We start from the raw sequence: 57,372 nt of genomic DNA, 5'->3' as shown, positions 1-57,372 counted from the left end.
CGGGGCGCGGTGCCGGGCAGCACGAAGAAGACCATCCGGCCGTCCGGAGTGCAGGTGACGGGCCCCGGTGCCGCGGTGGCCGTGGCCGCGGAGCCCGCCGGAGCCGTCCGCGCCGTGCGCTCCAGACGGGCGAGGGCGAGGCAGCCGGCCATCTGCGGGACCTCCAGGGCGTCGAAGGCCCGTCCCGTCGGCAGCAGGACGGCGGCCCGTGGCCGCTCGGCCCACAGGCGGCGCGCGGTGGTCGCGCTTCCGGTGACCTCGCCGGACCAGTCACGGCGTGCGGGGTGGGCGCCGGGCGCGGTGCAGCCGGACGCGCCGCACGAGCAGCGCGGTACGCCGGCGTCCGCCTCCAGCCAGGTGCCGGGGAAGACGTCCCAGGCCCGCTCCTGTGCGTAGCGGACGGCATGGTCGAGCGGGGACGACTCCGTTCGCTGCCGGGGGATGAGGCGGGTCGCGCGAGCCCCTGCGGGCAGTGTGATGGTCTCTTCCACGACCATCACAACTTCCGCTGTCAGTACGGGTTACGGGGCGGCGAACGGTGTGCCCGGGGGTGCGGTGCGGCCGTGCGCCGACGGTGCGCCGCCCGGCGGCGCGGGCGCGTCCACGGGCCGAGGCGGGGCAGGACGTGCCCCGAAGGGCGCACGGGTGCACCCGCGGGGGCGCGTGCACGCCGGGACGGCTTGGGTGGGTAGTTCCTCCGAGGCGCCATGTGCTGTGAATGGTGTGGTTTGCCGGGAAAGCGGCTTGTGCAACGCCCGTGTGCCGCAGAGAAGTTCACGGTCCCGAAACACCGTCCGTATCTGCCGCATCCCCGCAATTCCCGGCAACCCACCGATCCACCGCATTCTTGGCATCCGTTGCATTCATGGCATATGCGCCGGGCAGTGATCGTGCGTACGCCGTCTTCCGGAGGGGGACCCCATGGCCGCCAGGCCGCTCGTCGCGAGGCAGCCCAACGAACGGTTGCAGGCACTCATCCAGGAGGCCGGCTGCTCCAACGCCGGCCTCGCCCGCCGCGTGAACATGTGCGGCGCCGAGCACGGACTGGATCTGCGCTACGACAAGACCTCGGTCGCCCGCTGGCTGCGAGGACAGCAGCCGCGCGGGCGCGCGCCCGGCATCATCGCGGAGGCGCTCGGCCGCAAGCTGGGCCGCACGGTGACGATCGACGAGATCGGCATGGCGAACGGCAAGAACCTCGCGTCCGGCGTGGGGCTCCAGTTCGCGCCCACCGTCGTCGGCGCCGTCGAGCAGGTGTGTGAGCTGTGGCGCAGCGACGTCGGGCGCAGGGACTTCCTCGCCGGCTCGTCCGTGGCGGCCTCCGCCCTCGTCGAACCCAGCAGGGACTGGCTGATCACGGCCCCCGACCAGCAGGTGGCGCGCTCGTCCGGCGCGCGCGTCGGCACCGCCGATGTGGAGGCCGTCCGCGCGATGACCGAATCGCTCTCCGAGCTGGACCACCGCTACGGCAGCGGGCACATCCGCCCCGTCGTCGTGCACTACCTCAACAGCGTCGTCTCGGGACTGCTGGGCGGCTCCTACCGGGAGTCCACCGGGCGTGCGCTGTTCGCCGCCGTCGCACGGCTGACGGAGCTGGCCGGGTACATGGCCGTCGACACCGGGCAGCCCGGACTGGCCCAGCGCTACTACATCCAGTCCCTGCGGCTGGCCCAGGCCGCGGGCGACCGCGCCTACGGCGGGTACGTGCTGGCGGCGAGCATGAGCCACCTGGCGGCCTCGCTCGGAAACCCGCGCGAGATCGCGCAGTTGGCGCGGGCGGCGCAGGAAGGGGCGCGCGGGCAGGTCACCCCGCGCGCCGAGGCCATGTTCCACGCCGCCGAGGCACGGGGGCATGCGCTGATGGGGGACGCGCGCGCTTTCCAGACCTCCGCCTCCCGCGCGCTGACCGCCATGGACGGCGCGGACGCCCGCCAGGCAACCGGCGACGACCCGGCCTGGATCGTGCACTTCGACCGCGCCTACCTCGCCGACGAACTCGCCCACGGACACCGGGACCTGGGGCAGGGCGCCGGTGCGGCGGCCCGCGCCGAGGAGGCCGTGGCCGGGCACCCGGAGGGCCGCGCCCGGCGGCGCGCCATCGGGCTGTTCCTGCTCGCGAGCGCGCAGGTGCAGCAGCGCGAGGTGGAACGCGCCTGCGACACGGCGGGTCAGGCCGCCGACCTGCTCGCCGGTCTGCGCTCGGACCGTGGCGCCGAGTACCTGGACGACTTCCGTCAGCGACTGGAGCCGTACGCACAGGAGCGGGTGGTCAAGGAGTTCTCCGCGCGACTGGAACCGGCGGCGGCCTGAGCGCTCCCACGGTCGTTCTGCGCGGTCGTTCTGCGCGGTCGCTCTGCGCGCTCGTTCTGTGCGCTCGCTCTTCCGTGTGCCGTGTGCCGTGTGCCGGTGGCCGGGGGCCGTCGTCGGTGCGCGGGCAGGCGGTGTGCGGGGCCCGCCTCGCCGGTGGGGACGCGCGGGTGTCCCGGGGCGGTCGAGCGGGTCGTGGTGTGCGGATGCTGCCCTGACCTGGGGCCGTGGTAGCTCTTCCGGGGGAACCGGTAGCGTGAGCCGACGTTCCTTCGGCGAGCGAACAGGAGTCTCGGTGACGACGCACAACGGACGCGGACAGGACGGGATTTCCGGCACGTCCGGCGACCCGCTGCCCGCGGCCACGACCCCGCGGGAAGCCCCCCGCGAAGGGGTCGTGCTGCCTGCGCACGGCGACCCGTGGACTCCGGACCAGCCGCACATCCCCTCCGCACCGGCTCAGGTGCAGCCGCCCGCGGGACAGCCGTGGGGCGATCCCTGGGGCCCCGGCTCCGAGGGCGCGGCCGGGGCCGGCACCGGGTCGTACCCCGGGCCGCCGCCGGGACCGCAGCCGGGGATGCCGTCGGGGATGCCGTCGGCTTCCGGGTCCGTGGCACCGGCCGCCGGTCCGTCGGTGCCGCCCGCCGCGCAGCCGCTGCCCCCGGAGGGCACACCGCTGCCGCCGGAGGGTGCCCCCGCGTCGTCGTACGGCGCCGGGGCGCACGGTGCGCCGGCGCATCCGCCGGTGCCCTTCGCGCCGTCCGAGTCCGGCATGTCCGGTATGCCGCTGCCGCCGCCCGGGGCCCCGTCCTCCGGTGCGCCGGGCGGTGCGCCCGGGCAGCTGCCGCCGGAGGGCGCCCCCTCCCGTGGGCGGCACGCGCTGCCGCCGGAGGGCCCGGGTGCGGCGCCCGGCGGTCCGCCGCCCGCCGCCTTCCCGCCGCCCGGTGCGACGCCTCCACCCATGCCCGCCGGTCCGCCGCCCGTTCCGCCGGTGCCTCCTGCGCCTCCCGGGACCCCGGCGACGGGAACGCAGGGCGCCGGCGTGCCCGACCTGGGCTCCGAGGCGACGCAGCTGATCCCGCCGCAGACGGGCGCCGACTCCGAAGCCACCCAGCTGATCCCGCCGTTCGCCGCCGCTCCGCAGCCGCAGGCCGGACCGGAGGACGGCACCCAGCTGCTCCCGCCCCAGCCCGGCGGCGCCCCGGCCGCCGAGGCGGCGACGCAGTACATCCCGCCGGTCACCGACGCAGGCCTCGGCGGCCCCGGCGTGCCCGCCCAGGATTCCGAGGCGACCCGCACGCTGCGGGCCCAGCGGTCCGCCGGCGCCGCCCGGCACGCCGCGCCCCCGGCGGCACCGCAGCAGCCCGCCGTCGAGCAGGACTCCGGCGGGCGGCCCGCCACGCTCCCCGAGTTCGAGGGGCTGTTCCGCGCCGAGCCGGGGTCCGGTCCGTCCGGCGTCCCGGCGGGGGACGAGCCCGGCTCCACCCAGAATCTGCCGGTCTTCGACGCGGCCGCGATGCGGCAGGGGCGTCCCGAGCCGGCCTCCGGCGCGTTCGACGACTACGAGCCCGAGGGGCGCGGAAGACGGCGCGGCGGGCGTGGCCGGGGCGGCGGGCCGTCCGGTCTGCTGATCGCCGGCGGGCTCGCGGGCGTGGCCGTCATCGGTCTGCTGGTCGCGCTGCTCACCAGCGGCGGCGGCGACGAGAGCAAGCCGGTGGCCAAGGAGCAGTCGAAGACGCAGTCCGCAGCCGAGGAGGAGTCCTCGCCGCCGCCGGACCCGGCCGAGGAGCAGTCGAAGAAGCTGGACGAGCTGCTCGCCGACAGCAACAACAGCCGTGCTTCGGTGGTGCGTTCGGTGGAGAACATCAAGAACTGCACGAAGCTCGGCAAGGCGGCGGCCGACCTGCGTGCCGCGGCCAAGCAGCGCAACGGTCTGGTCCGGCGGCTCGGTGAGCTGCCCACGGACAAGATCCCTCGTATCGGTGAGCTGAAGAGCGCGCTCACCAACGCCTGGAAGTCCTCGGCCAACGCCGACAACCAGTACGCGGCCTGGGCGGGTCAGGTCGGCAAGAAGGGCGGCTGCCACAAGGGCAAGGCCAAGGGCGGTGCGCACGCCGCGGCCGGGAACCGTGCGAGCGGCACGGCCACCGTCGCCAAGAAGAAGGCCGCCTCGATCTGGAACCCGACGGCCCGCAAGTACGGGCTCAAGGAGCGCCAGTTCGGCGAGCTGTGAGGCGCGGTCCGGGCCCGCTCTCTTCCGTCCTGTGCCGGTGCCGGTGCGGTGCCGTCGGTGTGCCGGTGCCCCGCCGGTGCCGGGCGGATGAGCGCTGCGGGCAGGGGCCGCACGGGTGTCCCGGAGCCGGAACGTATGGTCGATGACCATGCAGCAAGGTTCCGCGAAGTCTTCCCGGCGTGGGCGTCGTTCCACCACCATGGGCTCCATGCCTGTCAACGACGTGCCCTGGTGGCGCTGGCGCGCCAATGTGCGCTCGGCGCTGCACATGCTCTCCGACCCGGCGTTCCAGCAGGAGTGCTGGCTGGCGGGGCGGCCCGGCTACGGCGATGTCACTGATGCCGTCTACCGTCTGGTCGAGGACACCTGGCTGGACAACTGGTCGGCGGAGAAGTACGTCGGCACGATCTTCCGGGACGCACAGGAGGCCGCCCTCGTCGACGCGGCGGTGCTGCGGGTGCTGCGCATCCTGCACCAGGTCGGCGCCGACGCCCCGGCGGCCGCCTACCTGGAGCACCAGTCCTGGCCGGAGGCCGTGCAGGCGGCCCGCGAGGCGCATGTGACGCTGGCCACGAACGACGGCGAGGATCCGGACGAAGCCCCGCGCTCCCTCGAAGTGTTGGCGATCATGCTTCGCGCTGCCTGAGCGTCCGCCCTGCTCCGGTCCCGGGCTGTCCGAGCGTTCGCCTTGTTCCGGTTCCGCGCCGCCCGAGTGTCCGTCCCGTTCCGGTTCCGTACGGGGCCGATGGGGCGGACGGTGCGGACGGGGCACCGCCGCGGATGTGCCAGGCTTGAACCATGAGCCAGTCGCACATCCCCGCCACCACCGCCGGAACCGTTCACGAGGAGCGAACGGGTCATGGGGGACATGCAGGGCATGCAGGTCACGCGGAGGGTGCGGAGCAGTCTGGAGAAAAAGGGCAGAGCGGGCAGTTCGTGCTCACGCTGTCGTGCCCGGACACCAAGGGCATCGTCCACGCCGTGTCCAGCTATCTGTTCATGACCGGCTGCAACATCGAGGACAGCCAGCAGTTCGGCGACCCCGACACCGGGCTCTTCTTCATGCGTGTCCACTTCAGCGGCAATGTCACGGTGGAACAGCTGCGGGCGAGCTTCTCCGCCGTGGGCGAGTCCTTCCGGATGGACTGGCAGATCCACCGTGCCGAACGCAAGATGCGTGTGCTGCTGATGGTCAGCAAGTTCGGGCACTGCCTGAACGACCTCCTCTTCCGCTCGCGGATCGGGGCGCTGCCCGTGGAGATCGCCGCGGTGGTCTCCAACCACACGGACTTCGAGGAGCTCGCCGGCTCCTACGGCATCCCCTTCCACCACATTCCGGTGACGAAGGACACCAAGGAGGAGGCCGAGGAGCGACTGCTGCGGCTCGTCGAGGACGAGAACGTCGAACTGGTCGTCCTCGCGCGCTACATGCAGATCATCTCGGATAATCTGTGCAAGCGCCTCTCCGGGCGGATCATCAACATCCATCACTCCTTCCTGCCGAGCTTCAAGGGCGCCAAGCCGTACCACCAGGCGCACGCGCGCGGGGTCAAGCTGATCGGTGCGACGGCGCACTATGTGACGGCCGATCTGGACGAGGGCCCGATCATCGAGCAGGAGGTCGAGCGGGTGAGCCACCAGGTCACCCCCGAGCAGCTCGTCGCCGTCGGCCGGGACGTGGAGTGCCAGGCGCTGGCGCGCGCGGTGAAGTGGCACAGCGAGCACCGGGTGCTGCTCAACGGCCACCGCACCGTCGTCTTCGCCTGACGCCTGCCTCCCGGCTTTCCGGTGTCCGTGCCTGACGCCTGACGCCTGACTCCCGGCCTTCCGGCGCCCGCGCCTCCCGCCCGCCTCCCGGCCTTCCGGCGTCCGCGCCTCCCACCCGCCTCCCGCCTGCCGCACCGCCTTCTGACGGCCGCGCCTGCCGCCCGGCCCCCTGCCGGGCAGCCCGGTCGGAGTCTCGGCGCGCCGGGCTGCTCAGAGGCGGGAGAGCGACGCCACCGCGTACAGGACCTCGCGGATCGCCTCCCGGTCCCCGTCCTCCCCGACGGCCGCCTCCAGCGGTGGGACGTGCCCGGCGGCCAGCTGGCAGAACTCCAGTGTGTCCAGGGCCACATGGGCCACCTGGTGGTCCGGCGACGGCCGGGCCGCCGGCGAGTCGAGCGGGACGTACCAGTCGCCTCCGCCCTCGCCCTCCACTTCCAGGCGGAGGGTGCGACCGGGCGCCCCGGCCGGTGCCAGCGTGCCGGGCGGCCCGGCGAGACCCGCGCGGCGGCGTCCTGCCAGGGCGTCCGGCAGCCGCCGGGCGGCGAGATCGACCAGCAGGTTCAGATGGGCCGCCACCGGCGGGCCGTAGGGGTAGTCCACGGCGTCCGCGATGTCCTCGGCGTGCTTCCAGCATTCGAAGGCGCGGTCGAGCAGGGCGTCGTGCAGCGGCAGCGTGAACTCCCCGTAGCCGACGGGCAGCGCGGACCGGTCGCCCGCTCCCGTGCCGTTCCCCGCCTCGCCCACGGCCCCGCCGCCCCGGGCGCCGCCGGACGGGCCGGTGCGGCGCCGGCTCCCGGCGGCTCCGGGCCGCGCGCCGCCCGCGGCACCGCCCGTGGCATCGCTCTGCGCATAGCTGACGTGGCGGACGACGGCCCGGCTCTGCTCCCGCCACGGCGTGCGTGCCTCGGCGGAGTGGTGCGCCGCCGTGTCGAGCGCCCAGTACGCCTCGGTGCGCGCCACCGGGCCGTGGACGAGGTCGACCGGGCCGGCGTTCCGTTCCGGCGACGAGCGCGGTCCGCCCGGCCCGGCGAGCGGATCGGGCAGGCCCAGCGCCGCGGCGACCGCCCCGTCGACCGCGTACAGATGCCCCAGCAGCTGGGCGACGGTGGCCTCCCGCTCCGTCTCGCCCTCGCCGTCGAACCAGCGCAGCCGCACCGGCGCGCGCCACTCCTCGTCCGCCATGTCGCGCAGCAGTGCGTCCAACCGTGCCGTCTCCGCCTCGTACGGCGCGGCCCAGTGCGGGACCGGGATCCGGGCGGGACGCCGGTCCAGGCAGCCCTCCAGCACCTGGGAGCGCAGTCCCGGATCGAGATCGAGGCTGTCCTCGGCGTGCAGCAGGCCGACCGCGTCGCGCAGCCGCACCGCCTCGTCCGCGCACGGGGCGCAGTCGGTCAGATGTGCCTCGACGGCCGCCGTCTCCTCCGGTGAACAAGCGGCCAGCGCCCACGCCCCGAGGAGCGACTTGAGGACGGCGTGGCCGTACCCCGGGGCGTCCGGCCCGTCCCGCGAGGGCGCGCCAGGCACCGGGTGCGGACCACCGTCCGCCTCGCCGTGGCCGCTGTGCCCGATGTGCCCGCCGTGGTTCCCATGGTCCCTGTGGCCTCGATGGTCCCCGTGGTCTCCGCGATCCCCGTGGCCTCCGCGGTCTCCGTGCTGCCCGCGTCCTCCGTGCCGCCCGTGCCCGCTCATCGCCCGGCCCCGCGCCGACTCGCCGTGGGGGCGCTCCCGGCCACACCCTCGTTCCCCGCGGCACCGGCGCTTCCCGCGCTCCCTGTGCCGTCCGCACTCCGGGCGTCCCCGGCGTCCCCGGCCGTCCACCGGCTTCCCGGATCGCGGTGCGCCCCGTCGGGCGGGAGCCCTTCCGGTTCGGGGTGGGCCGTCGTCGGCGCTGCCCCTCCGGGCAGGGGCGGGCCCGCCGGGTGGGTCACGGCCGAGGACAGCAGTTGCAGGCCCAGCCGCAGCCGGCGCCGGGCCTCGTCCTCGGTGACGCCGAGCTGCTGTGCGGCCTCCCGGTAGTCGTGGCGCTCGAAGTAGGCCAGCTCCAGTGCGGCCCGCAGGGAGACCGGCATGGAGGTGACGATGTAGTCGGCGCGTGCCGCCGTCTGCGCCGCCCTGACCTTCTCCTCGATGCGCTCGGCCTGTTGCGGCGAGTACGGTCCTGCGCCGCGCTGCCGCTGCCGCAGCCGCCCGGTGGCGACGCGCTGGGTGAGCGCGGCGATCCAGGAACGCAGGGGCCCCTCGCGGGGGTCGAAGGAGTCCGGGTTCTCCCAGACGTGTGCGAACACCTCGCGTGTGGCGCGGGCCGCTGCCTCGTCGTCGTCCAGGACCCGGTGGGCGAGGCCGTGCACAAGGGAGGCGAAGCGGTCGTACAGCTCGCCCAGCGCCGCCTCTTCGCCGCGCGCGAGGCGCTGCTGCATCTTCCGGTCCCAGCGCGGTGCTGTGTCCTTCGCCATGGTGGCTCCCGCTCCCAGCCCTCGGTGCTGCCGCTGCCCGCCCCCGCGGATCAGCGGCCCGGTCGTCCGTTCCGCCTGCGCGCTCCTCAGCACCTCGAATGTAGTGCGACCGGCTGACAGCGCACGCCCCTTTGCGGCAATGTGCGCCGGGTAGTTGTGGCCGAGAGTGGTGGTTTGGTCACTCATCGCACCGTCGACTGCCGGTTGTCCCGGGGTGGACGGGGCGGACGGGGTGGACAGAGCGGACGGGGCGGAGGGGCATGGGAATTGGCCGAGAGTGTGGGGAGTTCCGAGAGTGCACGGGGTGCCGAGAGTGCACGGGGGTGCACGAGGGTGCCGAGAGTTATCGCGGTGTGACCGGGAGCCCCGCGCCTGCGACCTGCGGACGGCTTAGGGTCGTTCTCAGGGACCAGTTTTGCCGGGGGGCGGCCGGGCAGCCGAAGGCTGTGGGCCCGGACCGCGGGCAACGGCCTGCCGGGCCGGGCGCCGGCGACGGGTACCCGAGCGGAACCACAGGGCAGATGAAGGGGATGCGGGCGTGTCTTTGAAGGTGCTGGAGGAGGAGCGGGGCCAGTGGGCCGTGCTCCGGGTCTCCGGTGAGCTCGACCTGGTGACCTCGCCCGCTGTGCGGCAGCACGTGCACGATGCCGTGGCCGAGGGCCGGCACAGCCTCGTGCTGGACCTGTCCGAGGTCCTGTTCTGCGACTCCAGCGGGGTGGGTGTCCTGATCGCCTCGCGGCGGCTGATGCGCTCGTGCGCCGGCCGGCTGCGGCTGATCCTGCCGGCCCAGGGCGCGGTGGACGGCTCGCACGTCAACCGTGTGCTGGCCGCGCTGGGCGTACGCCGGCTCTTCGACTGCTATCCGGACCTCGACTCCGCCACCGCCGACCACGCCGCCACGGGTCCGCTCACGGCCTGAGCCCGGCGCGCCCGTGGCTCACCCGAAGCGCTCGCGCAGCCGGTACTTGAGCACCTTGCGCAAGGTCTCGTTGCGGGGCAGCGCCTCGACCACCTCCAGCTGCTCGGGCAGTTTGTACGGCGCCAGGCCCGCCTCGCGCAGATATGCCGTCACCTCGGCCAGGCCGAGCGGCTCAGCCGCTGCCGGCTGCTCCACCACGGCACAGACGCGCTCCCCCCGTTCCCGGTCCGGCAGACCCACCACAGCTGCGTCGGCCACCGCCGGGTGTTCGTAGAGGAGTTGCTCGATCTCCTTGGCCGAGATGTTCTCCCCCTTGCGGATGATGATGTCCTTGCTGCGGCCGGTGAGTACCAGATGTCCGCTCTCCAGCAGCTTGCCGAGGTCCCCTGTGCGCAGGAAGCCGTCCTCGTCGAAGGCGGCCCGGGTCTGTTCCTCGTCCAGATAGCCCTGGCAGACGGCTTCTCCGCGCAGCCGTACATCGCCTTCCGTGCCCGGTGGCAGCACGCTGCCGTCGGGGCCCGTGACGCGGATCTCCATGGCGTCCGGCGGGCGGCCCTCCGTCGTCGCCAACAGCTGTGGCGTGTCGTCGGGATCGCCCATCGTGATCATGGGGGCCTCGGTCATCCCGTAGCCGTGCACGAGGCCGCAGCCGAGTTCGGCCACGACCTCGTGGTACAGCTCCGGCGGAAGCGGGGCGCCGCCGCCCGCGAGGAGGCGCAGCGTGGGGATCAGCTTGCGGCCGGGCTGTTTGCGCTGCTCGGCGAGGAACATCGCGTAGAAGGCCGTGGAGCCGCCCGCCGTCGTCACCCCGTGCCGCCGGTAGCCGTCCAGCGCGTCCGGGAGCGCGAACCGCTCGAACAGGACGGCGGGAAAGCCGTACAGCAGCAGCATGACGAGGTAGTCGGGGCCGCCGATGTGCGCGTAGGGGAAGGCGATGGAGCCGACGTCGTGCGGGGTGGGCCGCAGCGCGTGTGCCAGGCAGGCGCCGCCGGCGATCAGCCCGCGGTCGGTGTGCAGGACGCCGCGCGGGCGCGAGGTCGTCCCGGACGTCCAGTGGATCCAGCGCACTTCTGTGCCGTCCCGCGGTTCCGGCGGCAGCTGTGCGGGGTCCTTCTGCGGCAGTGCGCCGTCGACGGGCAGGGCGCGGGGCCCGCCGGCCGCGTCGCGGACGCGTGCGTGCAGGGCGGCGTAGTCGAAACCGCGCCAGCTGCCGGGATGCGCGTACAGCTGTGCGCCGGTCGCCCGGAGGGCATCGCCGACCTCGCGGTCGCGCAGATGCGGTATGAGAGGCGTCTGCCGCACACCGAGCCGGGCGAGGGCGAGCGACAGCACGACCGTCTCGCTGCGGGTGGGCAGTTGCCAGGCGACGGTGTCCCCGGGGCGCACCCCGTCCGCGTACAGCGCCGCCGCGGTGCGTTCGGCGCGGGTGAGCAGGGCGCCGAAGGTGAGCGTGGTGTCGTCCGCCGGGTCGTCGGCGGCCTGGATGAGGGCCGGTGCGCCGGGGGTGAGCGCGGCGCGGCGGCGGAGCAGTTCCCACAGGGTGCGCGAGCGGGCGAGCGCGTGTGCCTCGGCGGACATTCCGGCCTCCTGAACTGACGAACCGTCAGGTAGCGCCGGAAGCGTAGAGCGGCATGCCTTGTCGGTCCAGAGGCGCGGAGCTAGCCTCATTTCTGACGGGGCATCAGAAAACCGAGGGGGCGAACCCGGTGACCGAACTGCCGCGCATCATCAGCGTCGACGACCACGTGATCGAACCCGCGCATCTCTTCGACAGCTGGCTGCCGAGAAAACACCGCGACAAGGGGCCCAAGCCCCTCACCGCCGGCATCGGCGAACTGGAGTACGTCGGCGGCAAGTACCGCATCTCCATGGACCCGGACGGACCGCCCACCGACTGGTGGATCTACGAGGACCTCCAGTTCCCGTACAAGCGCAACATCGCCGCCGTCGGTTTCGACCGCGACGAGATGACGCTGGAGGGCATCACCCGCGAACAGATGCGCCCCGGCTGCTGGAACCCGGCCGAGCGCCTCAAGGACATGGACCTCAACCACGTCGAGGGCTCGCTGTGCTTCCCGACCTTCCCCCGCTTCTGCGGGCAGACCTTCGCCGAGGCACACGACAAGGACGTCGCCCTGGCCTGTGTCCGCGCCTACAACGACTGGATGGTCGAGGAGTGGTGCGGCGACTCCGGCGGCCGGCTCATCCCCCTGTGCCTCATCCCGCTGTGGGACGTCGACCTGGCCGTGGCCGAGATCCGCCGCAACGCCGCCCGCGGCGTCCGCGCGGTCACCTTCAGCGAACTGCCCACACATCTGGGCCTGCCCAGCATCCACACCGGCTACTGGGACCCGTTCTTCGCCGTCTGCGAGGAAACCGGAACCGTCGTCAACATGCACATCGGTTCCTCCTCACAGATGCCGGCGGCCTCCCCCGACGCCCCGCCGGCCGTGCAGGCGTCGCTGTCGTTCAACAACGCCATGGCCTCGATGATGGACTTCCTCTTCAGCGGCGTCCTGGTGAAGTTCCCCCAGCTGAAGCTCGCCTACAGCGAGGGACAGATGGGCTGGGTCCCCTACGCCCTGGAACGCGCCGACGACGTGTGGGCCGAACACCGCGCCTGGGGCGGCGTCCGCGACCTGATCCCCGAACCGCCCTCCACCTACTACCGCCGCCAGATCTACTGCTGCTTCTTCCGCGACAAACACGGTGTGGCCTCGCTGGACGCCGTCGGCCGCGACAACGCCACCTTCGAGACCGACTACCCGCACGTCGACTCCACCTTCCCGCACACCCGCCAGGTCGCCCTCGACCACGTCCAGGGACTCGACGACGAGACCGTCTACAAACTGATGCGCGGCAACGCCATCCGCATGCTCGACCTCGACCTCGACCGCACGCCCGCCGAGTACCGGGCACGGACCGTGGCCGGGCACTGATGCGGCTCGATCGGACACCGCAACAGGAGGAGTTCCGGTGCACCCTGCGCGCCTGGCTCACCGAGGCCCTGCCCACGCTGCCGCCCAAGCCGGCCCCGTCGGACTGGCCCGCCCGCCGCGCCTACGACATGCACTGGCAACGCATGCTGTACGACGCCGGATACGCCGGGCTGCACTGGCCCGCCGACGCGGGCGGGCAGGGCGCGACCCCCACCCAGCACCTGATCTTCCTGGAGGAGACCGAACGCGCGGGCGCGCCCTACGTCGGCGCCGGCTTCGTCGGGCTGCTGCACGCCGGGCCCACCATCGCCGCCGAGGGCACACCGGAACAGCGGCGGCGCTGGCTGCCGCCCATCCTGCGCGGCGACGAGGTGTGGTGCCAGGGATTCAGCGAGCCCGACGCCGGCTCCGATCTGGCCTCCCTGCGCACCCGCGCGGTACGCGACGGTGACAGCTACGTCGTCACCGGTACCAAGGTGTGGACCTCGCACGCCGAGGTCGCCGACTGGTGCGAACTCCTCGTCCGCACCGACCCCGAGGCGCCCCGCCACGCCGGGCTGACCTGGCTGGCCCTGCCCATGGACGCGCCCGGCATCACCGTACGGCCGCTGCGCACGCTCGCCGGCACCGCCGAGTTCGCCGAGGTCTTCCTCGACGACGTCCGGGTGCCGGTGGCCAACCGGCTCGGCGCGGAGAACGACGGCTGGCGCGTCACCATGGTCACGCTCGCCTACGAGCGCGGCACGGCCTTCGCCGGTGAAGTCGTCGCCTGCCGCCGCGTCCTGCACGACCTGGCCCGCGCCGCACGCCGCAACGGCCGCTGGGACGACCCTGTGCTGCGCCGCCGACTGGGGCGTCTGAACGGCGAGTTCACCGCCCTGTGGCGGCTCGTCCAGTGGAACGTCAGCCACGCCGAGCACGCCGGGCGCACCGGAGGAAGCAGCGTCCCCGGCGCCGGTGCCTCGGTGTTCAAACTCGCCTACTCCGGCGCCCGTCAGGAGTTGTACGACACAGCTGCCGAAGTTCTCGGTCCGGAAGGTGCTCTCGACAGCTGTCACGAGTGGACCGCCGCCCGGCTGTCGTCCCTCTCGTACACCATCGCGGCCGGCACCTCGCAGATCCAGCGCAACATCCTCGCCGAGCGCGTCCTCGGCCTGCCGAAGGGACGGTGAACGCGTGGACTTCCGGATCACCGAGGACCAGGAGGCGCTCCGCCGCGGCATGCGGGATCTGCTGACGGCCCGGTTCGGCCCCGAAGACTTGCGCGAGGCCGCCGCACCGCCCGGCCCGCAGACGCCGCCGCACGGCCTCGACCGCGGTCTGTGGCGCGAGCTGGGCAAGGCCGGGCTGTTCGCGCTGCGGCTCCCGGAGGACGAGGGAGGCGCCGGTGCGGGGCTGCCCGAGGCGGTGCTCGTCTTCGAGGAGGCGGGCCGGGCGCTGCTTCCCGGCCCGCTCGTCGCCACCCACCTCGCCGCCGGGACGGTCCCGGACGCCGCCGACGGATCCCGCGTCGTGACGGCGCTGGACCTGCCGCAGGAGCCCGGCGCGGGGGAGGGGCCGCCGGCCGCCGCCGGGACGGCGCCGGGCGGCCTCGTCGAGCACCTGGACGGCGCCGACGACGTCCTCGTCCTCGGCCCCGCCCGGGTACGCGTCCTGCCGCCGGCGGCGCTCGACGCCGACCCCCTGTCTTCCGTCGACCCGCTCACGCCCCTGCACCGGCTGCGGGCCCGGCCCGGCACCGGCCTGGGCGAGGGTGGGCAGTGGCGGCCCGGAGCCCGGCGCCTGCGGCGCGAGGCGGCGCTGCTCACGGCGGCGCTCCAACTCGGCAGCGCGGGGCGGACGGTGGAGCTGGCGGTCGAGCACGCCCGCAGCCGCCGCCAGTTCGGCCGGCCCATCGGGTCCTTCCAGGCCGTGCAGCATCTGTGCGCCGGGATGCTGGTCCGTTCGGAAACAGCCAGAAGTGTGGTTTACGCCGCGGCTGTCTCAGAAGACGAGGCCGAGACCGCGGCCGCCGCTCTGCGCGCGGACGAGGCGGCCGTCCGCAACGCCCGGGACTGTCTCCAGGTCTTCGGCGGCATGGGATTCACCTGGGAGGCGGAGGTCCATCTCCATCTGAAACGGGCGTGGCTGCGTGCCGAGCAGTGGATGACGGCTGTGACAGCTGAGGAAGAATTGGCGCATGCGCTTCAGCGGGACACATGAGCTTCGTACGGCATGCCCGTATCTTCGGTAATTCCCGCAGAATTCCGAAGCGTTGATTACTCTCGGTCGCAAGCGCACCGTGTTCAGAGCGTCACGGCAACGGAGCGCTTTCGCGTTCCGGTTCGGTACGTTCCCGGCGCGCGTCCCCGGGCGGGTTCTCCGCGCGGAAGCGGACGCGGGCCGGACACGCGCCACGGTGCGCCACCCCCAAAGAGGACCAGGAGGCTCATGTGGCCGAGGAACAGCGGGTGTCCAGGGATTCCGTCCGGCGTCGTTCGACTTACGGCGCTCGATGTCGCACAGTATGCGGTACGTCTACTCCTTTGCGCCGGAATATGCCTGAAGCGCTTGTTGCCTTCACTGTGCGTCAACCATGCTGTTCTTCGATGAAGTCACAATCCGTGACTTCATGAGTCGCGAGGCGATGTGTCCGCCGGTTCGGATGGTGTGAGCGGTGCAGGTGCTTCTGGAACAGCTGGAGATCGGACCGGACCCGACGGAGGTCGGGCGCGCGCGCAGGTGGGCCAGGGCCCGGCTGCACGGTGCAGGAGTGGACGTGGACGAGCCGCTCGCGGAGACGCTGATTCTGCTGATCTCGGAGCTGGTGACCAACGCGGTTGTGCACACAGGTTGTCCGGCTGTGCTGTGCATGCTGCTGCCCCGGCGGAGCCCCGTGCCCCAGCCGTGGCCGGTGGTGCAGTCGGTCCGTGTGGAGGTCGCCGACGTCAGCAGCCGCGTCCCGTGCCGCCGCCAGGCGGAGGACGAGGAGACCAACGGGCGTGGCCTGGAACTGGTTTCGTGCCTCGCCGACCGGTGGGGCTGGGAGCAGGAGCCGGGCGGCAAGCGCGTGTGGTGCGAGCTGGACGCCGTACGTGGCGAGCCCGGCGCCGCGCGGGCGCCGGTGGCGGCGGGCAACGGCCGGAGCCGGAGCGGATGCGTTCGAGCACTGGAGGCGTCCCGCCCGGGAGTCGCCCGCGGCGTTCCGGAGTTGACGACGGCGCTGACCCTCAGCGCGTTCGGCTGACTGCGCGCCGGAACAATTCGGGCATAACTCCCAAAGTCCAGACCAGGTGTTGACGTGTCGTGTCGGGTTGATCACCCTTGGGTGGAGCGATTCGTCGTGAGGGGACGCCGAGGAATCATGTATTCCTCGGCGAGTGCGGGTCGTGGTCCGGCGCCGGCCTCCGTAGGAGGCAGGGCCCGAGCGCCGGAGCCGGGTGGCGGTCCGCCGTGCCGTGCTCGGGGTGCGCATCGGCGCACCGCCACCCGTCCAACGCCGTCGCCCGGCGCCGCCCCTCCCGCTTCCCCACGGCGGCGCCCACGCGCTCCCGTGCAAGCCGCCCGCCGACTGCCGTGCAGGCGCCTCGGGCTGCCGCGTCGGCGCCCGACGACTCCCTGCGAGCGTGCGCCCGCACGGTCGCCTCCAGAGCCGCCTCGCACGCGCCGCACGGCTGTCGCGGGCGCTTCCCGGACGGGGGTTCGTGCTCGTCCGTCACAGCACCGCGACCGGCGCTACGGGAGCGCCGGTCGCCCCCGTGAAGGGCTCCGGCTGTGCCGAGAGCAGAAACGCGTACCGGCCCTCCTCGGCGCAGGCCAGGGAGAGTTCCTCCAGGTTCCAGTTCTGGCCCTGGAGCATGCCCATCTCGACCAGATGCAGCGCGTGCACCGGAAGCCACAGATCCTCGATCTCCGGCGGGAAGATCTCGAACGTGAGGGTGTCGTTGGCCACGGCCGCGACATCCCGCGCGTGGAACCACTCCGGGGCGTACAGCGACAGCCCCGGTGAGGGGTGCGCGTAGCCGTCCCGGTCCCCGGCGAGGTAGTGCCGCATCTGCCCCGTGCGTACGAGGACGATGTCACCCTGCCCCACCCGGACCCCGCCCAACTCCTCCGCGGCGTCCAGGTCTTCGGGGCCCACCGCGTGCTCTGCGGCCAGGCTCTGCACGCCGTGGGCGCGCGCCACATCGAGGAGCACCCCGCGGGAGACCAGGGGGCCCGCCTTGTCGATCCCGCTGAACGCCGCCCGGCCGTGGGCGGTGACGGTGTCCGCCGGGCGGCCGTTGTAGAGCTTCCCGCCGTGTGAGACATGCGGGAGCGCGTCCCAGTGCGTGCCCGCCTGGAGGCCCATGGTGACGACATCGTCGCTGGTGGCTACGGTGCCGGGTCCGAACAGCTCCATGTTGACCGCCACCATCGTGTGCAGCGGATTGACCCGGCCCGGGATCATGCCCGACTGCACACCGTCCTGTTGCAGTGGCAGCGCCAGCGGTACCCGCCGTCCGCTGCGCACCGTGGCCGCCGCGGCGCGGACCACCTCGTCCGTTACCAGGTTCAGGGTGCCCCGCTCGTCCTCGGGCCCCCACCGGCCCCAGTTGTTGACGCGCTGGGCGATCGCGTGGAACTGCGCGCACTGCGCCGGCGCTGTCATCGGCCCTCCCGGCTGCTGCTGTCCGTCTAGGTCTTGTGTTCGTGCGGTGCCTGCCCAAGAATCTAACGGGCCGTCAGAAACTGTCGGAAGGGGCGCGTCGTGGGGAACTTCTTGGCCGGCAAGGCCGTAGCCGTCACCGGGGCGGGACGAGGCATCGGACGCGCGGTGGCACTGGCCTGCGCGGCCGAGGGCGCCAAGGTCGTCGTCGCCGACCAGGGCGTCGCCGTCGACGGCGGTACCCCGGAAAGCGGCGTCGCCGAGGCCGTCGTGAAGGAGATCACCGCAGTCGGCGGCGAGGCCGTGGCCGTCGGCGAGGACATCTCGACCATGGAGGGCGGCCGACGCGTCGTCGAGACCGCCGTCAGCCGCTACGGCCGTATCGACGGTGCCGTGTGCGCCGCCGGCATCCTGCGCGAACGCATGCTGTTCAACATGACCGAGGAGGAGTGGGACCCCGTCCTCGCCACCCATCTCAAGGGCACCTTCACCGTCTTCCGCGCCGCTGCCGCCGCCATGCGCCGGCAGCGCACCGGCGCCCTCGTCGGCTTCACCAGCGGCAACCACCAGGGCTCGGTGTCCCAGGCCAACTACTCCTCCGCCAAGGGCGGGGTGATCTCCCTGGTGCGCAGCGCGGCGCTCGGGCTGCACAAGTACGGCGTCATCGCGAACGCCGTCGCACCCGTCGCGCGCACCCGGATGTCCGCCAACGTGCCCATGGAGCTGACCGAGATCGGGGAGCCCGAGGACGTCGCCCCGCTCGTCGTCTATCTGCTCAGCGAGCGCGCACGGCAGGCGGAGATCACCGGGCAGGTCTACACCGCCGCCGGGCCGAAGATCGCCGTGTGGGCGCAGCCACGCGAGCTGCGTGCCGCCTACGCCGAGGACTCCTGGACACCGGAGCGCATCGCCGAACTGCTGCCTGGCACCGTCGGCACCGACCCGATGCCCCTGCTCGACCGCCTCAAGGAGATGGCCGACGCCGCCGCCCGCAAGGACCGGCCCAATGCCTGAACGGCGCCCGGCCACGGCCCCCGCGGGAGCCGACCGGGCCCACAGGCGCGGCTCCCGCACGGGCCGGGGCGCGGGCGGACCGGACCGTGAGCCGGCGCGCACTGCTCACAGCCGGTCAACGGGCTGAGGAGGTCGGTGGATCGCAGGGACCGCGAGGGCGGAGCCGTAGGGCGGTTGAGGTCCGACGGGGGCTGAGGAGAGGGGTACGCAGTGACGGACGGAGCGCGGACCGCGACGGAGCGAGCGCCGGGCGACTCCCGGCCCGGCGGGAACGGAACCGGGCCGGTGCGCGAGTACCGGCACTGGATCGACGGCACCTGGCGGGAGCCGCCGGCCGGCCACTACACGATCACCAACCCCGCGACGGAGGAGCCCGTCGGCCGCGCCCCGGAAGGCGGTGCCGAGGAGATCGATGCCGCGGTGCGCGCCGCCGGCCGCGCCCAGCGGGAGTGGGCCCGTACCTCCCCCCGGGAGCGGTCCGCGGTGCTGGAGCGGATCGCCGATCTGCTCGCCGAACGGGCCCCCGGACTCGTGCCGTTGGTGCAGGCGGAGACCGGTGCCACGCTGCGGGTCGCGCGCGGCATGCAGGTGCCGACGGCCGCCGAACGTTTCCGGCGGTATGCGCGCGGTGCCCTGGAGCCGGACACCGTGCCGCTCGCGCCGCAGCCCGTGAAGGCGAGTGCACTCGCCGAGGGCGGGCTCATCGGTGCCTGTGCGGTACGCCGGCCCGTGGGCGTCGTCGGCTGTATCACCTCCTACAACTTTCCTGTCGTCAATCTGGCGGGCAAGATCGCTCCGGCGCTCGCCACGGGGAACGCCGTGGTGTGCAAGCCGGCTCCGCAGGACCCCCTGAGCTGCCTGGAGTTGGGCCCTGTGCTCCAGGAAGCGGGGCTGCCGGACGGGCTCTACAACGTGATCACCGGCTCGGGCTCAGGGGCGGGCGAGGCGCTGGTCGCACACCCGGACGTCGACATGATCAGCTTCACGGGCTCCACCTCCGTGGGAAAGAGGATCGCGGAGTCGGCGGGACGGTCGATGAAGCGCACCCTCATGGAACTGGGCGGAAAGGGCGCTGCGTTGGTGCTGGACGATGCGGACGAGGAGATCCGCCGTGCGGCACTGAACTCGGTCGCCTCGACGTGGACCTTCCACAGCGGCCAGATCTGCACGGCGCCGACGCGCGTTCTGGTGCACCGCTCGCTCTACGCCGAGTTCGTGTCGTCCCTTGAACGGTACGCCGCCGCACTGACGATCGGCGATCCCACAAACGAGCGAACCGTGGTCGGCCCGCTGATCTCGGCGGCACAGCGCGACCGCGTCGAAGACCACCTCGACCGTGCCCGGGAGCAGGGCGCCCGGGTGGCCGTCGGCGGGGCACGCCCGGCGGAGCCCCGCACCGGCTACTACGTCGCGCCGACGCTGCTCACCGAGGTCACGCCCGACATGGACGTGTTCCGGGAGGAGTTGTTCGGCCCGGTCGTCGTCGCCCTGCCGTTCGAGGACGACGACGAGGCCGTCCGCCTGGCGAACGGCACGCCGTTCGGGCTCTACGACTACGTGTTCGGCAAGGACGCCGGACGCGCCTGGCGGCTGGCCTCCCGGCTGCGGAGCGGCAACGTCGGCATCAACACCGCGCAGCGGCACCCGGAGGCGCCCTTCGGGGGGTGCAAGGAGTCGGGCGTCGGCCGGGACGGCGGCTCCTTCGGGCTGCACGCCTACACCGAATTGCAGTCCGTCGTCTGGCCGTCGTGACCCCGCGGGGAGCCGGCCGGGCCCCGTCCCGTGAGGAGTGAGGGTATGCGAGGAGTCGTTCTGGAAGGCCCGCCCGAGGAGTCCGCCGGCAGCTCCGGCGCCGCTGCGGAAGGGGGCGGGGCGATGGTCGTGGACGACCTGGAGGTACGGGATCCGGGGCCGGGCGAGGTCGCGGTGGAGATCCGCGCCGCCGGACTGTGCCACAGCGATCTGTCCGTGATCGACGGCACCATTCCGTTTCCCCGCCCGGTGGTGCTCGGCCACGAGGGGGCAGGCGTCGTCGAGGCGGTCGGGGAGGGGGTGCGGCACGTGGCGCCCGGTGACCATGTGGCGCTGTCGACCGTGGCCAACTGTGGTGCCTGCGCCGCCTGTGCGAGCGGGCGCCCGACCATGTGCCGCCGCTCGATAGGGCGCCCCACGCGCCCCTTCGCGCGCGGTGGCCATCAGCTGTACAACTTCGCCTCCACGTCGGCGTTCGCCGGGCACACGGTCGTCGGCGCGGTACAGGCCGTGCGGATCCCGCGTGACGTTCCTTTTCCCTCCGCGGCGCTCCTGGGATGCAGCGTGCTCACCGGCGTCGGGGCCGTCCTCAACCGGGCCCGGGTGGGCCAGGGCGAGTCGGTCGTGGTGATCGGCGCCGGCGGGGTGGGGCTCAACGTGCTGCAAGGGGCGCGGATCGCGGGGGCCGGGCAGGTGATCGCCGTGGACGCGAACCCGGAGAAGGAGGCGCTCGCGGCCCGGTTCGGCGCCACCGCCTTCGTGGACGCCTCCTCCGCCGACGACCTCGTGGCAGCTGTGGGTGAGCTCCTCCCGGCGGGCGCCGACCACGTCTTCGAGTGCGTGGGGCGCACGGAACTCGTGAGCACAGCTGTCGACGTGCTCGGCCGGGGCGGGCAGGCCGTGCTCCTCGGCCTGCCCGCCGTGGACGCGCGGGCGTCCTTCGCACCGGCCTCGCTCTTCCTCGACAAGTCCGTCCTGGGCTGCCGGTACGGCTCGTCACGGCCGCAGCGTGATCTCGCGCTGTACGCGGACCTCTACGTGCAGGGCCGGCTGCTGCTGGACGAACTGGTCAGCACCGTGCGGCCGGTGGAGGAGTTCGCGAAGGCGGCGGAGGAGGCGCGGACGGGGCAGGTGGCCCGCGCGGTGCTCACCTTCTAGGGACAGCTGCGGTGTTCGCCTTCCGGCCGCTCCTGCCAGGCGCCGTCCAGGAGGCGGTCACACGGTCAGCGCTGACCCGTGCGGCGGGGAAGCGGCCGACTGCGGCTCCGCGCGGAAGGTACGGCGGTAGGCGCGGGGGGAGACGCCCAGCGCGGCGTGCAGGTGCTGCCGCAGGGACGCAGCTGTGCCGAACCCGCAGTCGGACGCGATCCGTTCGACCGGGAGGTCGGTGTCCTCCAGCAGCTGTCGGGCACGCTCGATGCGCTGCTGGGTCAGCCAGCGCAGCGGCGTGATGCCGGCCTCCTCACGGAACCGGCGGGTGAAGGTGCGCACACTCATCGACTCCTGGGCCGCCAGCTCGCGCAGGGTGAGCGGCCGGTCGAGGTGGTCGAGCGCCCACGCGCGCGCGGTGGCCGTGGACGAGGCGCCCGGTTCGGGCACCGGGCGCCGGATGAACTGCGCCTGCCCGCCGTCCCGATGGGGCGGGACGACGACCCGCCGGGCCACGTCGTTCGCCACAGCTGTGCCGAAGTCCCGGCGAATCAGGTGCAGGCACAGATCGATGCCGGCTGCTTCGCCCGCCGAGGTGAGCACGTTGCCCTCGTCCACGTACAGCACGTCCGGGGCGAGCCGCACCCGCGGGTAGAGCGTGCGGAAGCCGTCCGTGGACAGCCAGTGGGTGGTCGCGCGCCGGCCGTCCAGCAGGCCGGCGGCGGCGAGGAGGAAGGCGCCGGTGCAGATGGACGCGATCCGGGCGCCGGGGCGGATGTGTGCCAGCGCGGCCCGCAGCGGCTCGGGGAGGCGGCCCTCGGTCTCCGTCTCGTCCGGCTCGTGGGTCGCCGGGACGAGGACGGTGTCCGCCTCGGCGAGCGCGCCGGGCCCGTGGGCCACATGTATGGGGAAGTCCGCGTCCGTACGGACCGGGCCCGGCTCGACGGCGCAGGTGACGATCTCGTAGAGCCGCCCGCGCCCGGGCGTCTCGGCCCGGCGGAACACCTCGTGCACGACGCCGAGTTCCATCGGGATCACCCCGTGCCGCACCAGGACGGCCACCCGGTGCCGGCCCGGATGGACGAAGGCGCCCTCCGATGCGGGCCTCGCGGGGACGTGGGCGCAGCTGTGGGACATGTTTCCCCTCCCGGGCGTGGACGGCTCGTGGCCCGATCCTGGCACATGGTGGCGCTCTGGCCACTCGTTCCGCTGTTCCCTTCGGCAGATGCTCAACGCCATGTCCGAGACCGTTTCTTCCCCTCCTCCGCTCGGCGACGGAAGGCCCCCAGGCGCCGGCGCCCCGCCCGGCACGGAGTCGACGCCCGGGCAGCAGGGCGCACCGGCGCCCGTGGCGGGCCGTCCGCGGCGTCCGCGGGTCCACCGGGCCCGGTCGGTCGCGCTCGTCGCGTTCGTGGCGCTCGTGGGCGCTGCCGGGTTCCGGGCCACGCCCAGCGTGTTCATCGAGCCGCTGCACTCCGAGTTCGGCTGGTCGCGCGGGACCATCTCGTTCGCCGTCGGGCTCAACGTGCTGCTGTACGGGCTGACGGCGCCGTTCGCCTCGGCACTGATGGAGCGTTACGGCATGCGGCGGGTCGTCGCGTGCGCGCTGGCGCTCATCGCGGCCGGGAGCGGGCTGACCGTCTTCATGCGTGCCGAATGGCAGTTGGTGCTCTGCTGGGGTGTGCTCGTGGGACTGGGCAGCGGCTCCATGGCGCTGGCCTTCGCCGCGACCGTCACCCACCGCTGGTTCGTGGCACGGCGGGGCCTGGTGAGCGGCATCCTGACCGCGGGCGGCGCCACCGGACAGCTGGTCTTCCTTCCCCTGGTGGCGACGGTGGTCGAACGCGGGGGCTGGCGTACGGCCTCGCTGATCGTCTCCGGCGCCGCGCTCGCCGTCGTCCCGCTGGTGGTGTGGCTGCTGCGGGACAGGCCGCGCGATGTCGGGCTGCGGCCGTACGGCGCGACGGACGAGCAGCCCGGGGGCCTCGGGGGCGAGGACGCGCCGTCGCGGGGTGCGATGGGCCATGCCCTCTCGGTGCTGTGGAAGGCGGCGCGGACGCGGGTGTTCTGGCTGCTGTCGGTTTCCTTCGCCATCTGTGGTGCGTCGTCCAACGGGCTCATGCAGACGCACTTCGTGCCCGCTGCCCACGACCACGGCATGGCGGTGACGACGGCCGCGTCGCTGCTGGCGCTGATCGGGGTGCTCGACCTGGTCGGCACCGTCGCCTCGGGCTGGCTCACCGACCGCTTCGATCCTCGCAGACTGCTGGCGGTCTACTACGGGCTGCGCGGACTGTCCCTTCTGCTGCTGCCGTTGCTCTTCGCCGCCAGTGTCCAGCCGCCGATGATGTTCTTCATCGTCTTCTACGGGCTGGACTGGATCGCCACCGTTCCGCCGACGATGGCCCTGTGCCGGGAGCACTTCGGCGCCGACGGCGCGGTGGTCTTCGGCTGGGTGCTCGCCTGGCACCAGGCCGGTGCGGCCGTCGTGGCGTTCGTGGCCGGGCTGATCCGCGATGTGACCGGGACCTACGATCTCGCCTGGTCGGGGACAGGAGTGCTGTGTGCGGTGGCCGCGCTGATGGTGCTGGTCGTCCGCCGCCGTGCGGCCGCGCCGGCCGGGTGAGCCGGACGGCGCGGCGGACCGTCCGCGGCGCGGGTGCGCTCCGGGCGGCGGCGCCCGCGGCTCCGGCGCGACGGGGGGCCTGTGGCCAGATCCTTGTGGTTGTCGTCCGTGCGGCCACTCGTGTGTGAGGGGCGCCCGGCGCACGATCGGTGGCATGAAGACGCTGTGGATCTTTGCTCATCCGGAGGCCCGGTCCCTGAACGCGTCGCTCCGGGACACCGGAGTGCGGACCCTGCGCGAACTCGGGCACGAGGTACGCCAGTCCGATCTGTACGCCATGGGGTGGCAGCCCGTCGTCGGCGCCGCGGACTTCCCCGGGCGGAGGAGCGGACGGCTCCGGGTGGGAGCGGCGCAGCAGGAGGCGTACCGGACCGGTGACCTCGGCACGGACATCCGTGCGGAGCAGGCCAAGCTCAGCTGGGCGGACACCGTCGTCCTGCACTTCCCGCTGTGGTGGTTCGGCCCGCCCGCCATCCTCAAGGGCTGGTTCGACCGGGTCCTGGTGCAGGGGTTCGCCTTCGGGGTGCGGGACGCCCTCGGCCGCACCAGGCGGTACGGGGACGGCGGGCTCGCGGGCAGGCGGGCCATGGTGGTGACCTCCGTCGGTGCCCGCGCGTCGAGCTTCGGTCCGCGCGGCATCCACGGGGACATCGAGGACATCCTGTTCCCGGTGCACCACGGGGTGTTCTGGTACTCCGGCATGGCGGCGCTGCCACCGTTCGTCGTGTACGGCGCCGACCGGGCCACGCACGCCGACGCCGAGCGGTACCGGGCCCAGCTGTGCCGGCGGCTGCGGGAACTGCCGCAGCTGGAGCCGCTCTCCTTCCGGAGCGAGGCGGGCGGGGACTACGACGACGATCTGGTGCTGCGCCCCGAAATCGCCGCGGGGCGTACGGGCCTGGACGTCCACCGGGTCCGTCCCGGGGGCCGGCGGGCCGCCTGACGGCCGGCACGGCGCCCGGGACGCCGGATCAGTCCAGGGGGGCGAACGTGCCGAACCTGCCGCGGTGGAAGACGAGCGGCCGTCCCGGCTCGTCGGCGGCGTCCAGGGCGCGTACCCGGCCGACGACGATCAGATGGTCCCCGCCGGTGTGCACGGCGTGGATCGTGCAGTCGATCCACGCGGAGACCCCCGCCAGCAGCGGGGAGCCGGTGACGGGCGACGGCGTGTGCGCGACCCCGGCGAACTTGTCCGCGCCGCTCACGGCGAAACCCCGGCACAGCTGTGCTTGTTCCGCCGTCAGCACGTTCACGCAGAAGCCTTCCGCCCGTGCGATGCGCGGCCATGTCGTCGACGTACGGGACACCATGAAGGACACCAGCGGCGGCTCCATGGAGAGCGAGGCGAACGACTGGCACGCGAACCCGACGGGTCCGGTCGCGGCCGAGCCGGCCGCGGGGGCGCGGGCCGTGACGACGGTCACGCCGGACGCGAAGTCGCCCAGTACGCGGCGGAATTCCGCCGGATCGACGGCCTCGGCCGCGGGCACGGGCGCCCGCTCGTCGGGCCCGACCGCACGGAGGCGCGGCGCGGGCGCGGTGTCCGGGGACGCGGGGCTTGTCGTGGACGTCTGTGGCTGGGCAGTGGCGCCGACCGCGCGCAGATAGCGCACCGCGGTGGCCGCCATGCCGGCATGTCCCATCATGACGTCATTGAAGCCGGTAGCCGGACGGAGGGAAAGCGCTGCCGGACCTCCCGGCCACCGCAGCTGTGGCCGGTCCCGGCCGGCCCTCGGTACAGGGGCGTCATGCCCGTCACCTTCCCTCGAAGCCGGGAGTGCGCCGCTGGACGAACGCGGCGACGCCCTCCTGCGCGTCCCGGGTCGTCATGTTGACCTCCTGCGCCTGTGCCTCCGCCGTGAACGAGGCCGCGCGGGACGCCTCCAGCGAGTCGTTGAGGAGCCGCTTGGTGAGCGCCAGCGCACGGGTGGGTCCGGCCGCGAGGCGCTCGGCCCAGGAGCGCGCCGCGGCCGGCAACTCCTCGTCCGGTACGACCTTGTTGACGAGGCCCATCCGTGCGGCCTCCGCCGCGGGCACGCTGTCGCCGAAGAACATCAGTTCCTTGGCCTTCTGCGGACCGATCAGACGCGGGAGCAGATAGGCGCCGCCCGCGTCGGGCACCAGACCGCGGCGGACGAAAACTTCCACAAAGGCGGCGGTTTCCGCCGCGAGCACCAGGTCGCAGGCGAGCGCCAGATGACAGCCCAGACCGGCGGCCGTGCCGTTCACGGCCGCCAGAACGGGCTTCTCGCAGTCGAGCACCGCCGCGATCAGCCGCTGGGCGCCCTGCTCGACGGTCCGTGCCACATCTCCCGCCACCCGCTCTCCGGCGCCCTGCCCCGCCCCCTGGAGATCGGCGCCCGCGCAGAAGCCCCGACCCCGTCCCGTCAGCACGACGGCACGTACGCCGGGATCCCGTGAGGCGTCGCCCAGCAGCGCGATCAGTCGCTCACGCTGCGCCGGTGTGAGGGCGTTGAGGCGGTGCGGCCGGTCCAGGGTGATCCAGGAGACGCCGTCGCCGACGGAGTGTGCGACGACCTTCTCCAGAGGCTCGTCGCGGGGCTCGGACGGCGCCGGACGGGCCGTCGGGGTACCGGCGTTCATGGACGTTCCTTCCTTCGGTGAGCGGGCGGGTGGGTGCGCGGCTGTGCCCTGCCGGTTCACCGGCAGACGGCCAGTGCGTCCAGCGCCACGGCCCCCTGCCCGCGCGGCAGCACCACCAGGGGATTGATGTCCAGTTCGGCCAGGCCCTCGCCGCTCCCGCCGCCCAGTTCGAGGGCCATCCGCTGCACCCGCAGGACGACCTCCACGAGGGCGTCCACATCTGCGGGAGGCCGGCCGCGGACGCCCTCGAAGAGGGCGCTGCCGCGCAGTTCGGCGAGCATCGAGCGGGCCTGGTCCTCGCCGAACGGGGGTACGCGCACAGCTGTGTCCTGGAGCACCTCGACGAGCACCCCGCCGAGCCCCACGGTCACGGTGGGGCCGAACACCTCGTCCAGGCTCATGCCGACCACCGTCTCCACGCCCGGGTCGACCATCTGGCACACGAGGACGCCGTCCAGCGCGATGTCCTCCTGGCGTGCGATCTCGGTCAGTTCGCGGTAGGTGTCCCGCACCTGGCTGGCCGAGGTCAGGCCGATACGGACCAGCCCGTACTCGCTCTTGTGCGCCAGCTGCGGTGCCGATGCCTTCATCACCACGGGATAGCCGACCTGTGCGGCCGCCCGGACCGCGCCCGCCGCGCTCGTGCACAGCTGTTCCCGCGGTACCCGGATCCCGTAGGCGCGCAGCAGCTGCTTGCCGGCGTGCTCGCTCAGCCGCTGCCCCGGCCGCAGCAGCGACTGTGCCTTGCGCAGGGACGGTGACGGCGTCCGGGGCGCCGCCTCGAAGGGCGAGCGGTAGTCGCGGACGAACCGGTGGTGGTCCAGGTAGGCCCGTACGGCGCGGACGCAGTTGCCCGCCGTGCGGAAAGTGGCCACCCGGGACGAGCCGAGCAGCGTCTGCCGGTAGGCGTCCTCCGTGCCGACGGGCGAGCCCCAGATGACGCAGACGAGTTTGTCGGTCTCCTCGGCCGCGTCGACCAGGTCCTGTGCGAGCCGGTCGCTCATCGGGGGGAACGGCCCCGTGATGGGACAGATGAGCACGCCCACCTGCGGATCGGACAGCAGCGCGTCGATGATCTTCCGGCCGCGCCAGTCGCCCACCGGGTGGCCCCCGCTGTCGACGGGGTTGGAGACGTCGAGGTCCTCGGGGATCCACTGGTGCAGAGCGGCCTGTTCGGCGGGCCCGAAGGCGGGCAGTTCGAGTCCGGCGGAGGCCGCGAGATCGGCGACGTGTGCGCCCGTGCCGCCGGATATGGCGTACACGGCCACGCCCTCGGCCACGGGCGGGCGGGCACGGGCGAGGAGGGCCGCGGTGTCCTGGAGTTCGTCGAGGCCGTCCACGCGGACGACGCCGACCTGCCGCAGCGCGCCGTCGACCGTGGCGTCGGCCCCGGTGAGCTTGCCGGTGTGCGAGGCGGCCACACGGGCCCCCGCCCCGGTACGGCCCACCTTCACCGCGACGACGGGCACACCGTTGCGTGCCGCGCGGTCGGCCGCCAGGAGGAAGGAGCGACCGTCCTTGAAACCTTCCACATAGGTGGCGATGGCTCCGACCTCGGGACAGCCGGCGAAGTAGGAGAGGAAGTCGGCCGCTTCCAGGTCGGCCTCGTTGCCGGTCGGCGCCCAGTGGGAGAGCCGGATGCCCAGCTCCTGGAGGGCGAAGACGGGCCGGCCCTGGTGTCCCGACTGCGTGATGAGCGCGATGGACGGGCCGTCCAGGTCGTCGCGGAAGCGTTCGAAGGCGTTGAGGTTGGTGTTGGGGCCCAGCAGCCGCACCCCTGAGCGTGCCGCGGCGTCCGCGAGCCTGCGCTGCGCGTCGGCACCGTCCCGGCCGGTCTCGGCGAACCCGGAGGCGAACACGACGGCGAACCGGGCCTTGGCGTCGCCGAGTTGCTCGATGACCGGCAGCGGGTCGCCCACCAGCAGCACGGCGACGTCGACGGCTTCCGGCAGCTCGGCGACGGAGGGCACACAGGGCAGTCCGAAGACCGTGGCCCGCTTGGGGTGCACCGGGTGCAGGCGCGCGCCGACCCGCTCGGCCCAGTTCAGCAGCTGACGGGTGATTCCGGTGTTGGGGCGTCCCTCGGCGTCCGAGGCGCCGATCACGGCCACCGACTCCGGCCGGAAGAACCGCTCCAGGTCCGCGACGGGAGCGGACAGCGGACGGCCGCTGACGTCCACGTCGGCCGCGTCGGCTCTGCTGTGCACCGTGCCCGCGCCGCCGGCCGGCCGTGTCCCGCAGGCCAGGACACGGGCGGAGCGCTGGGTCGTGGTGAGGGTGCCGTGAGTCGATCCGAGCATCGTTCCCGCCCACTTCCGTGAGGTGGTGCCCTACAGAACTGACACCCCGTCAGGTTACTGAACTGACAACCCGTCAGGAAGTGGTCGTGCACGTCTCGCTTTCCGGCTCCGGGTGCCCACAGCTGTGCGCGGACGGGTGACCGTGCACAGCTGTGGTCAGTCGGAGGAGCGGGCGACGGCGCGGGCGATCCGCCGGGCGTCCAGCGCCAGTTCGCGCAGGGTCCCGCTGATGGGGTTCGAGTACCCGGTGAAGTGCAGCTGTGGGGCCGCCGGGTGGGTGCGCGGGCCGTGCACCACGGGCCGGCCCTGTGCGTCGAGCACGCCCAGATGGCCCACCAGCTGTTCCAGCCCCCGCCGGTACCCGGTGGCGGCGATCACCACCTCGGGGGCGGGCTCGCTGCCGTCCGCCAGCCGCACCTTGTCCCCCTCGAACGACGAGAGCGCGGCGACCGGTTCGACCCGGCCGCGGCGGACGGCGTCGATCAGCCCCACGTCCTGCACGGGGATCGCGCCCTCCAGCACCCGGGAGTACAGGCCGGTGTCCGGCCGGGGCAGCCCGTGGGGCGCCAGATCGGGGACCGACAGCTTCGCCATCCGGGCCGCCAGCGCGTCCACCAGCCGCACCGGCAGCCGGCGGCACAGGATCGCGCTGCGCTGTGCGGGCCACCCGAGAGTGGAGCGGCGCACGATGTGCGGCGGGGTGCGCACGGCGAGACGCACCCGTGGGCGCCCGATTCGGCCAGGTCCGCCGCGATCTCCGCCCCGGTGTTCCCGGCTCCGACGACGAGTACGTCCTTGCCCCGGAAGGGCGCCGCCGACCGGTAGTCGCCGGCGTGCAGCAGCTGTCCGGTGAAGTCCGCGCGGCCCGGCCAGTCGGGGAGGTGCGGGGTGTGGTTGAAGCCGGTGGCGACGACGACCGTGGTGGCCGTCGGGCGGCGGCCACCGTTGGCGTGCAGCACCCACCGCCCGTCCCGGCGCTCGATCCGGTCGACGTCCACGCCGGTCGCCACCTCGATCCCGTGGTGCGCCGCATAGGTCTCCAGGTAGCGCACCATGTCGTCCCGTGCGACCCAGCGGCCGAAGGCCCGCGGTATCGGCAGCCCGGGGAGCGAGGACTGGGCCCGCGTCGTGTGCAGATGCAGCCTGTCGTAGTGCCGGCGCCAGGAGGACCCGACCGTGTCCGAACGCTCCAGGACGACGGAGGCGATACCGCGCTCACCCAGCGCCGCGGCCACGGCGAGCCCGCCCGGACCCGCGCCCAGTATGTGGACGGGCGTACGACGGCCCGCCTCGGTGTGCGTCATGGGCATGACCGGCATGGTAGACCCGCGCCGACGGCTTCCGCGCCCCCGTCGTCCGTCACCGTGGGATGCAGCCCCCTTGCGCAACGTCGCCAATTCCACTGAACTGACGGGGCGTCAGGTCCGCGCTGGGGCCGAGTTTTCCTGCCTCAGCTGTGCGAGGGGAGACGGCATGGCCACGTTCTGGCTGGGCGGCGCCGAATGGCTGGCCGTGCTGCGGATCGGCCTCGGCCTGTGGTGGCTGGGAAGCTGGCGCCACAAGGACAAGAAGGGCTGGTTGCAGCGCGGCACGGGCATCGCGTGGGCGGCCGATGTCGCCGCGAAACACCGCTGGAAGGCGGTCACCAAGGGCTTCGACGCGGTCGTCGCGCCACGGCCCGTGCTCATGGCCCACGTCGTCGTGTACGCCGAACTGGCCCTCGGGCTGGGGCTGATCGCCGGGATCCTCACGCCGGTCGCGCTCATCGGCGGGCTCCTGCTCAACCTGCTGTACCTGGTGCTGATGATCCACGACTGGGCGGAGCAGGGCCAGAACAGCATGATGGCGCTCATCTCCCTCGTCGCCCTGGGCTGTGAAAGCTGGCAGAGCTGGTCGCTGGACGGCCTTCTGGGCCTCTTCCGATGACGACGGGGAACGCCGAGCACCGCGAGGACGAGGGGGAACACACCATGACGCGCACACCGGAACCGCCCTCGGACACCGGAACTCCGGCGGGTCCGCGTTACGACCGGCCCGCCGTCGACGCCTTCACCGCCCCGTACTGGCGGGCGGCTGCCGACGGCCGGCTGCTGCTGCGCCGCTGCCGAGCCGAGGGGTGCGGCGTCGCCCACCACTATCCGCGCGAATTCTGCCCCAGATGCTGGAGCGAGGACGTCGTGTGGGAGGAGGCGAGCGGACGGGCACAGCTGTACACCTGGTCCGTCGTGCACCGCAACGCACTCCCGCCGTTCCACGAACGCACTCCGTACGTCGCAGCTGTGGTCGAACTCGCCGAAGGGCCACGGATGATGACGGAAATCGTCGACTGCGCACGCGGGGCGTTGTCCGTCGGCATGGAGCTGCGGGTCGCCTTCCGCGCCGCACAGGCGGACGGAAGCGGAGGCGCGGACAGCGGGGAGATCGCCGTACCCGTCTTCCGGCCCGCGTGACCGGGAGCGCCGACGGCGGCAGGACGGGCGGCCTTCCGGGCGAGGGGCGGGCGCAGAACCCGCCGGGGACGGCTCGCGACGTGCGGTAACCCGTTGGCGGCCCCGCGGGCGCGTGGCGCATGCTGAGCGCATGCGCATACGAGAGGCCACAGCGGACGACTGGCCGGCCATCTGGCCCTTCTTCCGGACCATCGTCGCCGCGGGAGAGACGTACACCTACCCGCAGGACCTGGACGAGGCGGCCGGCCGCGGCCTGTGGATGCAGGAGCCGCCGGGGCGCACGCTCGTGGCCGTCGACGAGGACGGCACGGTCCTCGGCTCCGCCAAGATGGGCCCCAACCACATGGGGCGCGGCGCACACATCGCCAACGCCAGCTTCATGGTCGACCCGGACAGCGGACGCAAGGGCGTCGGCCGGGCGCTCGGGGAGCATGTCCTGCGGCTCGCCCGTCAGGACGGCTACCGCGCCATGCAGTTCAACGCCGTCGTGGAGACCAACACCCGCGCGGTCGCCCTGTGGAAGTCGCTCGGCTTCGACATCGTCGGCACGCTGCACGAGGGCTTCGAGCACCCCGAACACGGTTTCGTGGGGCTGCACATCATGTACCGGCTCCTGTGAGCCGGCCGGTGCCCCGCTGACGCGCACGGCGTCTCCCAGAGCCGTCCGACGGCCCTGAGAGACGCCCTGTGCCGTCCGGCGCCGCCGGAGCCGTCAGTCGCGGGCCAGTACGACGGTCCCGGAGGAGCAGAACCATCCCCCGGTGCCGGAGGCCACCGCCAGCTCGGGGAGCGACCCGTCGGCCCGCCGCACCTGCCGTCCCTCCCCGGCCTCGCCGCGCAACTGCCGTACCGCCTCGACGAGCAGGAACAGTCCGCGCATCCCCGGGTGGCAGGCGGACAGACCGCCACCGTCGGTGTTCACCGGCAGCTCCCCGTCCCGCAGCAGCCGGCCGCCCTCGACGAAGGCGCCGCCTTCTCCCTTGGCACAGAAGCCGAGGTCTTCCAGCGTCACCAGCGTCATGTACGTGAACGCGTCGTACAGCTGCGCGAGATCGATGTCTTCCGGCGCGACCCCCGCCTGCTGGAAGGCGGCCCGGCCCGACACGGCAGCGGGGGAGACCGTGAAGTCCTCCCACTCGGACATGGCCGCGTGCGAGAGAGCCGTTCCGGTGCCCAGCACCCGGACCGGCGGTACGGCCAGGTCGGGCACCAGGTCCTCGGCGGCGAGCAGTACCGCGCAGCCGCCGTCGGAGCGTATGCAGCAGTGCAGTTTGGTGAACGGATCGGCGATCACCGGCCCGGACAGCACCTCGTCCACGGTGATCGGGGAGCGGTACATGGCCTCCGGGTTGCTCGCGGCGTTCGCGCGGGCCTGCACCGCGATCTGCGCCAGCTGTTCCTGCGTGGTGCCGTACTCGTGCATATGGCGTCGGGCGGCCATCGCGTACTTGGCGATGAGCGTGTGCCCGTACGGCACCTCGAACTGGAGCGGCCCACGCGCGCCGAACGAGAGGTCCGAGGTGCGGCGGCCCGCCTTGATGTCCGCGCGGGCGGTCGAACCGTAGACCAGCAGCACGGCGTTCGCATGGCCGGCCGCGATCGCGTCGGCCGCGTGCGCGGCCATCACCTCCCAGGTGGAGCCGCCGACCGAGGTCGAGTCCACCCACTGCGGACGCAGCCCCAGATGGTCCGCGACCTCCACCGGGGCCAGCGTGCCCAGCCCCGTCGAGGCGAGGCCGTCGATGACGGAGCGGTCGAGGCCGGAGTCGGCGAGCGCCCTGCGGGCCGCCTGCGCGTGCAGGGTGTAGGGCGTCGCCTCGTCGACCCTGCCGACGTCGGAGAGTGCCACACCGGCGACGACGACGCCTCGTCCGCCCCTGCTGGGCCCACGGGTGCCGGACGGTGCAGCTGAGGTGGAAAGCGGTCCGGTGGCGACGGAATCCATGGAACTGACGGTACGTCAGTTATGCGGACGCGTACAGATGGCGAAGGAAACGGTGGTACGCCCGCCCGTGCGGCGGCTCACTGTGGCCGGGCTCTCCGGTCGCACCTCTGGGCATCTGTGCCCCCTCTCCTTAATATGACGCCCCGTCAGTTACGAGGGGGTCGAGCCCGTCATGGACACCGCGCTCTCCGAGGAACAGGACGCCATCCGCCGCACGGTGCGGGCACAGCTCGCACACCGGTGCGGCCCCGACGAGGTGAGGTCCGCGACGCGGACCGGACCGGGATACGACACGGCGCTATGGCAGGCGCTCGCGCAGCGCCCCGGGCTCCCCGGGCTCACGCTGCCCGAGCGGTACGGCGGTGCGGGCCGGGGTGCCACGGAGCTCGCCCTCGCCCTACAGGAGACCGGACGGGCGCTGCTCCCGTCACCGCTGCTGGCCACAGCTGTGCTGGCCGCACCGCTCATCGACGGGCTGGGCAGCGACACCCAGCGCGCGCGGCTGTTGCCGCGGCTCGCCTCGGGCGAGCTGACCGCGGCATTCGCCGTGCCGTCCGGGTCGCTGCCCGTCGCGCTCGGCCTGCTCGATCCGCCGCCCGCGCATCTTCCGCAGGCAGCGGGCGGTTCCGGCGACTGGGCCGGAGGCGGCCGGGCCGGCGGGGTCCAGGCCGTCCGCGACGGCGGGGAGTGGCGCCTGTACGGCGAGTGCGCCCAGGTGCTCGACGGGCACAGCGCGGGGCTGCTGCTGGTCGCCGCGCACGCGGGCGGTTTCGTCCGCAGCCGCACGCTGCTGTTCCTCGTCGACGGCGACGCCCCCGGCCTGGTCCGGCGGCGGCAGGAGGCGCTCGACGAGACGCGCCCGCTGGCCCGTCTCGAAATGCGGGACGTGGCAGGTGAGTTGCTCGGTGCGGACACCGTCGGGAACGGCGGGGACCCCGGAGACCCCGGAGACACTGTGGGAGGCGAGGACGTGCGCGGGGCCCTGGCGGGTGCCGGGCACCGGGTGGCGGCCGTGCTGGCGGCGGAGGCCGTGGGAGCGGCCGAGGGCGCCCTGAACCGTGCGGTGCGCCGGGTGGGCTCCGGGGAACGGGGAGACGGGCCCGCGGGGCCGTTCGCCGCCGTACGGCACCGGCTGGCCGAGGTCCACGTCCAGGTGCGGGCGGCCCGTTCGGCGGCGCACCACGCGGCGTGGGCGGTGGACGCGGGCACGGCCGAGGCGGGTGCGGCGAGCGGGACGGCGCTGGCGCACGGGCTGGAGGTGCTGCGTCTGGCGGCGGGGGAGGCGGTGCAGCTGCACGAGGAAGGGGGCGTCGGCGAAGAGGACGCGGCACAGCTGTACTTCGGGCGTGCGGCGGGGAGTGAGGCGCTCTTCGGCCCCGTGCACGGGCTGCGGTCCCGTGCGGCCGGAGTGGCCGGGCTGTTCACCGGCTCAGCTGGGGAAGAGAACGCCACAGCTGCGGAAGAAAACGGTGGCCGAGGTGTGGCAGCCGGCGGAGGAGGACCTCGTGCGCCGCGGGGAACACCCGCCGCGCGGTGAACCGGGGGCGCGCTCCCACGGAGGGCGGGCCCGGGTCTGATCAGGTGCGTCCGGCGGCAGTTCGGCCGGTGCGTCGCGGACCGGGGTGTGCTGGAACGTCGTGGTGGGGACCGCGCCGGCAGGGCGGACAGCGGTCGGGGAACGCCGTGTCTGCGGGTTACTTGGGGGGCTTCTTGCCCGTCACGCCCATGTGGACGAGGAGGGCGAGGCTCGGCTTGAGTTCGGCCTGTTTGACACCCCAGGACTGGAAGCCCTTCTGGTGCCCGGCGACGGAGGCCAGCATCGCGACGAGGGAGCCCGCCACGGCCATGGGGTTGATGTCCTTGTCGACCTTGCCCTTGGACTGGAGCTCCTTGATCGAGTCCGCAAGGGAGTTGTTCACCGAGTTGAGGATCTTCATGCGGATCTTGTAGAAGCGCTTGTCCCCTTCGGCGGCACCCAGGTCGACGACGCGCAAGATGGCGTCGTTCTTGCGCCAGAAGGACAGGAATCCCTCGACCAGGTCCTCGGCGGTCTGCCGCCCCGCCTTGCCCACCCAGGAGCGTCCTTCGACCAGTCCCGTCAGCTGTTCGCCTTCCTGCGCCATGGCGTTGGCGATCTCCAGGACGGCGCCTTCGACATCGGGGAAGTACTGGTAGAAGGTCGCCGGGGACGTGCCCGCCTTCCGTGCGACGTCGATGACCTTGACGTCGCGGTACGGCGACGAGCTGAGCATCTCGCTGAGGCAGTCGAGCAACTTCTGCCGCGTCGCCTGACCGCGGCGTCCGGCCACCCGGCCGTCGACGGTTCGAACTTGTCCTGTCATGCCGTCAGCTTACCGAGGGGTGAACTGCCCGCTATTCGTCGCGGGCAAATGGGGTGCACCCCTTCCGGGACGCCTCCACGGGCGCTCGTCGGCCCTCGCCGGAGGCCGGATCCGGCTGGCCGGAAATCGCCGTGGTGAGGCGGTGCGGCGGTAGTGCGCGAGGCCCCGCGGCGGCTCTCCCCGGCGGACGCCGGGAACGGGCGGGCCCGCGCGCGAAGGGCCTCGTGGCGCCCCGTCCGGGGAACGCGGGCGAAGCCTGACAGGGAAGGAATAGCGGTCTTCTGCCCGAATGTAGGCGTTCGCCGGGCGCCGGTGACACTTCCGGGCCGCCCCCGGGTTCGCAACCGGCGCCTTCGCCAGGAAGAATCGGCCTCTGGACCGCAGGTCCGGCACGGCAGTGAGAGGCTGCACGGGGCGGAACAACGTCGTACAGCCCCTACGGGGAGGTGGCAGGCAAGTGGTGGAGCAGCTGACGCAGCACGATCCGCGGCGGATCGGCCAGTTCGAGGTGCTCGGCCGCCTCGGCGCCGGCGGCATGGGGCTGGTCTACCTGGCGCGCTCGGCCTCCGGCCGGCGCGTGGCGATCAAGACGGTGCGGACCGAGCTCGCCGAGGACCAGCTGTTCCGGGTGCGGTTCACGCGCGAGGTCGAGGCGGCACGCGCGGTGAGCGGCTTCTACACAGCTGCGGTGGTCGACGCCGATCCGCGTGCCGCCATCCCGTGGCTCGCCACCGCATATGTGCCCTCTCCCTCCCTTGAGGAAATAGTGAACGAGTGCGGCCCGCTGCCCGTTCAGGCGGTGCGCTGGGTCGCGGCCGGGGTCGCGGAAGCGTTGCAGTCCATCCACGGCGCCGGCCTGGTGCACCGCGATCTGAAGCCGTCCAATGTGCTGGTCGTCGAGGACGGGCCGCGGGTCATCGACTTCGGTATCGCCTCCGGCGTCTCCAACACCCGGCTGACGATGACGAACGTCGCCGTGGGCACGCCCGCCTACATGTCGCCCGAGCAGGCCCGCGACTCACGCAGCGTGACGGGCGCGAGCGACATCTTCTCGCTGGCGTCCACGCTCGTGTTCGCCGCCACCGGCCATGCGCCCTTCCACGGGGCGAACCCCGTCGAGACGGTCTTCATGCTGCTGCGTGAAGGCCCCGACCTCGAAGGTCTGCCGGACGCGCTGCGCCCTCTGATCGAGTCCTGTATGCGGATGAACGCGGAGGAGCGCCCCACCCCGGCCGATCTCCAGGCACAGCTGGCCCCGCATCTGTTCGGGGCCGGCAGCGACGACAGCGGGACGGTGTCCGCCTGGCTTCCGAGCACAGCTGTCGCACTGATCGAACGCCGCAGGGGCAGCGGCCGGGGCGCCCCGCGGCTGCCCCGGACGGACGCCCCCGCCCAGGACGGGGCCGGCTCGGGCCCCGCCGGTCCCGCACCGGCGCCCGGCGACCAGCGCGCCGCGGGAACCGGCCCGGACGACCGGTTCGCGCGGGCCGACGGCTCCCACCCGGAAGCCGTGCCCTCCGGGGCGGCGCCGCCCGTCGGTACGCCCGCCCCGGAGTGGGAACACGGCTTCTCCGCGGGCCCCGGCGGCCCCGCCGCGCTCGGCAGCCCCGGGCGTCCCGCCTCGACGGGTCCGGGCGCCCAGGGCACCCCGGGCCCGGGGACCGGAGCCCCGCCCGTCGTCTCCCGCCCCGCCTCGCAGCCGGGCAGCCCCGACGGCGGCCCCGTCCGGCTGCCCGGATCGCAGGTCCAGATCGGCCCCGGGCCCCGCCGCCCCGACGAGACGGGCCGGGGCACCGGAGCGAACCCCACCTCGGGCTGGGTACGGCCCCCGGAGGGCACGCAGTCGGCCCCGGCCCCGTCGTCGGCCGCTCCGCCCCGGCCGCCCGAGCAGAGCCCCTCGTACGACGGTTCGGGCCCGTCCGGTGCGCCCCTGCCGCCGCCCGCGGCACCGCCGTCGGCGTCCGCGTCCCCCTCCGGGGCCCCGGCGCGCTCCGGCTCCGGGCCGCGGCACGCCGCGAGCCCCGGGCACGGCGGCGGACTCCCGGCACAGGGCGAGCCCCCGGCGCACGCCGCACCGGGCCCGCCCGCGGCCGGCGCGCCGCAGTCACCGCCGCACGGGATCTCCCTCACCGGCCCCGGCCCGGCCGCTGCCCGCGCCGACGGAGCGGCGCACGCGCCCGGCGCGCACGCGCTGCACCAACCGCCGTCGGCGCCCGCCACCGGGGCCGGCGGCCCGTTCCCGGCCGCGCCCCCGGCGCCGCCCGCACCGCACGCCCCGCCGCCGCAGGGCCCGCCCCGGACCGGCCCGGCGGTACCGGCCGCGCCTGCGCCGTCCCCCGCGTCCCCGCCGTCCGCGGGGGCCCCGGCGTCCTCGGCGCCGTCCCCGCAGTCCTCCGCCGCGCCTTCCCGGGCGTCCGGCGGCCCTTCGGGGGCGCACGCTGCGGGCGGTGGCGCCGGGCAGCGCTGGCGGCCCTGGCGCTTCCGGATGTCGAACGACGTGTGGGGCTCCCCGGTCGTCGCGGACGACCTCGTGTACGTGACCTCGTTCGAGGTGCACGCGCTGGATGTGACCAGCGGTCGCAGGCAGTTCAAGACCCGCGAGGTCGCCTGGTCGATGGCCGTCTCCGGTGGAAGGGTGCACGCCTCCGACGGCCCGAGCCTGTACGCGCTCGACGCCCGGGACGGCTCCGAGCGCTGGCGGCTCGCGACGGACGGCTGGGTGTACGCGCTCCAGGTCGACCGGGGCACGGTCGTCACCGGTACGCGTGGCGGCGGAGTCCAGGCGTGGGAGGCCGCCACCGGCGAGAAGCTGTGGGAACTGAGCGGCGCCCAGACCGACTTCGAGACGCCCGAGGGCGGCCCGGTCATCGCGGGCGGCGCCGTCCATCTGTGGGCGGACGGCCGGCTGTACGCGCTGGACGCCCGGACGGGCGCCGAGCGGTGGTCGTACCCGGTCGGGGACGTCTCCGCGACCGGCGGCGTGCCGGTCCGGGTGACCGTCGCGGAGGACGGCGTCGCCTATGTGTGCGCCGGTTCACGGGTGTTCGCGCTGGACGGTGCCACGGGCGCGGAACGGTGGCGCTTCGACGCCCCCGCCGCCTTCCTGTGCCCGCCGGCTTTCGTCCCCGGTCCCGGCGTCACCGGCGGCGGCATCTACCTCGCGGACTACCTCGGCACCGTCTACGCGCTCGACACCGGCAACGGCCACGACAGATGGCGCATCGCGACCGAGGCACGGCACTCCGGCGAACCCGTCGTCACCGCCGACGGGTTGGTGCACCTCGGCAGCGGAAGCGCCGTCTACACGCTCGACGCGGTGAGCGGAACCCCGCGCTGGCGGTTCGCCACCGGCGCTGATGTGGTCGGTGCGCCCGTCGTCGCGGACGGCCGGGTGCACTTCGGGTCGGCCGACCACTGTCTGTACACCGTGGACGCGGTCGGCGGACAGCTGCGCTGGAAGCTGGCCACGGGCGGCGAGGTGACCGGCTCGCCGGTGGTGGTCGGCGGCGTGGTGTACGCCTGTAGCAAGGACCGCTGCGTGTACGCGCTGGACGCCGCGAAGGGCACCGGCCAGTCGCGCCCGACGACGTGATGCCCGCGTCAGCCGGGTGAGTTCCGCGCGCAGCTCTGTCTGCGGCGGCGCGAGTTCTCCGCTCGGCTGTGTGTGCCGTTCCGGCTGCGAGCCTCTTCCTCTTCGTGCCGCCTCGGCTGCGTGTGCTCTTGTCGGTGACGTGTTTTCCGTTGCCAGCTGGGCGAGTTCAGTCTGTGGCGGGGCGAAGACCGACACCAGCTGCGCGAGTTTCCCCCTGGGGGTGGGACGAGCCTCGTTCCCAGCTACGTGAGTTCGGCCCATCGCGGCCACTGCCCGGCCGGATTGCGCGCACCTGCTCCGGTGGACTCGGGGCTGTGGCATGCGCGTTCGTGGCTGCCGCGTCGGCGTGCTTCCGCGTCTCTGCCGGACGCCCGGCGGGGCCGCTATGCCGCGTTCCTGCCCGCGCCTCCCCCGCCGCTCTGTCCGTCCTGTTCGCCCGTCCCGCTGTCGTCGTGGTGCCGGTGCCGGAGTCGTCGGAGCACGCCGGTCTCCTCGCCCTCCTGGCGGCCCGGACGTTCGCCTTCCGGCCGCTGCTGTGCCGCGCGGGCCTCTTCCGGGCTGTACGGGGGCGGCGGGGGAACCGGGGGCAGCTGTTGGGTGATCTCGGCCGGAGTCTCCGGCTCGGTGCCGGACGTCGCCCGGGGCCAGGCTGCCGGCCCGGTGACGGTGGGCCGGGGCTCCCTGCCGTAGGGCACGGCGGCGGACGGTGGGACGGGCCGGGGCGGCCGGTCCGCCGGTGCGGCCGGCTGCCCGGCCTCCCCCGCACCTCCCGGGCGTTCACCGGGGCCGGTCTCCGGGCCGTGGGGCGGGGCGGGCTCCGGCCGGCTGCCGTAGGGCCAGGAAAGGCTCTGACGGGTGCTGTAGGACGGGGCGGGCCCGGACGGAGCGCCGTAGGCCGGGGTGCCCTCGGGCGGTGTGCCGTAGGGCTCGCCGGGGCGGTGCTCGGTGTCGTAGGGGTCCCCCGGCCGCGGGGCGGAGCCGTGCGGTCCTGCGGCCGGGGACTCCGCAGGGCGGGCGCCCCAGGGCTCGGCCGACTGGGGCACGGGACGGTAGGGCGCGGTCTGCTGCGGCCCGGTCCCGTGGGGCGCGCCCGCCGTCGTGCCGTAGGGATCCTCCGGCGGGGGCGCGGGGCGGTAGGCGGCGTTCTGCTGCGTTCCGGTGCCGTAGGGCTCCCCAGGGCGGGGCTCGGCGCCGTACGGCTGCTCACCGGGGCGGGGGCCGCCGTACGGACCGGACGGAGGTGTGGCGGGAGCCGGGGGGTAGGGCTCTCCGGGCGGCGGCTGCGGGGTGTACGGCTCGCCGGGGTGCGGCACTTCGCCGTACGGCTCGTAGACGCGCTGTTCGCCGCGCTCGGTGTCGAGCCGCTGGGAGCGCCGTCGGGCGGCCGTCCGGTGGCCGCTCATGACGGCTGCGGCGAGCAGCAGGAGGAGGCTGCCGCCGAACGCGAGGGCGGTGCCGAGCCCGAGCCCGTTCCCGGCGCCGTCGACGGACAGATCGCCTGCTGCCTGGCCCTGCCGGACCATCCACAGAATGGTGAAGCCGAGCGCCAGGACACCGGCGACCGTCAGCAGATACCGCGAGCGGATCAGGACGCCCAGCACCGTCACCACGGCCGCGGCCAGCATCACCAGGAAGAGGCCGGTGAGGAGTCCGGCGGCGGAGCCCGTGATGCCGCCCGGCTCGAAGAGCTGGTCGAGGCGGAAATCACGCCCGAGGCGGCCGTCGTACCACGGACGGAAGGGGCTCCATACGACAGCCGCCGCTCCGATGAGGGCGAGCAGCGACCCGAGAAGGTTCCGGATCATTCCTGTCGCCTCGCTTTCCGGCGCCGGTCACCGCGCCGTACGGGTGCGTGATCCGTTTCCGACGCTACGCCGGGGCCCGGGCACCCGCCATCGGAAGCCGCCGGGCCCCGATCCGTTCGAGGAGGTGCCCCGGCAGGGGAACCTCTCGGCGTTCCGTGACGTCTCCGCCCGGTGATGTCGCTTGTGCTGAACGCGACAAGACACTGGCAGTCGACCACAGGGGGATGGCATGAACCGGAGTCGCCACATCAAGCTGCTCACCGCGGTCGCGGTGGTGCTGCTCGCGCTCAGCGGGTTCAGTCCCGCGCGCGGCTCCGGCGGCAAGGGCTCCTCGGGCGGCGGCAGGAGCCACTCGTCCGGCGGCGGGGGCGGGTGCAGCAGCAAGAGTTCCAGCAGCCACAGCAGCGGCTCCGGCAGCTCGGACAGCGACTTCGGCAGCGGCTCCTCCGGCAGCTACGACGACGGGTACCGGGACGGCTACCGCCGCGGCAACCGGTACCACTCCGGCACCGGTTCGTCCGGGTCCGCCAGCAGCTCACCCGGTTCGGGCAGCTCCGCCAAGGGCACCGTCACCCGGTGCGCGGGGAGCACGGGGGAGCCCCGCGCGACCGTGCAGGTGCGCAATCCCTCCGCCGGCAGCCGCACGTACACGGTGACGGTCGACTTCCGCGGCTCCTCCGGCACCACCGTCGACACCGGTGAGGCGACGGTCACGGTGAGCGGCAAGGCCACCAGGAGCGTGCGGGTGCCGATGAGCGACCCGGCCGAGGTGGACGAGGTCACCGACTGCGTCGTGCGTTCGGTCGTCTGACGCGAGGGAAGACGCGCCGGGGGAACGGCAGGGAAGCGGTGGGGAAGCGTGAAGCCTCGTCGGCTCACCGTCCGCAGATGTCGCCGCACGCGCGGCGTCCACAGATGACGGACACCGGCCGCCTCGGACCCGGTTGTCCGCTCAGCTGTGCCTCTTCCCGCCGTCCGTGTCCGGCTGGTCCGGTGGGTGCGCTCTGCTCTCCCGGACCGGTGGCCGGTCCTGCCGGGCCCGCCGTCCGAAGAGCGTGGCCTGGCTGTCGGGCGGCAGATTGCCGAGGGCGATCAGCTGCGGGGCGAGGGCCATGGCCCCGGCGCGGGCGGCCTCCTTGGTGGCCCACAGGGCGCGGACGGTGCCCTGCACGGCCTCGGGCGGATAGGAGGCCAGCACACGGGCGCACCGCAGCGCGTGCTCCAGCGCCTGCCCCGGCGGAGCCAGTTCGGACACCAGGCCCGTCTCGTAGGCGCGGCGTCCGGAGAGCCGCTCGGCTGTGCCCATCAAGGCCATCCGGGCCACCTCGCCGTGCGGCATCCGCTGTGCCATGGCCATGGCCTCGTAGGCGCTGACCATGCCGTACGTCGTGTGCGGGTCGAAGAACGTGGACTCCTCGGTGGCGACGAGGAATTCGGCCTCGCCGAGCAGATAGAAGGCTCCGCCGCAGGCCATGCCCTCGACGGCGGCGACGACGGGGATCCACAGGTCGTTGGCCTTGGGGCCGATGCGCAGCAGCGGGTCGTCGAGGGAGTAGGGCGAGTGCGGCTGGGCGGGGGCGTCGTCGCCGGTCATCGCGGAGCGGTCCATGCCGGTGGTGAACGCCTTGCCGCCGGCGCCGGTGACCACGGCGGCGCGCACGGCCGGGTCGGCCCGGAGCGCGCGCCAGGCGTCCGCCAGGGCGGCCGCGTCGTCGAGGTCGAGCGCGTTGTGCTTCTCGGGCCGGTCGAGGACCACGGTGGCGACGCCGTCCCGCGTCGAGGTGCGGATGGTCACGGCCGCTCCAGGAGCCAGCGCGGCACGGTCGTTCCGGGGGCCATCTCGTGGAAGACGGCTTTGACGGGCGCTCCGATGCGCAGCTTCGCCGGGTCGACGGAGTCCAGGGCGGCGTCCGGTGCGGCGACGACGTTGCCGGCCAGCCGGATCCCCGGGGCTTCGGACAGCTCCACCAGCACGGCGTTGTAGGGCGCCTGTTCGGCGTACGCGGGCAGCAGCGGGGGATGCGGCAGTACGTAGGACCAGATGCGGCCGCGGCCGCTCATCCGCTCCCAGCTGTCCGCGAACGACTGGCAGCGGGGGCAGCAGGGGCGCGGCGGGAAGCGCAGCTCTCCGCAGTCGGCGCAGGACTGCACGCGCAGTTCGCCGCGTGCCGCGTACTCCCAGAACGGCGCTCCGTCCTCGTCCGGTACGGGCAGCAGCAGGCCGTTGTCGGACTGGGTGCGCAGCTGTGGGCCGGAAGCCGTGGCGCCGGTGCGGCCGGAAGCGTCCGGGCCGGCCGCCGGTGCGCCGTCCTTCCGCGCGGTCTGCTGTGCGGGTACAGATGTCCGGGTGCTCTTCGGATGCGTCGCCATGGGTCAACTCCTCAGCAGCAGTGCGGAGGTGGGCACGCCTTCGCCGGCGGTGACGAGGCAGGTCGAGGCGTCGGGCACCTGGGCGGTGGAGGTGCCGCGCAGCTGGCGGACGCCTTCGTTGATCAGGTTGAAGCCGTGCACATACGCCTCGCTGAGGCCGCCGCCCCCGGTGTTGAGGGGCAGCCGTCCGCCGATCTCCAGCGCCCCGCCCTCGGTGAACGCCCCGCCCTCGCCGCGTCCGCAGAAGCCGTAGCCCTCCAGGGACAGCGGGACGAGAGCGGTGAACGCGTCGTAGATCTGGGCGACGTCCACATCCTGTGGACGCAGATCGGCGCCCTCCCAGAGCCGGCGTGCCGCCGTCCAGGCCGGGCCCTCCAGCGGGTCGTCGCACCAGTAGTTGACCATGCCGTGGTGCTGGGCCGGCATCCCCTGCGCCGCGGAGTGGACGAGCACGGGACGCCGGCGGCAGTCGCGGGCACGGTCGGCGGAGACGACGACGCAGGCGAGCGCACCGTCGGTCTCCAGGCAGTTGTCGTACAGGCACAGCGGTTCGCTGATCCACCGTGCCGTCATGTACATCTCGCGCGTCAGGGGGCGTTCGTACATCATCGCGGCCGGGTTCTGGTTGGCGCGGTTGCGGCAGGCCAGCGCGACGTTGAACAAGTGGTCGCGGCTGACGCCGAATTCGTGCATGTAGCGGCGGGTCAGCATGGCGATCTCGTCCACCGGGCGCAGCAGACCGAAGGGCCGGGTCCACTGCGCGGGCGTCGGCAGCTGTTGCTGTGTGTTGCGCCACGGGCGCGCTCCCGAGCCGCGCTTGCGGGAGCGCCAGGCGACGCCGACGGTCGCCTGGCCGGTGGCGATCGCGGCGGCGAGGTGCGCCACGGTGGCGCACGAACCGCCGCCCCCGTAACCGACCTTGGAGAAGAACGTCACATCGCCGGCGCCGATGGCCTTGGCGACCTCCACCTCCTCGGTCTCCTCCATCGTGTACGAGGCGAAGGCGTCCACCTCCGAGGGTGCTATGCCCGCGTCGTCGAGCGCGTCGAGCACGGCGCGGCAGGCCAGGGTCTTCTCGGCTTCGGGCAGGTGTTTGGCGAACGGCGTCTGGCCGATGCCGACGATCGCTGCGGCGTCCTTCATCGGATACCTCCGGTGTGGTCCGTCCGTCGGGCATCTCTCGCGCGTCCGGAGCCCGCGTCGCGGGTGCACGGCCGCTGACAGTGCGCGAGGCTACAGCTAATCTGACGGGTAGTCAGCTAGTGCGGGAGGAGCAGTTCGTCCCGGGACGGCACCGACGCGCCCCGGCGGCCCGCGCGCAGCAGCGGACGAAGGAGGCCGGGTGAACACCACGGACACACCACCGGAACCGCCGTCCGGCGCCGGGACGGGCACGGGGGCGGCACGGCACGGCACCTCGGCGGTGAGAGGCCCCGAGGGTGCGGCACGACCGGCGGCAGCCGCCGAACCACCGCCGGACGAGGGGACGTTGGCGGCGGACGGCGCACCGGCGGCGGCCCGTTCCGGAACCGGCGGCACCGGATCCGTGTCCGCACAGCTGTCGCCCCCCGCGGCGGATGCGGCAGGGGACGAGGTATCGCTTGCACAGCTGTGCACCGTCCCGCAGCTCGTGCGGTACGCCGCCGACCGGTACGGCGCCCGCGAGGCCGTCGTCGAGGGACGCACCCGTATCGACTGGAGGGAGCTGGCCGCACGTGTGGAACGGGCGGCGGCCGCCTGCATCGCCACGGGAGTCGAACCCGGCGACCGGGTGGCCGTGTGGGCGCCGAACACCCTCGACTGGATCGTCTCGGCCCTCGGCGCCGTCACGGCGGGGGCCGTCCTGGTGCCGCTCAACACCCGCTTCAAGGGCGCGGAAGCGGCCTATGTGCTGCGCCGCACCCGGGCCCGGCTGCTGTTCGTCACCGGGACCTTCCTCGGCACGTCCTACGTCGCCTCCCTGCGCCGCGCGACGGCCGAGGGCGACGGGGAGGGGCCGCTGCCGGGACTTCCGCATCTGCGGGACGTGGTGGTCCTCGCCCACGACGCACCCGCCGGCTTCCGCAGCTGGCCCGACTTCCTCGACGCCGGCGACGGGACACCCGCCGCACGCGTACGCCGCCGCGCGGGCGCCGTCACCGCCGACACGCCCTCCGACATCACCTTCACCTCGGGCACCACGGGCCACCCCAAGGGGGCCGTCGTCACCCACGGCCAGACCCTGCGCGTGTACCGCACCTGGAGCGCACTCGCCGGACTGGACGCGGACGACCGCTACCTCATCGTCAACCCGTTCTTCCACACCTTCGGGTACAAGGCCGGGATCATCGCCTGTCTGCTGCGCGGCGCGACGATGATCCCCCAGCCCGTCTTCAGCGCGGAGACCGCCCTCGCCCATCTGGCGACGGAACGGGTCAGCGTGCTGCCCGGGCCGCCCAACCTGCACCAGGCGCTCCTGGACCACCCCGCGCGCCGCACGTACGACCTCTCGGCGCTGCGCCTGGTGGTCACCGGTGCCGCCGTCGTCCCGCTCACGCTCGTCGAGCGGCTGCGCGGCGAACTCGGCGTGCGCGACGTGGTGACCGCGTACGGGCTCACGGAAGCCTGCGGGACCGTCACCATGTGCCGCCGAGGAGATCCGCCCGAGGTCGTCGCCGGAACATCCGGCCGGGCGATCCCCGGTACCGAGGTGCGGACCGTGGGCCCCGACGGCGCCCCGCTGCCGCCGGGGGAGCCCGGCGAGGTCCTGGTGCGCGGCTACCACGTCATGACCGGCTACTTCGAGGAACCGGAGGCCACAGCAGAGGCGTTCACCGCCGACGGATGGCTGCGTACCGGCGACGTGGGCGTGTTGGACGGCGAGGGCAATCTGCGCATCACCGACCGGCTCAAGGACATGTTCATCGTCGGCGGCTTCAACGCCTACCCCGCCGAGATCGAGCAACTGCTGGCCCGGCACCCGGACATCACCGAGGTGGCCGTCGTCGGCGTCCCGCACCCGCGGCTGGGCGAGGCCGGCAAGGCGTATGCCGTGCGCCGGGCCGGGGCGGGCGTCACAGCTGAGGAACTCATCGCCTGGGCACGGCGCGAGATGGCCAACTACAAGGTGCCCCAGGAGGTCGAGTTCGTCCGCGAACTGCCGCGCAACGCGAGCGGAAAGGTGGTCAAGACACAGCTGCGGGAGAAGGGCCACCGGCACGGGTGACAGTTGTGCGGCGCTCGTCCGCGCGGCCGCGGTCCGTCCGGTGGGATGCCTCTCCGGGGCCCGCGTAAGGAGATGCGCGGCGGAGGAGCGCACCCACCGGCGCGCCGGGGCCGACCGCGCGCCCGGGCCGGAACAGGGCGAGCGGGGCCGGTGTTGAGGCGGATGTCCCGTGCGCGCCGTGTCGGGGCGGGGGAGGTCGTCGGTCCGTGGAGGAGAGCGTCATGTCGAGACGTCATGTCGAGACGTCGTGCCGGGGCCGCTCAGGAAGCGGGGCCCGCCACCTCACGGGTGGTGGCGGGCCCCGGGTCGGTGCCGGCTTCAGCTGGAGCTGGAGTGGTTGTCGTCTCTGACGGAGACGGTGGTGCCCCCGGCGTCGGCCGTCACGGACGAACTGTGGTTGTCCGCGGGCGAGGAGGTGGCGCTGTCCTGGGCCAGCGCGGGCGCCGACGCGCCGGCGAGCACGGCCCCGGCGAGGAAGCAGGCCGCGAGAAGGGATTTCCGAGAGGTCACTGTGGCTCCTCCGAGTAGGGAACGGTCATTCTGTCGTCCGGCGCAGTACGGAACCGGGAATTCCAGCCCGGTGGAGCACAACGCCCCCTTGGGTGATGCCCACCCACTCCGTGTACGCACACGAGTGGGCCGCGGGCGACGGCACCCCCTCTTTGCCGTCGGCCGCGGCCCACATCTTTCTCCGGGCGGCTGGTTACTTCACCGGCTCGCTCGAACCGTGGTTCTCATCCAGCACGCTCGGAGGGGTCGAACCATGGTTCTCCTGCGTGCCGAGGTCGACACTCGAACCGTGGTTCTCGGTGGTGGTCAGGTCGTCGTTCTTGCGCTTGGCCTTCTTGGTCTTTTCCTCGGTGGCCATGGTGGCTTGCTCCTTGGTTCGGCCTGTTGGGCAAGTGCCCGCCCAGCGGCTCCCCCGTGGGCCGCCGGACGGGCGCGTCGGACCGCTCACCATAAGAGGCGACGGTTTCCCCCCTGACGTCGGCCCGCCTGCCCCCCGACGCGACGGGCCGATGAGAAGAGCATGGCCGAAGGCGATAAACGAACGATGAACAGGCGTTTGACCTGGTCCTCGACCGGCGGGAGCGCCCGCCGGCGGTTCAGTGCGTCAGCGTGGTGAGCAGCGCGCGCACTTCCTCCGCCTCCACGGAGCCGAGTTCCTCGAAGATGCTCAGCGCCTCGTTCCAGCACGCCTCGGAGCGGCCGGCCTGGCCGACCTCAGCGAGGGCCTTCCCGAGGGCGACGAGGACGGTGCCACGCCGCCACTCGCCCCCGATCGCGCGCAGGGCCAGGGCCTGTTCGGCGTGGGAAGCGGCCCGGCCCGCCTCGCCCCGCATGAGCAGGGCCTCCGCGATCCGGAAATGTGTCACGCCCTCCCAGCGCATCTGCCGGGTCTCGTGGAACAGGGCCCGGGCGCGCTCCAGTTCCGCCAGCCCCTCCTGGGTGCGCCCGGCGCGGGCCAGTGCGCAGCCGAAGGTGTAGCGCGCGTTGGCCATGCGGATGGTGCTGCCCATCTTCTGGTAGATGGCCAGACCTTGCTGCGCCAGCTCGATCGCCTCGGAGTGCTGCCCGAGCGCGGCGTGCACGCGCGAGAGGTTGCACAGCGCGCTGGCCTCGCTCGGCAGGTTGCCGTCCTCGCGGAAGGCCGCCACGGCGTGCCCCAGGTGCACCTCGGCCTCCTGGAAGCTGCCCTGGTAGGTCTTGATGATGCCGAGGTCGTTGGGTGCGTAGCTGCTCGCCAGCGGGTCCCCGGTCGCCCGGGCGAGGTCGAGGGCCTGCTGCGCCTCGGCCTCCGCCAGGGGGAAGCGGCCGGCGACGGTGTAGGTGTGCGTCAGCATGAGCCGTGCACGGGCCTCGGTGACCTTGTCCCCGGCGTCGATGGCGGCGTCCCGCACAGCTGTGGCCGACTGTTCGTAGCGCAGCGAGTGGATGCCGGAGTCGGCGAGGTCCTTGGCCGCGATGAGCAGGTCGGCGGCCTTGCGCCGGGATTCCGTGGCCGCGGACTGCTTGACGCAGGAGAGCAGGCAGTCGGCCTCGGCGAAGAGCCAGTCGACGGACGCGTTCCAGTCGGTGAATTCGAGGCCCTGGCCGGACACCCGGGCGAGATGGTCGACGGTGCGGTCGCCCGCGCGGTTGATGGCGAACATGCGGGCAGCTGTGGACAGATAGAAGTCCAGGAGCCGCTCCAGCGCCGCCGTCCGGACGGCCGGCGGCTGCTCGTCCCGCTCCGCGCACGCACGGGCGAACAGGCGGACGAGGTCATGGAACCGGTACCGGCCGGGCGCCGCGGACTCCAGCAGCGAGGTGTCGACGAGCGACTCCAGCAGGTCCTCGGCCTCGTCGTGCGTGATGCCGAGCACAGCTGCGGCGGCGGGGACGGAGACGTCCGGCCCGTCCGTCAGCCCGAGGAGCCGGAAGGCTCGGGCCTGTTCGCTGTCCAGCTGGCCGTAGCCGAGTTCGAAGGTGGCCTTCACGGCGAGGTCGCCGGCCTGGAGTTCGTCGAGGCGGCGGCGCTCGTCGGCGAGTTTGGACGAGAGCGTGGCGACCGTCCAGGTGCGGCGTGAGGCGAGCCGTGCGGCGGCGATCCTGATGGCGAGCGGCAGGAATCCGCAGGCGGCGACGGTGTCCATGGCGGCTTTGCGCTCGGCGGCGACGCGTTCGGCGCCGACGATGCGGCTGAAGAGGGCCATGGCCTCTTCGGGGCTCATGACGTCGAGGTCGACGAGGTGGGCTCCGGCCAGGTCGACCATGCGTGCGCGGCTGGTGATGAGGGCGGCGCAGCTGCCGGTGCCGGGAAGCAGCGGACGGACCTGTGCGGCGTCGTGCGCGTTGTCCAGCAGCGTGAGGATGCGCCGGCCGGCGAGGAGGGAGCGGAAGAGCGCGGAACGGTCCTCCAGCTTCTCCGGTATGTCGGAGTCCGGGGTGCCCAGGGCGCGCAGGAACGAGCCGAGCACGGCGCTGGGTTCAGCGGGTGAGGCTCCCGCTCCCTGGAGGTCGACGTAGAGCTGGCCGTCGGGGAAGCGGTCGGCGGCACCGTGCGCGACGTGGATGGCCAGGGTGGTCTTGCCGACGCCGCCGATGCCGGCGACGGCGGAGACGGCCATGACGGTCCCGTCGGCCTCGGCGAGTTGATCGCTGAGTTCCGCGACGAAGGAGGCGCGCCCGGTGAAGTCGGCCACGGTGGCCGGAAGCTGGGCGGGCCGGGTGAAGGTGGGCGCGGCGGCGGTGATGGGCGCGTCGGCCTGGTAGGCGAGCTCCTCGTCGGCTTCGAGGATGCGCTGTTGCAGTTCGGCGAGTTCGGGGCGCGGGTCGACGCCGAGTTCGTCGGCGAGGAGGCGCCGGGTGTCGGCGTAGACGGCGAGGGCCTCGGCCTGGCGGCCGCTGCGGTAGAGCGCGAGCATCAGCAGCTCGCGCAGGCGTTCGCGCAGCGGGTGTGCGGCGGTGAGCGCGGTGAGCTCGCTGACGGCTTCGGCGTGGCTGCCGGTCTGGAGGTCCAGATCCAGGCGGTGTTCGAGCAGACCGAGGCGCCATTCCTCCAGGCGGGCGCGGTGGGTCTCGGCGTAGGGGCCGGGGACGTGGGCGAGGGCTTCGCCGTCCCAGAGGTCGAGCGCGTGGTTGTAGAGGCGGCGGGCCTGGGCGCGGTCCCCGCAGGAGGCCGCTTTCTCGGCGCGTACGGCGAGATCGTGTGCGGTGTCCAGATCGAGTACGGCGTCGGGCCCGGTGCGGATGGCATAGCCGCCGGACTCGCTGACGAGGATGTCGGCGTCCGGCCCGAGGGCCTTGCGGATGCGTGAGGCGTAGGTGCGCAGGGCGGCCTTGGCCTGCTCCGGCGGGTCCTCGCCCCAGACGGCGTCGATCAGCTCCTCGGCCGTCGCCGTCCGCCCTCCGCGCAGCAGCAGGGCCGTGAGCAGGGCTTTCTGCTGGGGAGAGCCCATGGCGAGTGCGTGGTCACCGCGCCCTGCGCGCACAGGGCCGAGCACGGAGAAGTGAAGGTGGTGTTCCCGGTGCTCCGTTCCGTGTCGGGTGTGATCCTCGGCGCCCATGGTGCCCCCTGCGATCCGCTCCATTGCCGCAGGGGTCAGTCTGCCTTGTCCATGGCAATTACGTCAGCTCGGGTACCGGCCTCTCCAGCATCCCCGCGAAAACTTCGTAATCGATTTCAAGGGCCGGCCGGGCCGTGGGGCACCGGCGAAGGGCCCGGCCGACCCCGTCCTTCGTTCCGGAGCGGGCCCGACGGAGCACAACGAACGGCGGTGCACGGGGACCTGACGGGCCGTCAGTTCGGCGCTACCGTGGCCGTATGGAGACCTTCCCCAGGATCATTTCGGTGGACGACCACACGGTCGAGCCTCCCCACGTCTGGCGGGACCGGCTCCCGTCGAAGTACCGGGACACCGGGCCCCGCATCGTCCGCGCCCCTCTGAAGGAGATGACGTTCAAGGGCGGCCGTTTCGCCCCCACGATGGGGCAGCCGGGGGACGAGGGCCCACTGGCCGACTGGTGGGTGTACGAGGAACTGCGCCGCCCGCTGACCCGGCTGGACACCGCCGTGGGCTACGACCGTGACGAGGTACGGCTGGAGGCGATCACCTACGAACAGATGCGCCCCGGCTCCTACAGCGTGCCCGACCGGCTGGCCGACATGGACGTCAACCACGTCCAGTCGGCCCTGTGCTTCCCCACGTTCCCCCGCTTCTGCGGCCAGACGTTCACCGAGGCGTCGGACCGGGAGCTGGGGCTGCTCGGGGTCCGCGCCTACAACGACTGGATGGTCGAGGAGTGGTGCGGCCCGGAGGCGGGCGGACGGCTGATCCCGCTCACCCTGGTGCCGCTGTGGGACGCCGAACTGGCGGCGCAGGAGGTGCGGCGCAACGCCGAACGCGGCGTGCGGGCGGTGTGCTTCTCCGAAATACCGCCGCATCTGGGGCTGCCGTCGATCCACGGGGACGAGTGGGACCCGTTCCTGCGCGCCTGCGACGAGACCGGCACCGTCATCGCCATGCACATCGGCTCCTCCAGCCGGATGCCGTCCACCTCTGCGGACGCTCCGCCGGCGGTCGGCTCCACCATCACGTTCGCCAACTGCTGTTTCTCGATGGTCGACTGGCTCATGAGCGGCAAGTTCGACCGCTTCCCGAACCTGCGGATCATGTACGCCGAGGGCCAGATCGGCTGGATCCCGTACATCCTGGAACGCGCGGACGTGGTGTGGGAGGAGAACCGGGGCTGGGGCGGCGTCGCCGACAAGGTGCTGAACCCGCCGTCCGAGCTGTTCGCACAGCACGTCTTCGGCTGCTTCTTCGACGACGCGTTCGGGCTGAAGAACCTGGACGCCATCGGCGTCGGCAACGTCCTGTACGAGACGGACTACCCGCACTCGGACTCCACCTGGCCCCGCTCCAAGGAGGTCGGGGAGGAACAGATGGGGCATCTCGCACCGGACGTCGTCGAGCGCATCGTGCGCGGCAACGCCATCGACCTGCTGGGGCTCACCGCCGAAGGACTGTGGCCCGGCTCGGCTCCCACGACGGCGGGCGCGTAGTGGATTTCGGCATACAGCTGCCGGTGCAGTCGCTCAGCGTGATGTTCGCGGAGCCGTGGGAGGCCGACGCGGGGCCCGAGGAGCTGCTGGAGGTGGCGTGCGCCGCCGAGCGGCACGGCTTCGGGTACATCGCCTGCTGCGAGCACGTGGCGATACCGCGCCGGCTGGCCACCGCGATGAGCACCGTGTGGTACGACCCGGTGGCCACCTTGTCCTTCCTGGCGGCGCGCACGGAACGGATCCGGCTGCTGAGCCATGTCGCGGTCGTCGGACTGCGGCATCCGCTGGCGACGGCCAAGCAGTACGCCACGCTCGACACGCTGTCGGGCGGACGGCTGACCCTGGGCGTCGGCGCGGGCCATGTGCGCGAGGAGTTCGAGGCGCTCGGCGTCGACTTCGACGGGCGGGGCGCGCTGCTGGACGAGACGATCGAGGCGCTGAAGGCGGCGCTGGGCGAGGAGGAGTTCCCCTCGTTCACGGGGGAGCGCTTCTCCTTCACCGGCCTCGGCCAGCGCCCCCGCCCGGTGCAGCGGCCGCGACCGCCGCTGTGGGTGGGCGGCTCGTCCCCCGCGGCCGTGCGCAGGGCGGCGCTGCACGGTGACGGCTGGCTGCCGCAGGGCGACCCCCGCGAGGTGCTGCCGGAGCGCATCGCGCGGATACGACAGCTGCGCGAGAAAACGGGCCTGGCGGACGAGGAGTTCACCGTCGGGGCCATCGCGGAGCCGCTGTACGTGGGGACACCGTCGTGGCGCGTGGGCCGCCGCACGCTGACCGGGAGCCCGCAGGCCCTGGCCGCCTCGCTGCGGGAGTACGCGGACATGGGCGTCCATCAGGTGCAGGTCCGTTTCCGCAGCCGCTCCGTGGCCGAACTGACGGATCAGATGGCGGCGTTCGGACAGGAGGTCGCGCCGGCGGCCGGCTGACCGGCGGCCGTGCGCGAACCGTGCGGACGGGCCGGAGGGAGACCGGATGGGCAGGATGGACGGGCGGGTCGTGGTGGTGACCGGTGCGGCCCGGGGACAGGGAGAGCACGTGGCGCGGCTGCTCGCTGAGGAGGGTGCGCGGGTGGTGCTGGGGGACGTGCTCGACGAGCAGGGCGAGCGGGTGGCCCGGGAGATCGGTGCGGAGCGCGCGCTCTACGCGCATCTGGACGTGCGGGACGAGGACGGCTGGCGTGCGGTGGCGCACCGGGCCGCCGAGCGGTTCGGCAAGGTCGACGGACTCGTCAACAACGCCGGGATCCTGCGGATGAGCGCCCTCGTGGACACGCCGGCCGCGGAGTTCCGCGAGGTGGTCGACGTCAACCAGACGGGCAGTTTCCTGGGGATGCGCACCCTGGTGCCGTACCTGGAGGAGGCCGGCGGCGGCACCGTCGTCAACACGGCCTCCTACGCGGCGCTGTCCGGGATGGCGTTCCTGACGTCCTATGCGGCGTCGAAGGCAGCTGTGGTCGCGATGACACGGGTGGCCTCGATGGAGCTGGCGGGGAAGGGGATCCGGGTCAACGCGGTGTGCCCGGGCGCCGTGGACACCGCGATGACCGACCCGGCGAAGGCCACCGGGGACGCCCGGACGACACCGGAGCTGGACTCCTTCTACGCGCGGGTGATCCCGCAGGGGCGCATCGGCCGGCCGCAGGAGGTGGCCCGGATGGTGCTCTTCCTCAGCTGTGACGACTCCTCGTACGTGACGGGCCAGCCGTTCGTGATCGACGGCGGCTGGCTCGCCGGGGTGTCCGTGCTCTGAGGGCCGGAGTCCGCGCCTCCCGGAGCGGGCCGGGCGCGCGGAGTGTCCGCGGGCTTCCGCAGCAGATGCGGAAGCCCGCCGTCGCGTGCGCAGATGCCGCGGTTTTCCGGCCCGCGGCCCCGCCGCTGCCCGGCGGGCACGGGTATTGACGGCCCCCGGAGCCGGTGCGAGAGTCGTCGGGAAGCCAGAACTGACGCTCCGTCAGATACGCGTGAGAGGTGAACCGACGTGGAATTCGGGCTCTTTGTTCAGGGGTACGTACCGGCCTCACGCGCCTCGGCCGACCCGCAGGCCGAACACAAGGCGCTGCTCGAAGAGACCGAGTACGTCATCCAGGCGGACAGGTCCGGCTTCAAGTACGCCTGGGCCTCCGAGCACCACTTCCTGGAGGAGTACTCGCACCTCTCCGCCAACGACGTCTTCCTCGGCTACCTCGCGCACGCCACCGAGCGCATCCACCTCGGCTCCGGCATCTTCAACCCGCTGCCCACCGTCAACCACCCGGTGAAGGTCGCGGAGAAGGTCGCCATGCTCGACCATCTCTCCGGCGGACGCTTCGAGTTCGGCACCGGCCGGGGCGCCGGGAGCCACGAGATCCTCGGCTTCCTGCCGGGCATCACCGACATGAACCACACCAAGGAGATCTGGGAAGAGACCATCGCCGAGTTCCCCCGGATGTGGCTCCAGGACGAGTACCAGGGCTTCCAGGGCACGCACTGGTCCCTGCCGCCGCGCAAGGTGCTGCCCAAGCCGTACGGGGCCGCTCACCCCGCCATGTGGTACGCCGCCGGGTCGCCGCCGTCGTACGCCATGGCGGCACGCAAGGGCCTCGGGGTGCTCGGCTTCAGTGTGCAGAAGGTGTCCGACATGGAGTGGGTCCTCGACTCCTACAAGGGCGCCGTCAAGGACGCGGAGCCGGTCGGCGCGTTCGTCAACGACAACGTCATGGTGACGTCCACCGCCATCTGTGCGGAGACGACCGAGAAAGCCCGGCGGATCGCCGTGGGCGCCGGCCTCAACTATCTCCAGTCGCTGCTCTTCCGCTACCACGACACGTTCCCGCGCCCCGACGGCATCCCCGAGTGGCCCGAGCTGATCCCCGAATACACCGAGGAAGTCGTCGACCTGCTCATCTCCGAGGAACTGATGATCTGCGGCAACCCGGAAGAGGTCCTCCAGCAGTGCAAGCGCTGGGAGCAGGCCGGCGCCGACCAGCTGTGCTTCGGACTGCCCGTCGGCATTCCGCGCGAGGACACCCTCAACTCGATCAAGCTGATCGGCGAGCACGTCATCCCGCAGATCGACACCGACCCCGTGCACCGCACCACCCGCTTCCGGGACGCGGCCGCCGGCTGACGGCGACCGGCGGGGCCGTCCCCGGGACGGCCCGACGCCCCGCACACCCAGGGGAGGAGACCGCTCGATGCTCGACCACCTCATCACGGGCGCGACCGTGGCGGACGGCACCGGCGCACCGGCCTTCCGCGCCGACGTCGGCATCCGCGCCGGCCGGATCGCCGCCGTCGCCGCGCCCGGCACCCTGCGCGAGGAGGCCCACAGCAGCCAGGACGCCACCGGGCTCGTCCTCGCGCCCGGCTTCGTCGACCCGCACACCCACTACGACGCGCAGCTGTTCTGGGACCCGTACGCCACCCCGTCGCTGGAGCACGGAGTGACCACCGTGTCCGGGGGCAACTGCGGTTTCACGCTCGCACCGCTCCACCCGGACCGTCCGCAGGACGCCGACTACACGCGGCGCATGATGTCCAAGGTCGAAGGGATGTCCCTCGTCGCGCTGGAGGAGGGCGCGCCGTGGAACTGGCACTCCTTCGGGGAGTACCTGGACGCGCTGGAAGGCCGCACAGCTGTCAACGCCGGCTTCATGGTGGGGCACTGCGCGCTGCGCCGGCACGTGATGGGCCCCGACGCGGTGGGCGGCCGGCCCAGCCCGCAGCAGATGGACGAGATGGTGCGTCTGCTGCACGACGCGATGAGCGCCGGCGCCTGGGGGCTGTCCACCACACAGTCGTCCACGCACTCCGACGGCGACGGCGCCCCTGTCGCCTCGCGGCACGCGGAGCCGGAGGAACTGCTGGCCCTCTCCCGCGCCGTCGGCGAGCACGAGGGCACACAGCTGGAGGCCATCGTGGCCGGCTGCCTGGACCGGTTCTCCGACGACGAGGTCGAACTCCTCGTCCGGATGACGGCCGCCGCCGGCCGGCCGCTCAACTGGAACGTGCTGTCCATCGACGCGGCCGTACCGGAGCGCGTACCGCGACAGCTGGTGCCCAGCGAACGGGCCCGCGCGGCAGGCGGCCGGATCGTGGCCCTCACCATGCCCATCCTCACGCCCATGAACATGTCCCTGGGCACCTTCTGCGCGCTCAACCTCCTCCCCGGCTGGGGGGAGATCCTCGGCCTGCCCGTACCCGAACGCATCGCACGGCTGCGGGAGCCCGCCGTGCGCGAGGAGATGCTGCGCCGCGCCGACAGCGAGGAAGCGGGCGTCTTCCGCCGGTTGGTGAAGTTCGACCGCTACGTCATCGGCGACACGTACTCGGCGGCGAACGAGGGGCTGACCGGCCGGGTGGTGCGCGACATCGCCGCCGAACGCGGCCAGGACCCGTTCGCCTGCCTGGTGGAGATCTGCGCCAACGACGAACTGCGCACCGTCCTGTGGCCCATGCCGACGGACAACGACCCCGACTCCTGGGAACTGCGCCGCCGCACCTGGGAACACGAGGACGTGCTCCTCGGCGGGTCCGACGCCGGTGCGCACCTGGACCGGATGTGCGGAGCGCCCTACACCACCCGGTTCCTCGGCGACTGCCTGCGCGGCCGGAAACTCGTCGGCCTGGAACGCGCCGTGCAGATGCTCACCGACGAACCGGCGCGGCTGTTCGGACTGCGCGACCGCGGCCGGATCGCCGAGGGCGCCCACGCCGACCTCGTGCTGTTCGACCCGGAACGGATCGACGCCGGGCCCGCCACGCTGGTGCACGACCTGCCCGGCGACAGCCCGCGCCTGGACTCCCGCGCCACCGGCCTGGTCGGCGTCTGGGTCAACGGCACCGAGGCCGTGCGCGACGACCGGCTCACCGGCGCCGTGGCCGGCACCCTGCTGCGCTCCGGCCGGGACACCGAGACCGTCAGCACACGCTGAGCACGCCCCTCCCCGGCCGGCAGGGGCCGGCCGGGGGCCCGGGGCGGAGGCTGCGGGCCCGGTGGCTCAGCGCCTGCGCAGCGCCGGGTCCACGAGCGCCGGCGGCTGGTAGTAGCCGTCCTGGGGGTTCAGATCGGTGCCGGGCGGCACGATGGCGTCGATCCGGTCCAGCAGCGCGTCGTCCAGCGTGACCTCGGCGCCCGTCAGCAGCGACTCCAGGTGCTCCATGGTGCGCGGCCCCAGCAGCACCGAGGTGACGGCCGGGTGCGCACGCACGAAAGCCAGCGCCATGTGCCGGAGTTCCAGGCCCGCCTCGTCCGCCAGCTGTGCCAGCGCCAGCACCGCCTCCAGCTTGCGTGCGTTCGCGGGCAGCCGGACATCGAACTTCTGCCGCTCGATCGCGGTGCGGCCGGCGCTCAGATCGATGTCGTCGGCCGAACGGATCCGGCCCGAGAGCCAGCCCGCCGACAGCGGGCCCCACACCAGGACCCCCATGCCGTACCGCTGCGCCGTGGG

Annotated in this window: 45 protein-coding genes and 2 pseudogenes (2 of these 47 only partly in view); 26 read left to right on the top strand and 21 right to left on the bottom strand. The window is 73.2% G+C overall.

Features of this window, described 5'->3' with window-relative positions:
• Positions 1-497: the 5' portion of a bifunctional DNA primase/polymerase gene (locus SCA03_RS10310; protein ID WP_030885255.1), read on the bottom strand. It extends 232 nt beyond the left edge of the window; only the first 497 of its 729 coding nucleotides appear in the window; it begins with the start codon at positions 495-497; its stop codon lies off the left edge, out of view.
• A 424-nt stretch (positions 498-921) separates the two neighbouring features.
• Here SCA03_RS10310 and SCA03_RS10305 point away from each other — a divergent pair, with 424 nt between their 5' ends.
• Positions 922-2,310, top strand: a complete 1,389-nt coding sequence (locus SCA03_RS10305) for an NsdA family TPR-like regulatory protein (protein ID WP_030885258.1) — start codon at positions 922-924, stop codon at positions 2,308-2,310.
• 456 nt (positions 2,311-2,766) lie between these two features.
• Here SCA03_RS10305 and SCA03_RS36040 read toward each other — a convergent pair whose 3' ends face one another.
• Complete coding sequence (locus SCA03_RS36040) at positions 2,767-3,081, bottom strand: hypothetical protein (protein ID WP_230988567.1); 315 nt, start codon at positions 3,079-3,081, stop codon at positions 2,767-2,769.
• Positions 3,082-3,349: 268 nt separating this feature from the next.
• Between SCA03_RS36040 and SCA03_RS36035 the strand changes: the two genes are divergently transcribed.
• From SCA03_RS36035 to purU, 3 genes are all read left to right on the top strand, one after another.
• Complete coding sequence (locus SCA03_RS36035) at positions 3,350-4,540, top strand: hypothetical protein (RefSeq protein ID WP_051856827.1); 1,191 nt, start codon at positions 3,350-3,352, stop codon at positions 4,538-4,540.
• Positions 4,541-4,688: 148 nt separating this feature from the next.
• On the top strand, positions 4,689-5,186 hold the full coding sequence (locus SCA03_RS10295; protein ID WP_371863914.1) for an SCO4402 family protein: 498 nt from the start codon (positions 4,689-4,691) through the stop codon (positions 5,184-5,186).
• A gap of 290 nt (positions 5,187-5,476) precedes the next feature.
• Positions 5,477-6,307, top strand: coding sequence for a formyltetrahydrofolate deformylase (purU, locus tag SCA03_RS10290; RefSeq protein WP_030885267.1), 831 nt, complete (start codon positions 5,477-5,479; stop codon positions 6,305-6,307).
• 210 nt (positions 6,308-6,517) lie between these two features.
• Here the strand turns inward: purU and SCA03_RS10285 are convergent, their stop codons facing one another.
• The gene (locus SCA03_RS10285) at positions 6,518-7,996 is read right to left on the bottom strand and encodes a zf-HC2 domain-containing protein (RefSeq protein WP_086816152.1); all 1,479 of its coding nucleotides are present in this window, start codon (positions 7,994-7,996) and stop codon (positions 6,518-6,520) included.
• 197 nt (positions 7,997-8,193) lie between these two features.
• A pseudogene (locus tag SCA03_RS10280) lies at positions 8,194-8,760 on the bottom strand (sigma-70 family RNA polymerase sigma factor); the annotation flags it as partial.
• 538 nt (positions 8,761-9,298) lie between these two features.
• On the opposite strand from SCA03_RS10280, the gene SCA03_RS10275 reads away from it, so the two are divergent.
• Entirely contained in the window at positions 9,299-9,679 is a 381-nt protein-coding gene (locus tag SCA03_RS10275) for an STAS domain-containing protein (protein WP_030885277.1), read from the top strand.
• Between the two features lie 18 nt (positions 9,680-9,697).
• Here SCA03_RS10275 and SCA03_RS10270 read toward each other — a convergent pair whose 3' ends face one another.
• Entirely contained in the window at positions 9,698-11,257 is a 1,560-nt protein-coding gene (locus tag SCA03_RS10270) for a class I adenylate-forming enzyme family protein (protein WP_030891134.1), read from the bottom strand.
• A 128-nt stretch (positions 11,258-11,385) separates the two neighbouring features.
• On the opposite strand from SCA03_RS10270, the gene SCA03_RS10265 reads away from it, so the two are divergent.
• From SCA03_RS10265 to SCA03_RS10250, 4 genes are all read left to right on the top strand, one after another.
• Positions 11,386-12,618: an amidohydrolase family protein gene (locus SCA03_RS10265; RefSeq protein WP_086816148.1), complete on the top strand. Its 1,233-nt coding sequence runs from the start codon at positions 11,386-11,388 to the stop codon at positions 12,616-12,618.
• A complete protein-coding gene (locus tag SCA03_RS10260) occupies positions 12,618-13,790 on the top strand; it encodes an acyl-CoA dehydrogenase (protein ID WP_086816146.1) in 1,173 nt (390 codons plus the stop codon). Before SCA03_RS10265 ends, SCA03_RS10260 begins: the two co-directional genes overlap by 1 nt.
• Before the next feature lie 4 nt (positions 13,791-13,794).
• Positions 13,795-14,820: an acyl-CoA dehydrogenase family protein gene (locus SCA03_RS10255; protein ID WP_086816144.1), complete on the top strand. Its 1,026-nt coding sequence runs from the start codon at positions 13,795-13,797 to the stop codon at positions 14,818-14,820.
• Positions 14,821-15,274: 454 nt separating this feature from the next.
• On the top strand, positions 15,275-15,844 hold the full coding sequence (locus SCA03_RS10250) for an ATP-binding protein (RefSeq protein ID WP_078875005.1): 570 nt from the start codon (positions 15,275-15,277) through the stop codon (positions 15,842-15,844).
• Positions 15,845-16,312: 468 nt separating this feature from the next.
• On the opposite strand, the gene SCA03_RS10245 is transcribed toward SCA03_RS10250, so the two are convergent.
• Positions 16,313-17,248 (bottom strand): cyclase family protein, encoded by a 936-nt coding sequence (locus SCA03_RS10245; RefSeq protein WP_086816142.1) that lies wholly within the window; start codon positions 17,246-17,248, stop codon positions 16,313-16,315.
• 99 nt (positions 17,249-17,347) lie between these two features.
• Here SCA03_RS10245 and SCA03_RS10240 point away from each other — a divergent pair, with 99 nt between their 5' ends.
• From SCA03_RS10240 to SCA03_RS10230, 3 genes are all read left to right on the top strand, one after another.
• A complete protein-coding gene (locus SCA03_RS10240) occupies positions 17,348-18,259 on the top strand; it encodes an SDR family NAD(P)-dependent oxidoreductase (protein ID WP_086816140.1) in 912 nt (303 codons plus the stop codon).
• Between the two features lie 285 nt (positions 18,260-18,544).
• On the top strand, positions 18,545-20,011 hold the full coding sequence (locus SCA03_RS10235) for an aldehyde dehydrogenase family protein (RefSeq protein ID WP_086816171.1): 1,467 nt from the start codon (positions 18,545-18,547) through the stop codon (positions 20,009-20,011).
• 123 nt (positions 20,012-20,134) lie between these two features.
• Entirely contained in the window at positions 20,135-21,169 is a 1,035-nt protein-coding gene (locus SCA03_RS10230; protein ID WP_030885296.1) for a zinc-binding dehydrogenase, read from the top strand.
• Positions 21,170-21,226: 57 nt separating this feature from the next.
• On the opposite strand, the gene SCA03_RS10225 is transcribed toward SCA03_RS10230, so the two are convergent.
• Positions 21,227-22,297: a GlxA family transcriptional regulator gene (locus SCA03_RS10225; protein WP_086816138.1), complete on the bottom strand. Its 1,071-nt coding sequence runs from the start codon at positions 22,295-22,297 to the stop codon at positions 21,227-21,229.
• A 100-nt stretch (positions 22,298-22,397) separates the two neighbouring features.
• Here SCA03_RS10225 and SCA03_RS10220 point away from each other — a divergent pair, with 100 nt between their 5' ends.
• Entirely contained in the window at positions 22,398-23,786 is a 1,389-nt protein-coding gene (locus tag SCA03_RS10220; RefSeq protein ID WP_086816169.1) for an MFS transporter, read from the top strand.
• Between the two features lie 154 nt (positions 23,787-23,940).
• Positions 23,941-24,729 (top strand): NAD(P)H-dependent oxidoreductase, encoded by a 789-nt coding sequence (locus SCA03_RS10215; RefSeq protein WP_086816136.1) that lies wholly within the window; start codon positions 23,941-23,943, stop codon positions 24,727-24,729.
• Between the two features lie 28 nt (positions 24,730-24,757).
• Here SCA03_RS10215 and SCA03_RS10210 read toward each other — a convergent pair whose 3' ends face one another.
• From SCA03_RS10210 to SCA03_RS10195, 4 genes and pseudogenes are all read right to left on the bottom strand, one after another.
• Complete coding sequence (locus SCA03_RS10210) at positions 24,758-25,429, bottom strand: flavin reductase family protein (RefSeq protein WP_230988583.1); 672 nt, start codon at positions 25,427-25,429, stop codon at positions 24,758-24,760.
• A 112-nt stretch (positions 25,430-25,541) separates the two neighbouring features.
• Positions 25,542-26,390 carry an enoyl-CoA hydratase/isomerase family protein gene (locus SCA03_RS10205; RefSeq protein ID WP_141275322.1) on the bottom strand — a complete coding sequence of 283 codons (849 nt, stop codon included), beginning with the start codon at positions 26,388-26,390 and terminating at the stop codon, positions 25,542-25,544.
• 56 nt (positions 26,391-26,446) lie between these two features.
• Complete coding sequence (locus SCA03_RS10200; protein ID WP_086816314.1) at positions 26,447-28,690, bottom strand: acetate--CoA ligase family protein; 2,244 nt, start codon at positions 28,688-28,690, stop codon at positions 26,447-26,449.
• 156 nt (positions 28,691-28,846) lie between these two features.
• Positions 28,847-30,000: pseudogene (locus tag SCA03_RS10195) on the bottom strand (flavin-containing monooxygenase).
• A gap of 163 nt (positions 30,001-30,163) precedes the next feature.
• On the opposite strand from SCA03_RS10195, the gene SCA03_RS10190 reads away from it, so the two are divergent.
• From SCA03_RS10190 to SCA03_RS10180, 3 genes are all read left to right on the top strand, one after another.
• Complete coding sequence (locus SCA03_RS10190) at positions 30,164-30,616, top strand: DoxX family protein (RefSeq protein ID WP_086816312.1); 453 nt, start codon at positions 30,164-30,166, stop codon at positions 30,614-30,616.
• 44 nt (positions 30,617-30,660) lie between these two features.
• On the top strand, positions 30,661-31,140 hold the full coding sequence (locus SCA03_RS10185) for a Zn-ribbon domain-containing OB-fold protein (RefSeq protein WP_170297968.1): 480 nt from the start codon (positions 30,661-30,663) through the stop codon (positions 31,138-31,140).
• Positions 31,141-31,270: 130 nt separating this feature from the next.
• Positions 31,271-31,759, top strand: a complete 489-nt coding sequence (locus tag SCA03_RS10180; protein WP_086816308.1) for a GNAT family N-acetyltransferase — start codon at positions 31,271-31,273, stop codon at positions 31,757-31,759.
• Positions 31,760-31,852: 93 nt separating this feature from the next.
• Here SCA03_RS10180 and SCA03_RS10175 read toward each other — a convergent pair whose 3' ends face one another.
• On the bottom strand, positions 31,853-33,085 hold the full coding sequence (locus SCA03_RS10175) for a thiolase C-terminal domain-containing protein (RefSeq protein WP_086816306.1): 1,233 nt from the start codon (positions 33,083-33,085) through the stop codon (positions 31,853-31,855).
• A gap of 172 nt (positions 33,086-33,257) precedes the next feature.
• On the opposite strand from SCA03_RS10175, the gene SCA03_RS10170 reads away from it, so the two are divergent.
• Positions 33,258-34,622: an acyl-CoA dehydrogenase family protein gene (locus SCA03_RS10170; RefSeq protein WP_086816304.1), complete on the top strand. Its 1,365-nt coding sequence runs from the start codon at positions 33,258-33,260 to the stop codon at positions 34,620-34,622.
• 157 nt (positions 34,623-34,779) lie between these two features.
• Here SCA03_RS10170 and SCA03_RS10165 read toward each other — a convergent pair whose 3' ends face one another.
• Positions 34,780-35,427 (bottom strand): TetR/AcrR family transcriptional regulator, encoded by a 648-nt coding sequence (locus SCA03_RS10165; protein ID WP_030885330.1) that lies wholly within the window; start codon positions 35,425-35,427, stop codon positions 34,780-34,782.
• Positions 35,428-35,884: 457 nt separating this feature from the next.
• On the opposite strand from SCA03_RS10165, the gene SCA03_RS10160 reads away from it, so the two are divergent.
• Positions 35,885-39,019, top strand: coding sequence for an outer membrane protein assembly factor BamB family protein (locus SCA03_RS10160; protein WP_174864489.1), 3,135 nt, complete (start codon positions 35,885-35,887; stop codon positions 39,017-39,019).
• 383 nt (positions 39,020-39,402) lie between these two features.
• Here the strand turns inward: SCA03_RS10160 and SCA03_RS35505 are convergent, their stop codons facing one another.
• Positions 39,403-40,824: a hypothetical protein gene (locus SCA03_RS35505; protein ID WP_174864488.1), complete on the bottom strand. Its 1,422-nt coding sequence runs from the start codon at positions 40,822-40,824 to the stop codon at positions 39,403-39,405.
• A 229-nt stretch (positions 40,825-41,053) separates the two neighbouring features.
• Between SCA03_RS35505 and SCA03_RS10150 the strand changes: the two genes are divergently transcribed.
• Positions 41,054-41,635, top strand: a complete 582-nt coding sequence (locus SCA03_RS10150) for a hypothetical protein (protein WP_030882700.1) — start codon at positions 41,054-41,056, stop codon at positions 41,633-41,635.
• A gap of 141 nt (positions 41,636-41,776) precedes the next feature.
• Here the strand turns inward: SCA03_RS10150 and SCA03_RS10145 are convergent, their stop codons facing one another.
• The 3 genes from SCA03_RS10145 to SCA03_RS10135 all read right to left on the bottom strand — a co-directional run bounded on the left by SCA03_RS10145 (position 41,777) and on the right by SCA03_RS10135 (position 44,337).
• Complete coding sequence (locus SCA03_RS10145) at positions 41,777-42,619, bottom strand: enoyl-CoA hydratase/isomerase family protein (RefSeq protein ID WP_086815268.1); 843 nt, start codon at positions 42,617-42,619, stop codon at positions 41,777-41,779.
• The gene (locus SCA03_RS10140) at positions 42,616-43,068 is read right to left on the bottom strand and encodes a Zn-ribbon domain-containing OB-fold protein (protein WP_230988582.1); all 453 of its coding nucleotides are present in this window, start codon (positions 43,066-43,068) and stop codon (positions 42,616-42,618) included. The genes SCA03_RS10145 and SCA03_RS10140 overlap by 4 nt, the downstream gene beginning before the upstream one ends.
• Before the next feature lie 129 nt (positions 43,069-43,197).
• Positions 43,198-44,337, bottom strand: a complete 1,140-nt coding sequence (locus SCA03_RS10135) for a lipid-transfer protein (protein ID WP_030891189.1) — start codon at positions 44,335-44,337, stop codon at positions 43,198-43,200.
• 415 nt (positions 44,338-44,752) lie between these two features.
• Here SCA03_RS10135 and SCA03_RS10130 point away from each other — a divergent pair, with 415 nt between their 5' ends.
• Positions 44,753-46,399, top strand: a complete 1,647-nt coding sequence (locus SCA03_RS10130) for a FadD3 family acyl-CoA ligase (protein ID WP_170297829.1) — start codon at positions 44,753-44,755, stop codon at positions 46,397-46,399.
• A 318-nt stretch (positions 46,400-46,717) separates the two neighbouring features.
• On the opposite strand, the gene SCA03_RS10125 is transcribed toward SCA03_RS10130, so the two are convergent.
• The 3 genes from SCA03_RS10125 to afsR form a co-directional block, all read right to left on the bottom strand.
• Positions 46,718-46,909 carry a hypothetical protein gene (locus SCA03_RS10125; RefSeq protein WP_030891195.1) on the bottom strand — a complete coding sequence of 64 codons (192 nt, stop codon included), beginning with the start codon at positions 46,907-46,909 and terminating at the stop codon, positions 46,718-46,720.
• Positions 46,910-47,102: 193 nt separating this feature from the next.
• Positions 47,103-47,267 carry a hypothetical protein gene (locus SCA03_RS35050; protein ID WP_158102280.1) on the bottom strand — a complete coding sequence of 55 codons (165 nt, stop codon included), beginning with the start codon at positions 47,265-47,267 and terminating at the stop codon, positions 47,103-47,105.
• A 238-nt stretch (positions 47,268-47,505) separates the two neighbouring features.
• The gene (gene afsR, locus SCA03_RS10120; protein WP_030891197.1) at positions 47,506-50,448 is read right to left on the bottom strand and encodes an SARP-family global regulator AfsR; all 2,943 of its coding nucleotides are present in this window, start codon (positions 50,446-50,448) and stop codon (positions 47,506-47,508) included.
• 257 nt (positions 50,449-50,705) lie between these two features.
• Here afsR and SCA03_RS10115 point away from each other — a divergent pair, with 257 nt between their 5' ends.
• The 5 genes from SCA03_RS10115 (at position 50,706) to SCA03_RS10095 (ending at position 56,856) form a co-directional block, all read left to right on the top strand.
• The gene (locus SCA03_RS10115) at positions 50,706-51,947 is read left to right on the top strand and encodes an amidohydrolase family protein (RefSeq protein WP_030891200.1); all 1,242 of its coding nucleotides are present in this window, start codon (positions 50,706-50,708) and stop codon (positions 51,945-51,947) included.
• Between the two features lie 41 nt (positions 51,948-51,988).
• A complete protein-coding gene (locus tag SCA03_RS10110; protein ID WP_086815270.1) occupies positions 51,989-52,870 on the top strand; it encodes a TIGR03619 family F420-dependent LLM class oxidoreductase in 882 nt (293 codons plus the stop codon).
• A 46-nt stretch (positions 52,871-52,916) separates the two neighbouring features.
• Positions 52,917-53,693, top strand: a complete 777-nt coding sequence (locus tag SCA03_RS10105) for an SDR family NAD(P)-dependent oxidoreductase (RefSeq protein WP_030891206.1) — start codon at positions 52,917-52,919, stop codon at positions 53,691-53,693.
• A gap of 228 nt (positions 53,694-53,921) precedes the next feature.
• Positions 53,922-55,049 (top strand): LLM class flavin-dependent oxidoreductase, encoded by a 1,128-nt coding sequence (locus SCA03_RS10100; RefSeq protein WP_030882732.1) that lies wholly within the window; start codon positions 53,922-53,924, stop codon positions 55,047-55,049.
• A 67-nt stretch (positions 55,050-55,116) separates the two neighbouring features.
• Positions 55,117-56,856 (top strand): N-acyl-D-amino-acid deacylase family protein, encoded by a 1,740-nt coding sequence (locus SCA03_RS10095; protein ID WP_030882735.1) that lies wholly within the window; start codon positions 55,117-55,119, stop codon positions 56,854-56,856.
• Between the two features lie 66 nt (positions 56,857-56,922).
• Here SCA03_RS10095 and SCA03_RS10090 read toward each other — a convergent pair whose 3' ends face one another.
• Positions 56,923-57,372, bottom strand: partial view of an aldo/keto reductase gene (locus tag SCA03_RS10090; protein WP_030882738.1) — the final stretch only. The gene runs 573 nt beyond the window's last position; only the last 450 of its 1,023 coding nucleotides appear in the window; its start codon lies beyond the right edge, outside the window — the gene reads right to left on this strand; its stop codon occupies positions 56,923-56,925.

This window comes from Streptomyces cacaoi, assembly GCF_006539165.1.
Classification (GTDB): Bacteria; Actinomycetota; Actinomycetes; order Streptomycetales; family Streptomycetaceae; genus Streptomyces; species Streptomyces cacaoi.
The sequence above is the reverse complement of the archived record's forward strand: the minus strand, read 5'-3'. Positions and strand labels throughout refer to the sequence as shown.

Excerpts from the sequence above, each read along its gene's own strand:
- SCA03_RS10270 (WP_030891134.1), bottom strand. The coding sequence starts at position 11,257 with ATGTCCGCCGAGGCACACGCGCTCGCCCGCTCGCGCACCCTGTGGGAA.
- SCA03_RS10210 (WP_230988583.1), bottom strand. The coding sequence starts at position 25,429 with ATGGGACATGCCGGCATGGCGGCCACCGCGGTGCGCTATCTGCGCGCG.
- SCA03_RS10095 (WP_030882735.1), top strand. The coding sequence starts at position 55,117 with ATGCTCGACCACCTCATCACGGGCGCGACCGTGGCGGACGGCACCGGC.
- SCA03_RS35050 (WP_158102280.1), bottom strand. The coding sequence starts at position 47,267 with ATGGCCACCGAGGAAAAGACCAAGAAGGCCAAGCGCAAGAACGACGAC.
- SCA03_RS10165 (WP_030885330.1), bottom strand. The coding sequence starts at position 35,427 with ATGACAGGACAAGTTCGAACCGTCGACGGCCGGGTGGCCGGACGCCGC.
- SCA03_RS10225 (WP_086816138.1), bottom strand. The coding sequence starts at position 22,297 with ATGTCCCACAGCTGCGCCCACGTCCCCGCGAGGCCCGCATCGGAGGGC.
- SCA03_RS10150 (WP_030882700.1), top strand. The coding sequence starts at position 41,054 with ATGAACCGGAGTCGCCACATCAAGCTGCTCACCGCGGTCGCGGTGGTG.
- SCA03_RS10215 (WP_086816136.1), top strand. The coding sequence starts at position 23,941 with ATGAAGACGCTGTGGATCTTTGCTCATCCGGAGGCCCGGTCCCTGAAC.
- SCA03_RS10105 (WP_030891206.1), top strand. The coding sequence starts at position 52,917 with ATGGGCAGGATGGACGGGCGGGTCGTGGTGGTGACCGGTGCGGCCCGG.
- SCA03_RS10175 (WP_086816306.1), bottom strand. The coding sequence starts at position 33,085 with ATGGATTCCGTCGCCACCGGACCGCTTTCCACCTCAGCTGCACCGTCC.
- SCA03_RS35505 (WP_174864488.1), bottom strand. The coding sequence starts at position 40,824 with ATGATCCGGAACCTTCTCGGGTCGCTGCTCGCCCTCATCGGAGCGGCG.
- SCA03_RS36040 (WP_230988567.1), bottom strand. The coding sequence starts at position 3,081 with ATGCCGGACTCGGACGGCGCGAAGGGCACCGGCGGATGCGCCGGCGCA.
- SCA03_RS10260 (WP_086816146.1), top strand. The coding sequence starts at position 12,618 with ATGCGGCTCGATCGGACACCGCAACAGGAGGAGTTCCGGTGCACCCTG.
- SCA03_RS10170 (WP_086816304.1), top strand. The coding sequence starts at position 33,258 with ATGGACACCGCGCTCTCCGAGGAACAGGACGCCATCCGCCGCACGGTG.
- SCA03_RS10295 (WP_371863914.1), top strand. The coding sequence starts at position 4,689 with ATGCAGCAAGGTTCCGCGAAGTCTTCCCGGCGTGGGCGTCGTTCCACC.
- SCA03_RS10230 (WP_030885296.1), top strand. The coding sequence starts at position 20,135 with ATGGTCGTGGACGACCTGGAGGTACGGGATCCGGGGCCGGGCGAGGTC.
- SCA03_RS10115 (WP_030891200.1), top strand. The coding sequence starts at position 50,706 with ATGGAGACCTTCCCCAGGATCATTTCGGTGGACGACCACACGGTCGAG.
- SCA03_RS10220 (WP_086816169.1), top strand. The coding sequence starts at position 22,398 with ATGTCCGAGACCGTTTCTTCCCCTCCTCCGCTCGGCGACGGAAGGCCC.
- SCA03_RS10305 (WP_030885258.1), top strand. The coding sequence starts at position 922 with ATGGCCGCCAGGCCGCTCGTCGCGAGGCAGCCCAACGAACGGTTGCAG.
- SCA03_RS10205 (WP_141275322.1), bottom strand. The coding sequence starts at position 26,390 with ATGAACGCCGGTACCCCGACGGCCCGTCCGGCGCCGTCCGAGCCCCGC.
- SCA03_RS10185 (WP_170297968.1), top strand. The coding sequence starts at position 30,661 with ATGACGCGCACACCGGAACCGCCCTCGGACACCGGAACTCCGGCGGGT.
- SCA03_RS10190 (WP_086816312.1), top strand. The coding sequence starts at position 30,164 with ATGGCCACGTTCTGGCTGGGCGGCGCCGAATGGCTGGCCGTGCTGCGG.
- afsR (WP_030891197.1), bottom strand. The coding sequence starts at position 50,448 with ATGGGCGCCGAGGATCACACCCGACACGGAACGGAGCACCGGGAACAC.
- SCA03_RS10135 (WP_030891189.1), bottom strand. The coding sequence starts at position 44,337 with ATGAAGGACGCCGCAGCGATCGTCGGCATCGGCCAGACGCCGTTCGCC.
- SCA03_RS10200 (WP_086816314.1), bottom strand. The coding sequence starts at position 28,690 with ATGCTCGGATCGACTCACGGCACCCTCACCACGACCCAGCGCTCCGCC.
- SCA03_RS10180 (WP_086816308.1), top strand. The coding sequence starts at position 31,271 with ATGCGCATACGAGAGGCCACAGCGGACGACTGGCCGGCCATCTGGCCC.
- SCA03_RS10245 (WP_086816142.1), bottom strand. The coding sequence starts at position 17,248 with ATGACAGCGCCGGCGCAGTGCGCGCAGTTCCACGCGATCGCCCAGCGC.
- SCA03_RS10110 (WP_086815270.1), top strand. The coding sequence starts at position 51,989 with ATGTTCGCGGAGCCGTGGGAGGCCGACGCGGGGCCCGAGGAGCTGCTG.
- SCA03_RS10285 (WP_086816152.1), bottom strand. The coding sequence starts at position 7,996 with ATGAGCGGGCACGGGCGGCACGGAGGACGCGGGCAGCACGGAGACCGC.